This window comes from Kribbella sp. NPDC004536 (assembly GCF_042873835.1).
Lineage (GTDB): Bacteria > Actinomycetota > Actinomycetes > Propionibacteriales > Kribbellaceae > Kribbella.
In genome coordinates this window covers 1,063,961-1,121,203 of the sequence record NZ_JBIALY010000003.1, presented here as the reverse complement: position 1 = coordinate 1,121,203, position 57,243 = coordinate 1,063,961, and the positions used below count along the sequence as shown (strand labels likewise).

The window sequence follows — 57,243 nt, the reverse complement described above, 5'->3', positions numbered from 1 at the left end:
GACTCGGCGGGACCAGCGGCCAGCACCGCCTCGCCGAAGGTCCTGCGCCAAGGCTCCAGCCGCGGGGCAGCGGTGTCAGGCAGCCGAGGCACGGTGACCCGGTGCCCGGCCGCCGCCAGTTGCTCGGTCAGATACGGGAACCAGACGCTGTCCTCACTCGCGCCGTAGCCGTGCGACACCACGATTTGGCTCATGGTCGACCTTGCTGGGCTGCGGCGGGCTGCGCCGCTCTCGTGGGCTGGTCGGGGCGAGCCGGGAGGAGTACGAAGGCGGTGATTGCGCCGGCGGCGGCTACGCAGGCAGCGACCACGCATCCGCCGGCGAAGCTGTGCATGAACGCGAGGTTCGCCGCGTCGGTGAGGCCATGGGCGAGGGCGGGGTGCCCGGTGTCGGCGATGCGTTTTGCAGCGGTGGCCGCACCGGCGACCGAGCCGTTCGCAGCGCTGATAGCGGACGCCGGAAGGCTCGAGGGAAGCGTTGACGCCAACCGGTTGGTGTACAGCGATGCGGCGGCACTGCCGATCACGGCGACGCCGAGGGTGCCACCGAACAACCGTACGGCGCTGTTGACGGCCGAGCCGATGCCGGCCTTCTCCGGCGGTACCGCACCCATGACGGCTTCGGTGGCAGGCGCCTGGGTCAGTCCCATGCCCAACCCGAACAGCGCACCCTGGACGGCGATGACCCCGAACGAGGTCCCCTGGGACACCGTCGACGTCCAGAACAGAGCCGCGCAGTAACACAGCAATCCACCTGTGACGACCAGCTTGTTGCCGATCCGCACCGCCAGCCTGGTCCCGACCACGGCCGCCACGGCCACCGACCCGGCCACCGGAAGCAGCCGCACACCGGTACTCAGCGGGCCATAGCCCTTGATGAACTGCATGTACTGGGTCATCAGGAAGATGAACCCGTTCAGCACGAAGAACGCGATCGCGATCGAGCCGCTGGCCGCCGTGAAACGCAGGTCACGGAACAGCGAGACATCCACCATCGGATGAGCGGCCCGGCTCTCGACGATTACCAAAACCGCCAGTACGACAGCACCCGCGGCGAGCACGCCGATCGTCCGCGCCGAGCCCCAGCCCCAGCCGGGAGCCTGAATCAATCCCAGCACGACCAGCCCCATACCGGCGGCAGAAAGAACCAGGCCGGTCCAGTCGATCCGCGGAGTACGAGGATCGCGGAGGCCGGGACCGCCACCGCGACGACCAGCGCGACCACCACCGCCACCGGCGCCATAAACACGAAAACACTGCCCCACCAGTAGCGTTCCAGCAACCACCCACCGATGATCGGTCCAGTCGCGATCCCGACCCCGGTCGTGGCGCCCCACAGACCAATCGCCACCGCCCGCTCCCGCCGAGCGGTGAACACGTTGGTCAACAACGACAGCGTCGCGGGGAACATCATCGCCGCACCGAGCCCCATCACCGCGCGGGCCGCGATCAGCTCACCGGGCGTTCCGGCGAACGCTCCGACCAGGCTCGACGCCGCGAACACACCGAGGCCGGACAGCAGCATTCCCTTGCGGCCCAGCCGGTCCGACAGACTCCCGGAGGCCAGGACCAGCGCGGCGAAGACCAGATTGTAAGCGTCGACGACCCATTGCAGATCCGTGGTGGTCGCATTGATCCGTACGACCAGGGTCGGCAACGCAACGTTCACGATCGTGATGTCCAGGCTGATGATCAACGCCGCCAGGCACAGGCCCGCCAGCACAAGCCCTCTGCCCTTCATGAAGCCTCCTGAGTTCTTGGATTGAACTTACTGATTGAGAGGCTAAAGTAGAGAGTTGAGAAAAGCAACTACAAGGCTGGTGCCATGCGACAGACAAGCTTTGCCTCGATGCAGTGCTCGATCGCCCGCAGCCTGGAGCTGATCGGCGACTGGTGGACGCCATTGATCGTCCGCGACCTCTACTACGGCCTCAGTCGCTTCGACGACCTGGTCCAAGATCTCGGCATCTCCCGGAACCTGCTGACCGCCCGCCTCACCCACCTGGTCAAGCACGGCATCGTGAGCCGGCGCCGCTACAGCCAGCGCCCGTCCCGGCACGAGTACCTGCTGACCGAGGCCGGGCGGGACCTGATGCCCGTACTCCTGGCCCTGATGGCCTGGGGCGACCGCTGGGCCACCCCCGACGGCGGCCCTCCCGTGCTCTTCGAGCACCAGCCCTGCGGGCACCGATCCACCCCGGTCGTGAGCTGCGACACCTGCGGCGAACCGGTCCGTCCAGGCGAGTTCAACGCGTTGCCCGGCCCGGGCGCACGACCAAGCCCCGGGACCCAACTGGTCGCCGCGATGCTCTCCGCCCGCCGCACGCTGTTGAAGAAAGTACCGTGATGCTTGAATTTATAAACCACCGCTGCATAGGCTGGCCCGAAACCCTTGAGAAGAAGGTGGTCTGATGACGACACCAGCGCCCGCACAGCACCCGGTTCTACGGCAGATCGACACCCCGTACGGGCGAATCGCAGCCACGACGACCAACGGCGAGGGACCGCCCGTCGTCCTGCTCCACGGCTTCCCCGACGACCAGCGCATCTATACCCGGCTGTTGTCCGCGCTCGCTCCGCGCGCCGCGACTGCGTTCGACTTCGTGGGATACGGCCGATCCGGCAGGCCGGTAGATCAGAGTGACTCCGAGTCGGACTCCCAGGCACACCTCGGGCAGATATCCGCCGTGCTTGACGGCCTCGACGCTGAACGCGCGATCCTGGTCGGCCACGACGGGTCCGGCCCCGACGCGGTGCGCTTCGCTCTCGCTGAGCCCGATCGCGTCGAGCGGGTCGTTCTACTCAACACCACCTTCGGGCAGCGCAAATCCTTGATCATGCCCGAGATGACCCGCCTGCTCGCGCAACCGGAGCTGGCCTCGCTCGCTGACGACATGCTCGCCGACCAGCAGCAGCGGCTGTGGCTGCTGACGCGATGGGGCGTGCAGTGGGAGCTGGATTCTGATCCGGACGGGATCCGCGCAACGTCGATCGCCCCGCAGCTCTACGGCAGCAGCGAACAACCCGACGCCCTCGCAGCCATCCGCCACTGGACATCCGACTGGCTCGAATCGCTCGCAGCGCAAGAAACACTCGTCGACCAAGGCGCCCTCCGCCGGCTCGACGTCCCCGTGTCCGTGATATTCGGCGAGAACGACCGCTACCTCGGCCCCGATCTCGCCGCCGAGCTCGCCGGTCTGTTCGGGGCCGCATCGCTCGATCTGGTGCAGGATGCCGGCCACTATCCCCAGCACGACCAACCCGAACACGTGGCCGCAATCATCAACAACCAGATGTCAGCTGGCTCGCGCAGTGACGCGCGGGCGATATGACCGCCGTTGCCTCGTACCGTCAGTCAGCCTCTGGCGTGGTTGCGAGCGGGCGTAGGCGTTGGAGTAGCTGACGCTTGCCGCGGATCGTCGAGCCGAGTGCTTTGGCTGCTTTGAGGTCGGTCATTCCGATCACCAGGCCGAGTACTGCACGTGGCGGCCCGTCGATGACCAGATCCGGACGTTCGACGTCTCCGACCCAGGTGCGGACGCGGCCGGCTTCCAGTGCGATCACTGCTTTCTGTTCCCCGGCGACAAGCTGGATCGTGGCCGGCGGTCCGTCGGGGTCGGCGTCGGTGGTGAACCACGCGGGGGCGTAGGCCAACCACGAGGCTTGGAACGTGTCGTCGGCACGGTCCTCGGCCATTCGGCGCAGCCCCCACAGGCCGATCTGTTTCAGGACGGGCTCCAGATCCGCGCCGTCCTGCGTCAGCTCGTACAGCACGCTCGCTACCGGCGGCGGTGCGTCATAGCGGGTGATCAGTCCAGTCTGCTCGAGTTCCCTGAGCCGACCCGACAACATGTTGGTGGCGACGCCGGGCAGGCCGTTCTTCAGATCGGTGAAACGACACGGGCCTTGCAGGAGGAGCTCTCGCACGATCAGCAGCGTCCAGCGATCGCCGATGACATCGAGCGCCCGGGCTATCGAGCAGTACTGGTCATAACTACGCACACCAGCATGTTACAGGCTAAAGTCAAAGTGATAGTTGAGAACCTCAACCGCATATGCCTAGTCTTCCACCACGACCCAGCTCGTGGGTATGGTTTTGCGCATCGTTACGAGTGTGAGTTTCGGAGAGCTGCTGCGCGGCCATCGGCGCGCGGCGCGGTTGACGTTGGAGCAGTTGGCCGAGCTGTCGGGGGTCAGCGCCAGGGCTTTGTCGGACATGGAACGGGGCCGCAGTCGGGGCCCTCAACACCGAACCGTCACAGCTCTGGCAGATGCGCTTGCCCTCGAAGAGGAGGCTCACAAACAGTTCGTCGAACTCGCCCGCACCGGGCGGCTGCGGGACCACTGGACCCGTCCGGCCCGGTTGTGTGAGCTGCCGCGGCAGGTTGACGACTTCGTCGGCCGGGCCACAGATCTGGCCTTGATCAACGAGCTGATGTCCCCCGACCATGCGGGAGGCGCAAGTCCGGTAGGACTCATCACCGGGTCAGGGGGCATGGGGAAGACCACGCTCGCTGTCCGCGCCGCCCGGGTCCTGCGGCCGAGCTTCCCTGACGGGGTGTTCTTCATCGACCTGTTGGGCATGTCACCGCGACCTGCAACGAGCCAGGACGCTTTGTGGCGACTGCTGCGGGCGCTCGGTGTCGCGGATGAGGACATCCCCGACGATGTCGCCGGACGTTCGTCGGTCTACCGGTCCAAACTGGGAGACAAGCGCGCGCTGATCGTTCTGGACAATGCCGGGTCGGAGGAGCAGGTACGCCCGCTGCTGCCGGCGGACGGTTCCAGCCGGGTGCTGATCACCGCCCGGCGAGTGCTGGCCGGCCTCGAGGGTGTACATCGGCATACGCTCGGACGGATGTCGTTGCCGGAAGCAACCGAGCTGCTCGCGGGGATTGTGGCTGAGCGGGAAGCCTCCGGCGAGCATGCGGCGCTCGCACAGCTTGCGAACCTGTGCGAAGGCATGCCGCTGGCGCTGCGGATCATCGGGAATCGGCTGATCAGCCGGCCCAAGTGGGATCTCACCGAACTCGCGAACCGGCTGGCCGACGAGGAGCATCGCCTGGAGCAGTTCAAGGCCGGCGATCTGAAGATCGCGACCGCGTTCGCCATGTCGTACGAGCAACTCGCGGACGACGCTCGCCGGGTATTTCGGCGGCTGGCGGCGATACCGGGCGGGGACTTCGATGCCGCGCAAGCAGCGGTCGTCAGCGATATGCCACTGGAAGCTACCTGGGACGCTCTGGACGAACTCGTCGATCTCGGATTGCTGTTCGACGGCACCGACGGCCGGTACGAGTTCCATGACTTGGTCCGCCTGTTCGCCCGTACGCGGCTCGAGGAGGAGGAGTCCGCAGCCGAACGCGAGGCTTTGACGGCGAGGACAACCTGAAGCGCAGTTCTGCGTGCTGTTCTGCGTGCTGTTCTGCGTGGCAGCGGCGGTGTCCTGCCGGTTTGATGGGTCGGGCAAGAGATCCAACTGACGAGAAGGACATTCTGACCGATGCCAGACAGGCCGACCAAGATCAGCTTCATCTACTCCAACCCCGTCGACCCGGACGCCTTCGAGGCGGCGTACCCCGATCAGCTGGCGCTGGCGCGCAAGTTGCCCGGCCTCATCCGGCTTCAGGAGTCCAAGGTTTGGCCGAAGGAAGACGGCAGCCCGACGCCTGCCTACCGGCTGCTGGATCTGTACTTCACTGACTACACCGCTGCCGGCGCGGCGGCCGCTGAGGCGGGCGACCTCGTCGGCGCCACCCTCGAGCACGCCACCGGTGGCGTGGACATCGCGTTCGCCGAGGTAGTCGACGACAGTACGGTGTAGGTCGCGCCGTGGGGATGGCCGGTGTCAGCCGGCCATCGCCCCATCGGCTATTCCCCAGCTGATGACGCGCTTCGGGTGGATTCGGATGATGGGGCCGGATACGCGGGCGGCGCTGTCTGCCGGTGCGTCGACGGCCTCCGCCCAGCCGCGGATCTCCAGACAGCGAATCACCAGCGGGTCGCTCGACGGGATGTCGTCGACCACGACGGCAGCGCGCGCGTTCGCCCGGACGTTGCGGTACTTGCGACTGTTGGCCATGTTGTGCCCACCGATGTCGAGGGTCTCGGTCAGCGGGTTGTAGTAGACCGACACCGGGTTCACCTGCGGGTCGCCTGCCGGATCGACCGTGGCGAGCCGGCCGAGCCGCTGGGTGGCGAGATAGTCGATCTCACCGGCAGACAGGGTTGGTGACGTGTTCACGCCGGCACCAGAGCGATCTTTCCTCGCACATGACCAGTCTCGATCTCGCGATGCGCGAGGTGCGCGTCGGCAAGCGAGAACTGTTTCCAGATCGGCACTACCAACCGGCCCGCCGCGTACTGCGACAGCAGCTTGTTCAGTCGGTCGGCAGATCGTTCGGTACCGATCCGCCGTACGCCGAGCCGCTGTTCGGCTGTCCAGTCGGCGATCGTGACGGCCCGGTCAGGTACGCCCAGCAGTTCCAGCGACACGTCGTTTGCCTCGCCGCCCACACAGTCGAGGGCCGCCGTGATCCCGCCAGGGGCCAACTTCCGTACCCGATCGGCGAGCCCTGGCCCGTAGCTGACCGGCGTCGCCCCGAGCCCCGTCAGGTACTCGTGATTGCGTTCACTGGCCGTACCGATCACCGTCGCACCGCGGGCCGTCGCAAGCTGCACCGCGAACGAACCGACACCGCCCGCGGCAGCATGTACGAGTAGGCAGTCGCCTTCACCGATGGCCAGCTCGTCAAGAGCCGTGTCGGCAGTCTGCCCGCTCGCAGACAGGACACCCGCTTCGACCCACGGCATCTCAGCCGGCTTGGCCGCGAGCTGTGAAGCTGGGGCGATCACGGTGTCGGCATACCCGATGCTGTCCACGAAGGCGATGACCTCCTCGCCGACGCGTACGTGAGCCACGCCAGGCCCGACCGAGTCGACGATGCCGGCGACCTCGTTGCCCAACCGCGCGGGAATCGGCGCGGGACGGTACTGGGCGAACGTCCCCCTTCGGTAGGCGGCGTCGAACGGCTGGACCCCGGCGGCCGCGACCCGGATCCGGACCTCGCCTGCGCCCGGCACGGGGTCGTCGGTCTCGATTACCTGCAGCACCTCAGGCTCGCCGTACTCCGCGAACACCACAACCTTGGCCACTCTGGGCCCTCCCTTCAGGTGACAGCAATTCAATCAGACAGATGACAATTGTCAAGTGAATGATTGACGCGATAGGCTCGCGAGGTGGCATCCGACGAACCGCGGCAGCAGCGCCGATCACCTCGACGTGCGCCGCACGCCAACGACCGCGGCCGGGCTGCGGACCTCACCCGCGAGAAGATCCTCACGGCGGCTCTGGCCGAGTTCGGCGCCAAGGGGTACGCGGGCGCCCGTACGGCCGGCATCGCAAGTCGGGCCGGGGTCAACCAGCAGCTGATCGCCTACTACTTCGGCGGAAAGCAGGGGGTGATCGACGAACTGCGCCGGCGCGCGTCCAGCCAGCAGGACGACCTGGCGCAGTCCGACGCGACCTTCGCCGAGTCGCTGCGCCACTATCTCGACACCACCCTGGACCAGCCCGACTGGGCGCGGCTGGTCGTTTGGCAGGCGTTGGGAGACGACCCCGGCCAACCCGGCAACAGCAGCATCGCGGCCCATCAGCAGCGAATGCAGCAGGGCGTCGCGCGGATCCGGTCCTTGCAACAGGCCGGCAAGCTCACCGACACCGTGAGCCCAGAATTCGTGGTCCTACTCGAGCACCTCATCGCCTTCGCGCCGCTCGCACTGCCCCAGATCGTCCGCGGCCTGTTCGACGTCGACCCACTGTCGCCCGAGTACCGAGACCTTTGCCACGAGCAACTTCTCCGGCTCCTCGGCAACGAACCGGCCAACCGATCCACCGAGGCCTAGCTGGTCACTGCGCTCCGCGCAGCACCTCCGCGAGCTGGGACATCGTGTCCTCGTCGCGCTTGTAGTGGATCCACTTGCCGATGCGTGTGGACCGTACGAGGCCGGCCCGCTCCAAGGTCGCCATGTACGAGGAGACCGTCGACTGCGCCAGCCCTGACTTGGCCTGCAGGTGGCTGACGCAGACCCCGACCTCGTCCCGATCGGCGATCGGCTCCCACTGCGCGAACTCGCCATGCGGGTCCCGCAGCCAGTTCATGATCTGCAAACGCGCAGGGTTCGCCAGAGCCTTCAAGGCCTCGACCGCATCCAAGCGGTCACCGTCGTCCATCGCGCGTGCCATCACCACCGCAGCCTCCTCGCAGCCATGCATCATCATATCTCGATGTGATGTACTGACCATCCTCAGCGCATGGATCGTCATATCGGGATATTGCGATATGATCGAGCTATGTCCGATACCAGGAAGCCATTGATCGTCGTCGCGGGTGCTACCAGCAAGCAGGGCAGGAGCGTCGTCACCTCCTTGCTCGAGAGTGAGCGGTTCCGGGTGCGAGCCCTGACACGGGACGCCGGCTCTGCCCAAGCCAGAAACCTCGCCAGAATGGGTGCACAGATAGTCACGGTTCCGCTGGAACCCGGCCATCAGCGGGAGCTCGTGCAGGCGTTCGGATCGGCTGACGGGGCCTTTCTCATGACACCGCCCGTTGCGCCGCCGTCCACGGTCGAGTTCTCCCTCGGGCGCCAACTCGCCGACGCCGCGGTGGAGGCCGGCGTGGGACACCTCGTCTTCAGCGCGCTCGAGAACGTCGACGAGAGATCGTCGGGGACCAAGTACGCGCCGCACTTCACCGACAAGGCGCTCGTTGCCGAGTACATTCGAACCCTGCCGGTCGCGCACACCTTCGTCATCCTCTCGTTCTTCTACACGAACGCGCTGGAGTACTACACCCCTCGCATCGACGGCGACAGGGTGCTGATGCCCTTCTACTTCCCCGAAGACTTCGGCGCTCCGTTCGTGGATCCGCTCACCGCGACCGGACCGGCCGTGCTGGAGGTGTTCTCCAACGCCGACGCCTACCTCGGCGCCTCCCTGCCGGTCATCGGTGAGGTCATCTCGCCGGGAGAGATGGTCGATGCGTTCTCCCGGGTCACCGGGCTCAAGGCCGAGTACCGCGATGCCTACTCCCGCGAAGGCCTGCTGACCTCTTTTCCCGAACTTGGAGAGAACCCTCTGCTGGTCGACGAGATCGTCGGCATGGCCGAATACGTGGTGGAGTTCGGATACTTCCGAGCAGACCGAGACCTGCAGTGGAGCAGAAGCATCGATCCCGCCGCGTTGAGCTGGGAACAGTTCCTCCGCAGGACCGACTGGCACGGCAACCGAGTCACCTTCGGCAGCTAGGAGATCGGCAACGACGGGCCTGGGTTAGGGTGCGCGGCATGCGGATTGTGTCTTTGAATGCTTGGGGTGGGGCGATGTTCGATCGGCTCGGACCCTGGCTCGGGGGGCTTGATGCTTCCGTTGTCTGTTTGCAGGAAGTGACGCGTACGCCGGGGGTGTCGGGATGGACCCGGTTCGACGACGGGGAGCGGCGGCTTCCGCAGCGCGCGAATCTGTTTCAGGACGTACGGGCGTTGCGGCCGACGGATCAGGCCGTCATGGTCGCGAGCGACGCCGGGCCGGTGACCGACGGATCGGGCCGCAGGCGCCAGCAGGAGTTCGGCATTGCGACCTTTGTTGCCGAGCAGGTACCGGTCACGGGTCTGATGACTTCATTCGTCCACGGGGAGTTTGTCGACCACGACCACTGGACGATCGAGGACCGTCCGCGATGCGCCATGGCAACCCGTGTCGTCGACCGGTCCTCCGGCCGGTCCGTGGTGGTCGTCCAGTTGCACGGTCTCCGCGATCCGGCCGGCAAGCACGACACCCCAGCCCGCGCGGCGCAGGCCGAACAGCTCGCCGGCCTGATCGAACGGGCCGCCGCCGGGACGGATGTCACCGTCGTCTGCGGCGATCTGAACGTCCTGCCCAGCAGTGAAACCTTTACCAGGCTGGCGAAACTCGGCCTGACCGACCTCGTCGGAATGTCCGACACCCGGACCTCCGCCTACCCGAAGCCGTCTCGCCATGCCAGCTATCTCCTGGTCTCGGACCCGAGCGCCGTCAAGGACTTCACGATCGCCACCCACCCAGAGGTCTCCGACCACCGTCCACTGATTCTCGACCTCTGACCCGCCGGCCCGTCTCGAGTAGGCGGAGCCAGATTTCGCTGATTGTCGGGTAGGCGGGGACTGCGTGCCAGAGGCGGTCGAGGGGGATCTCGGCCGTGATCGCGATCGTTGCCGCGTGCAAGAGTTCGGCGACGTCGGGGCCGACCGCGGTGAAGCCGATCAAGATGTTGCGGTCGTCGTCGACGACCATTCGCGCGTGGCCGGCGTAGTTGTCCGCGTGCAACGCGGCGCCGGCGACCGCGCCGAGGTCGTGGTCGATGATCCGGACCTTCCGGCCCGCGGCCGCCGCGGCTTCGGCCGACAGACCGACGGCGGCCACTTCGGGATCGGTGAAGATCACCTGCGTGACGGCCCGCTCGTCGGCCGTGACGGCGTGGCGTCCCCACGGACCGAGGTCGGGCTCCTCGCCACGTGCTCGTGCGACAATCCCGTCGCCCAGGGCTCGCGCCTGGTACTTGCCGTGATGCGTCAGGAGGGCACGCTTGTTCACATCGCCCGCGGCATAGAGCCAACCATCACCCGCCGGCTTGCCGGTGTCGTCGAGAACGGCAAGCGCTCCGTCGACCTGGAGCCAGTCGCCAGGGGTCAGACCGAGGTGATCCAGACCGAGGTCCTTGGTGTTGGGCGTACGTCCGGTGGCAACCAGAACCTCGTCCGCTTCGACGCTCGAGCCGTCGGAGAGCGTCAGCTGCACGGAATCGTCCCGCCGTACGTCCGTGACATCAACGCCCAAATGCAGCGACACTCCCGCGGTACGGAGCGCAGCAGCCACCTGCTCACCGGCGAACGGCTCCACACCAGGCAGCAACCGGGTCTGGGAAACGAGCGTCACCTGCGCTCCGAGGGCGCTGAACGCGGTGGCCATCTCGGAGCCGACGACCCCGCCTCCGATGATGGCCAACCGACCAGGGATCGTCCGAACGGCGGCCGCTTCCCGGCTCGTCCACGGCGCGACGTCGGCCAACCCGCGGACGGGTGGCAGGTGAGCGCTGCTGCCGGTGGCGATCACGACTGCCTGGCGTGCGTGCAGCGTTGCCGTCGTACCGTCGGCGTGGGTGACGGTGACGGTCCGGGTGCCGGTGATCCGGCCGTGGCCGCGGACGAGCGTGATCCCGGCCTCGTTCAACCAGGAAACCTGGCCGGCGTCGTTCCAGTTGGAGGTGAACCGGTCGCGCCGGGCCAGCACAGCGGCCGGGTCCAGCTCCCCCGTAACGGCGTGGCCGGCCGCAGGCAGTGCGCGAGCGGCGCGCAGTGCGGCCGCGTCGCGGAGCAGGGCTTTGGTCGGCATACAGGCCCAGTACGAGCATTCGCCGCCGACGAGTTCGCGTTCCACGATCGCTGCGGACAGACCACCCTGCACCACCCGATCGGCGACGTTCTCGCCGACCGGTCCGGCACCGATGACCAGTACGTCGAAGGTGAGGTTCGGCATCTCACTTCACCTTCGCCGCGAGGCGGTGCAGGCGGATGGCCGAGGCCAGGAAGAAGATGCCGCCCAGGATCGCGTAGCCGGCGACGGTGGTGAGCGCGGCGTGCGGCCGGCCTGCCGTTGCGATGAAGTTGCCCCCGGCAAGCACCGAGATGCCGCCGCTGAGGATCATCGGCCACTGACCACCGAGCCGGCGGCGCAGCAGCGCCACGATCAACTGGACGACGCCCGCGGTGATGGCCCACGCACCCCACACCCGCAACGCGCCCGGAATACCGGAGGCGACAGCCAGACCGACGGCCGCAAGCAGGCTCAGGACCATGTTGACGTAGAGCGGCGCCTTCGGACGAGTGGTACCGGCGGACCGGAAGTCGATCACGGCCGCGGCGACGTCGAACAACGGGTAGATCACCAGCAGCGCGGTGACTCCCGGGCTGATCGTCTTCGCGATCGCCAGCACCAGGAGCGCCCAGGCGACGGCGAACCCGAAGCGGACGTAGTACAGGGTGCGCAGCGCCTTGGTGCTGCCGGCGGTAGCGATCGCGGTGCTCGTGCGGCCGGTATCGACGGCCCCGAACGAACTGGACATCGGATCCTTCTCTCGGTGGATGATCCGACCGCTCACGGGAGAGATAGAACGGTCGGTACACCGAGCTTGCGGGACGCCGCCCGCAATTGTCAAGACCGATCGTTCTATCTCCCGTGTCGCCTACACCACGTCAGGACGAGCTGACCGAGTACGAGTTGCTGGCGAAGTTCAGGCCGCCGGACGACGACGTGATCTCGAAGCCGAACTGGACCTCGCCGACGGTGGCGTCACCCATCCAGCCGGCGCCGCGGATCCAGTTCAGGATCGCCTTGATGTCGACGGATCCCGAGTTGGTGTTGGACGTCCGGACGAACGAGAAGACCGCGTTCGAGCCGTTGCTGCCTCGGTAGACGTCCCAGGTGTGGCCACCGACGGTCGCAGTGGTCTGCTTGGAGCCGATCGGGCCGACCGCGCCCTGCTTGTTGGCCCACAGCATGATTTCGTACGCGTTGTTGTCGGCCCAGATGTCGTACGTCGTCGAGTACGACCCGCTGCCCGGCCTGCTGACGTCGAAGTAGCTGGTCAGACTGCCGAGCGCGCTGATCCGCCGGCCGATGTTGCGGGCCGAGTGCGGGTACGCCTTCACGCCGCCGGTGTTCGGGTGGTCGGCCCAGACTCCCCAGTTGCTGTACGAGTTGGCCCAGATCGTCTGCGGCCCGGCACCACTGCCCCAGACGTCGTTCCGGATGGTGTAGCCGCCGTTGGACCAGGTGGCCCATTTGTCCGACGACGACCAGGCCGCCGCGTTCGCCGGTACGGCGGCCACCAGGCCCGCCGCGAGCCATGTCACGAGCACTGCCACCACTGCTGTTACTGCTCTCCACCACTTCGTCATTGCCGTTTCCTCTCATCCTTGGGCGTTGAGATGAAGCAGGACTCCTCAGGCCGGCTCCCCGTACGGGATGCCGAAGCCGTTGGTCGACAGGTAGACCCGGCCGTACACGCGCGGGTCACCGGAGATCGCGTCACCGGTCGAGGCGTACTGATGGCGGTCGTCGTTCACCCGGGTCCACGACGCACCGCTGTCGTCCGACCGGTAGATGCCGCGCACGCCGCCGACCTTGCCCGACGTGTACGCGGCCATCTCCCGGCGCCGCGGCGCGGCCTTGCCGAAGCCGATCGTGTACGCCACCTGGATCGAGGTCACCGGCACGTACGTCAGCCCGCGGTCGACGGAGCGGAACAAACCACCGGGCCCCGCCGCCAGCCAGCAGTGCCCGGCGCGGTCCAGTACGGTCTCGAGCTTCCCCGCTCCGGTCGGTAGGCCGCCGGCCGTCGCGGTGAACGTCGCGCCACCGTTCGAACTGGCGTAGGCCTGACCGGTTCCGGGATCGAAGGCGTAGAACCTCGCCGGATCGACCCGATCCCCCGCGACGACGGCGTTGACCGGCAGGCCGGCCACCTCGGTCCAGGTCGCGCCGCGGTCGCGGGAGTAGTACGGGACGACATCGCCCGGCGACCACACGATCGTCCGTGCGTCGGCACTGACCGCGACCTTGCCGCTCTGGGTGAGGCCCGGCGGCTCGCCGGTGAACGGGTGCCAACTCGTCCCGGCGTCGGTCGAGTACGCGCCACGTTCGCCCGGGTTCGCGCTCGCCAGCCGGACGACGAAACCTGGCGCCAGCGCCGCGTAGTCGAGGCTCGGAGAGGTACCGCTGACCGGGTTCGCGGCCTGCCCGTCCGGCGGTACGACGTCCAACTGGTCGTGCCGGTAGACGCCGATGTCGCCGAGCGCGCTGATCAGCGGCGGTCCCCACGGCGGACTGATCAGATCCAGCACGGCGGTCTCCTCGAGGCCCTGCGCACGGACAGACCAGTGCGTACTGCGCCCTGCCTCCGCCTCGGTCACGTCGTCGGTACCGAAGATCGTCGCGCCGGTGACGTAGAGGACCTTGTCCGAGTCGAACGGGTCGATGGAGATGTCGCCGATCATCCAGCCCAGCTTGGGTGTGCCGTGGAAGTTCAGGTACGGCGCTCCCGATGTGTCGAGCACGATCCGCGCGCCGATCGACTGCCACGTCGCGCCGCCGTCGGTCGAGCGGAAGATGTCGTCGACCGGCCCCCAGCGGCTCATCGTCGACACCATCACGGTGCCGGGCCTGCGCGGATCGGTCGCGAGACCGGCGTACCCGAATCCTGCCTCGCCGCCGGTGTTCGGCCGCAGCGGGGTGATGTCGGTCCACTCGCCGCTCACCGGGTCGAGCTTGTGGACGGCGCCGTCGTGCATCTCGTACGGTCCGGGCAGATCTCCGTACGTGACGTAGATGTTGCCGTCGGCCCCCAGTTCGCCGTGGTGCGGCAGCAGCCCGGTCGGTTGGCCTGCCAACGGCGACCAGGTCGCCCCCGCGTCCGTGCTGCGGTAGAGCGGGTTCGCCGGGTCGGACACGCCGGCGTAGACCGTACCGTTGTGTGGATCGACGAAGACGAAGCCGATGCCGATCCCAGGGGTGCCGGTGGCCGGGAAGCTGTCCACCCGCGCCCAGGTGACACCGCGGTCGGCGCTGCGCCAGAGGCCTTGGTTGCGCGTACCGAGGTAGAGCACGCGCCCGTCGCGGGGATCGACCACTAGGCGCTCGCCCATCGAACGGCCCGGCTCGTTGCCACCCAGCTTGAACGGCAGGTCGGTCCGCTCGAACGTCCGGCCCTCGTCGCACGACCGGAGGATGGCGCCGTTGATCGGCGACCACTCGTTCGTATAGGTGCCGACGGCAAGGTACAGGCGGCGTGGATCCTTCGGGTCGAGTGCGAGGCTCTCGACGCCGGTCCAGTTCCACTCGTCCCAGCCGATCCAGTGCAGTAGCTGAACCCAGCGCCGGGTCCACCCGTCGTACCGGGCGGCGCCGCCGATGTCGGTCCGTACGTAGACCAGGCCACGCTTCGCCGGGTGATGGACGATCCCGGTGACGAATCCGCCGCCGACGATCTCCACGTTGCGCCAGCGGTAGCGACCGGCCGACGACGTGGCCGCCGCGTTTCCGGCGCCGGCGGCGACGACGGCCGTACCGGTGCCCAGGGCAATGAACTGTCTGCGTCCGACGATCATATTCACCCCTTGACGGCGCCGATGATGACGCCCTTGGTGAAGTGCCGCTGGATGAACGGGTAGACCAGCAGAACGGGCAGGATCGCGATCACCACGATCGCCATCTTGATCGCCAGTCCGGGCGCCGGCTGGAGACCTAGTCCGGCGCCGGTCGCGACGCCGCCGGCTCCGGTCGGCAGCGCCTGCTGCTGGACGATGTACGTCCGCAGCACCATCTGCAACGGCCACTTGGAGTTGTCGTTGATGTAGAGCAGCGCGTTGAAGAACGCGTTCCAGTAGCCGACCGCGTAGAACAGGCCGACGACCGCGACCACCGCCTTCGAGAGCGGCAGCACGATCCGGCGCAGGATGGCCAGCTCGCCGGCGCCGTCGATCCGGGCGCTGTCGATCAGCTCACCCGGGATGCCCATGAAGAACGACCGCATCACGATCAGGTTGAAGGCCGAGATCGCGGCCGGCAGGATCAGCGACGCGTAGTGGTCGATGAGTCCGAGCGAGTTCACCAGCAGATAGCTCGGGATGATGCCCGGCCCGAACAGGAACGTCAGCAGTACGACGAACAGCAACGGCCGGTGGAACAACGATCCGGGCCGCGACAGTCCGTACGCCGCGAGCACGGTCGTCCCGAGGCTGAACGCCGTACCGACGAGCGTGATCGCCACGCTGATGACCAGCGCTCTCGTCACCACTCCCCCGGAGAGCAGTTGCACGTACGCGGCTATCGTCAGCTCCCGCGGGATGACGACGAGGCCACCCGCGCGCGTCACCGCTTCGGTCGAGGACAGACTCGTCACCACGACGACGTACAGCGGAAACGCGACCGCGAGCGCGATCAGCGTCAGCACCACCGGCTTGCTCAGCCGGTCGAGGATCGTGGGTTCTTCTTCCCAGACAGCTCGTGTCGTCATGATCGCGAGTACACCCCCTGCTCGCCCACCACGTGGGCGAATCTGTTGGCCACCAGTACGAGGACGAGTCCGACCAGGCCTTTGAACAAACCGGCGGCCGCACCGTAGCCGAAGTCGCCGACGAGCAGGCCCTGGAAGTAGACGTAGGTGTCGAGAACTTCCGCGGCGCTCCCACCGACCGCGCTGCGTTGCAGGATGAACTGCTCGAACCCGACGGTCAGCGCGTCACCGAGGCGCAGGATCAGCAGCAGCACGATCACCGGGCGCAAGCCGGGCAGCGTGATGTGCCAGAGCCGGCGCCAGCGGTTCGCGCCGTCGGCCGCCGCGGACTCGTACAGCTCGGGGCTGATCGTCGACAGCGCGGCGAGGAACACGATCATGCCCCAGCCGGCGTCCTTCCAGACCGCCTGCGCGGTCACCAGCACGATGAAGGTGTCCGGCTTCGTCATCAGGTCGACCGCCTGGTGGCCGTGTTCGCGCAACGTCTGCGAGAGCAGGCCCGCGCCGCCGAGCATCTGCTGGAACAGCGAGACGACGAGGACCCAGGAGAAGAAGTGCGGCAGGTAGACGATGCCTTGGACAACGTTGCGGATCTTGGCGGACAACACACTGTTGAGCAGCAGCGCCAACCCGATCGGGACCGGGAAGAAGAACACCAGCTGCACCGCTGTGATCGACAGCGTGTTCGCCACGGCCCGCCAGAACTCGGGCTCGGAGAACATCCGCTGGAAGTTGGCGAACCCAACGAAGTCGCTGCCCCGGATCCCGGCGTAGGGCGAGTAGTCCTGGAACGCGATCACGTTCCCCAAGGTCGGGAAGTAGTGGAACAGGCCGAGCAGCACGATGACCGGCGCGACCATCAGCAGCAGCGGCCAGTCCCGGCGCAGCCGGTGCCGGAACTTCATTCCGCCGCGCACGGCCACCTTGCGCTGCCGCTTCTCCTCCGCCTTCACCGAAGGCTCAACGGCCGTTGTCACTGAGTACCTTCGCGTAGAAGTCCCGGCCTTCGTTGCCGCCGTTGTCCTGCCACTGCTTGACGGCCGTCTTCAGGTAGCTGACCGGCTTGCGCCCGCGGTAGATGTCCTGCAGCGCGTCGTCGAACGGCTGGTTCAGCGCCGCCATCTTGGCCGGCTGCTCGACCCGGATCCCCTCGAACAGGTTCTTCTCCCGCAACTTCGCCGCCGCGTTCTGCCAGGCGCACATCGACTCGACGTACCCCGGGTACTCGCTCTCGGTGACGGCGACCGGACGCCCGCCAAGGAAGATGTAGGTCTGCGAGACTTCCTTCTGGCCGAGCGCGGTCAGCTTCGGCGCTCCGGAGGCCTGCTTGGTGTAGTGCTTGCCCTCGAGCCCGTAGTTGTAGAGCTGGTACTCCTCAGTGCCGAACGGTGCGGCGGTGTAGTTCAGTACCCCGAGCAGCTCCTTCACCCGGTCCTGGCCGACGCCCTTCTTCACGAACGTGAAGATCCCGGCCGGATCACCGGGCCAGACGATCGGCGTACCGCCGTCGTGCGCGAACGGCAGCACCGGTTGCGGGTTGTACTTCGGGTTGATCGGCTGCTGGCGCTGCAACGATTCGCGCCAGCCGCCCGTGCCGTTCTGCCGGATCAGGAACTTCCCGCCTTCGAACAGGGCGTTCTCGTCCGCGCCGGTGCCGGCCACGACCTCCGGATGTACGTACCCGGACTGGAAGAGCTGCCGGATGAACGCAACGGCAGCCTCGAACTCGGGCGTCTCGATCTTGTTCACCAGCTTGCCGCTTGAGTCCTTGCGCCAGCCTCCCGGCGCACCGAACGCCCGGTGCATCTCGTCGGCGACGCTGCCGAAGGCCCAGCGGCCGGCCTTCGAGTCGGTCAGGTGCTTGCCGAGCGCCAGCATGTCGTCGGAGTTCTTCGGCGGTTCGGCGCCGAGCTGGTCGAGGATGTCCTTGCGGTACATCAGCATCCACGGGAAGCCGTCGGTCGGGAACGGCACCGCCTTCAGCTGCGAGTTCCAGACACCGTACGCCCAGGCCCGGGTCGGCAGGTTGGCGAGCATCGGGTACGCCGCCGCCTTGTCGCCGGCCAGGTACGGGGTCAGGTCCTCGAACAGCTTGTCCGCCGCCTGGCTGAACCGGGTCAGGCTGGAGATGTTCCAGCCCGGGATGCAGAGCAGCTCCGGGACGTTGCCGGCGGCAAGGATCGGCCCGAGCTTGTCGCCGTAGTCGTTGCCGTTCAGGATGTTGAACTTGACCGGAGCGCCGATCCGCTCGTTGTTCGCGTCGAAGTACGAGTTGCCTGTCAGCGGCGGGATCGGGCTCCACAGCGGGGTCATCGCGGTGACCGGCTTGCCGCTGGGCACCATCTTGTCCGGCACCGCCCGCTTGAGCTCACTCGGGTAGTGCGTGAATCCGGGCGCCGCGCCGTTCTCGCCCGGCAGGTCCGGCTTGACCGATTCGTACGGGACGTACTTCGGCAGCAGGCCCGACAGCTTGTCCTCGGTCTCCGCGCGCCCCGTCGTACTGGAGCCGGAGCCGCCCTTGGAGCAGCTGGTCAGCGTGACCCCGCCCGCGGCCGCCGCCGCACCGGCGCCGAGCAGGGAGATGAAGGTCCGGCGGCTGGTGCCGCCGATCACTGGTCCGGTCACGTCGCATCCCCTAGACTTAGTTGGGCTGGTAGCCAAACAAATTAACGCAGAGCAGACCATGCGACAAGGTGTAGAACTAGGTCCTGTCTGGTGATCCAGCGCCGTAGCGAGGAGGTGCTCGGTGCGGTGCATCGGCGTGCGGGGGCGAAGGACTCGATGCGGAGCATCGTGGCCTTTGCACCCGTGCGGCGAGGTGCCGTGCCGAGTGCCCCGCAGTAGGCGATGGATTACCAGACAGGGCCTGAGCCAGAACTTTTCTTCGACGGGACCGACCTTGATCACACAGACCGCGGATCACACCGACATCCGTGCCACCAACCTCGCCGCGGTGCTCGCCCACCTGCGCCGCGAGGCGCCCTGCTCGCGGGCGGCGATCGCCTCCGGTACCGGCCTGAACAAGGCGACCGTCACCAGCATCGTCGGTGAACTGCTCGACCGCCGGCTGGTCCGCGAGACCCAGCAGACCCAGAACCACGTCGGCCGGCCGGCGACGCTGCTCGTGCTCGACGGCTCGGCGTACGCCACGGTCGGGCTCGAGGTCAGTGCGCGCGGCCTGACCGCGCTCGCGTGCGACGCGGCCGGCGAGCAGGTACTGCGCTGGCACCGCGCCGGGCCAGGTGTGGACGCCGGCCCGGCGAAGACGATCGCCGCGCTGGCCGCACTGGCCCGGCGGGCGATCGCCTCGGTGCAGTCGTCCGGGCGGCGGGTGCTCGGGATGACCGTCGGCGTACCCGGGCTGGTGAACCGCGAGGGTGCCGTCGTGCTGGCGGCCGGGTTGGGCTGGCGCGACGTGCCGCTGCGGGCCGAACTGGAGGCGGCGCTCGGGCGACCGGACATCCCGGTGACGGTCGACAACGACGCCTCGCTGGGGGTGCTGGCCGAGCACCTCTACGGCGAGTACGCCGGTACGCCGAACCTGATCCAGCTGACCGGCGACACCGGCGTCGGCGCCGGGATCATCGCCGACGGCCATCCGTTGCAGGGGCACCTCGGATACGTCGGCGAGATCGGCCACCTCCGCCTGGTCCCGAACGGTCCACCGTGCCCTTGCGGACGCCGTGGCTGCCTTGAAGCACTGGCCGGGCTACCCGCCATCCTCGCCCGCGTCGACACGACGGCCGACGAGGGCGACTCACAGCGCCAACTCGAGGCGCTGCTGCGGCGCGCCGACGACCGCGAGGCCGACGTCGTCGACGTTCTCACCGAGGCCGGTACCCATCTCGGCCACGGCATCGCCGCGCTGGTCAACGTGCTGAACCCGGAGGTGGTGGTACTCGGCGGCGGCTACGCACTGCTGGCCGAGCACCTGGCGCCCGCGATCGACAAGGCGCTGCGGGAAGCCACCATCGCCCCCGACGCCGGCGGCTGCACCATCGTCGCGTCCTCGTTCCCGCACACCGCCACTCCCCTGGGCGCGACCGCGCACGCTCTGACCCCACTGACCCGGGGCCGCCTGCCCGCCTGAAGCCGAAGGCAGCCTGAAAAGCGCGCGTCCGGGCTCTTGACCGTGAGCGCGCAGGATGTCACCCTCGGTCCCACGCCCGCCTGTCGAAGCGCTTCGACATACCCGACGGAGTCGATCGCCATGAGTACTCCAGCTCCCCCGTTCCGCGACCCGGCGCGTCCGGCCCGTGAGCGGCTCGACGACCTGCTCGCCCGGCTCACCCAGGACGAGAAGCTCGCGCTGCTGCACCAGTACCAGGCACCCGTGCCGCGGCTCGGTCTGGACGGGTTCCGCACCGGCACCGAGGCCCTGCACGGGGTTGCCTGGCACGGTCCGGCGACCGTGTTCCCGCAGGCGATCGGCCTGGCGACGGGCTGGAACCCCGACCTCGTCCGGGCGGTCGGCTCGGCCGTCGGCGACGAGGTACGGGTCTTCCACGACAAGGACCCGCACTCGGTCGGGCTGAACGTCTGGGCCCCGGTGGTCAACCCGCTCCGCGACCCGCGCTGGGGCCGCAACGAGGAGGGGTACGCCGAGGACCCGTGGCTGACCGGCGTGATCGCGACCGCGTACGCGCGCGGCCTGGCCGGCGACGACCCGGCGTACCTGAAGACCGCACCGACGCTCAAGCATTTCCTTGCCTACAACAACGAGACCGACCGGTGCACGACGTCGAGCAACCTTCCGCCGCGGGTGCTGCACGACTACGAGCTCCCGGCGTACCGCGCACCGATCGAGGCCGGCGTCGCCGTCGCCGTGATGCCGTCGTACAACCTGGTGAACGGCCGGCCCACCCATCTGAGCCCGCTGATCAACGACGTACTCCGGACCTGGACGACCGACGACATCCTGGTGGTCAGTGACGCCTACGCGCCGGCCAACCTGTTCGGCCTGCAGCAGTACCTGCCCGACGGGCCGACCGCCTACGCCGCCGCGCTCAAGGCCGGCGTCGACAGCTTCACGCAGGACGACACGAACTCAGGCCCGACCATCGAACGGCTGACGACCGCACTGGACCGTGGGCTGATCACCGCCGCGGACGTCGACGCCGCGGCCCGGCGGGTGCTCGCGATCCGCCTGCGGCTGGGTGAGTTCGACCCGCCCGAGCTCGACCCGTACCGCGAACTCGAGCCCGAGCTGGTCAACTGCCCCGAACACCGCCGGCTCGCCCAGGACGCGGCGCGCGAGTCGATCGTGCTGCTCAAACACGACGGCCGGCTGCTGCCGCTCGCCGCGTCGACGCTCACACGCGTCGCCGTCGTCGGCCCACTGGCCGGAACGCTGTCCGCCGACTGGTACGCCGGCACGCTGCCCTATCAGATCACCGCACTCGACGGCATCATCGAACGCCTCGGCGAACATCAGGTCGATTACCACGAAGGCGTCGACCGCGTCGCGCTGCGGGTCGCCGGTACGTCGTCGTACGTCGCCGTCGGATCGGACGCGGTCCTGCGAACCGGCACCGAGCGCGGCGAGTTCGACCTGTTCGACTGGGGCGGCGGTGCGTGGGCGCTGCGCTCCGTACGGAACGGGCAGCACGTGAGCGTCGCCGACGACGGCGAGGTGGCGGCGGATCAGCCCGGGCCGAACGGCTGGGAGGTCAAGGAGACGTTCCGGCTCGTGCGGCAGGCCGACGAGGTCCTGATCCAGCACCAGCACAGCGGCCGCTACCTGGCCGTCGACGAGCACGGCACGGTCGGGCTCGCGGACGAGGGTTCGGCCTTCGAGATCGACGTACTGGTCGACGGCGCCGCCCGGGCCGCCGAACTCGCGGCCGCGGCCGACGTCACGATCGTTGTCGCAGGCAACCACCCGCTGGTGAACGGCCGGGAGACCGAGGACCGGGAAAGCCTCGACCTGCCGGCCGCCCAGGATCGGCTGATCCGGCAGGTCCACGCCGCCAACCCGCGGACCGTGCTGGTGCTGACCAGCAGCTACCCGTTCGCGATCGGCTGGGCGCAGCGGCACCTCCCGGCGATCCTCTGGTCCGCACACGGCGGGCAGGAGTACGGTCGCGCGCTGGCCGACGTACTGTTCGGCGACCACGACCCTGCGGGCCGGTTGACCCAGACCTGGTACGACTCCGCGGCCGATCTGCCCGGCCTGCTCGACTACGACATCGTCACGAACGACGCGACATACCTGTACTACCGGGGCACTCCGCTCTACCCGTTCGGCCACGGCCTCAGCTACACCACGTTCGCGTACGGCGAACTGCGCCTGAGCACACCGTCGATCGCAGCCGACGGCGAGGTCCGCGTCACGTTCAGCGTCACCAACACCGGCGACCGCCCCGGCACCGAAGTAGCTCAGCTGTACACCCGCCAGCAGCGGTCCCGCGTCAAGCAACCCCTTCGGCAGCTCCGCGGATTCCGGCGGGTCTCGTTGCAGCCGGGCGAGACCGCCACGGTCGAACTCACCGTCGCCGCGGCCGACCTCGGCTTCTGGGACGTGACCCGCAACCGGCACTGCGTCGAGTCGGCCTGTCACAGCGTCATGGTCGGCTGCTCCAGCACCGACCTCCGTCTCACCGCTACCCTCGACGTCCGCGGTGAACGCATCCCGCCGCGGAGCCTCGACCTGGCCGCCACGACCTTCGACGATTACTGCGCCGTCACGCTGACCGCCGCGACTCCCGAGCGCGGCGACGCGGTGGTCTCGCTGGAACCCCAAGCCTGGTTGGCATTCGACGACCTGCTGCTCGACTCCACGAGCTATCGCGCCCGAGCAGCGAACCGCGGCGCGCTTCCGGCCACCATCCAACTCCGCCTCGACGATCCACTGCACGGTCAACTCCTCGGCACCATGCTGATCCCGCCGACGGCCGATCTTGTCGACCTCACGGGTGAGCTCATCCCGGTGACCGGAGTACACACGCTCTACGCAGTGTTCTCCGCGGCCGACGTCGTACTGGAGGACCTCCGTCATCCGATGGTGTAGCTGACGTCCGTGAGCTGTTCGGAGAGCCGCCACAGCCGGGCCGCCTGCAGGCGATGGTGCAGCTCGTATGCGCACAGTACGCGTGCTGTTTCGAGGCCGAGGCCCGCGTTCGCACCGGTTACCACCGCGATGCGTTCGGACAGGTCCGGGATGTCTTGTGTCGTCCACCTGGACATGAATTCACTCTCCCCACTCGGTGGACAATGTCCACAACGCTATGCTGACGGGATGGACGAACCGGCGACCGAGCAACCAACGCGACGACGCCGACGAGGTGACGTCCGCGCGGGACTCGTCGCGGCCGGACTCGAACTGGCACGAACCGGTGGCCCCGACGCCGTCGTTCTGCGCGAAGCGACCCGGATCGTCGGCGTCGTACCCAACGCCGCGTACCGGCACTTCGCCGACCGCGACGAGCTGCTGGCCGCGGTCTGCGCCGCCGCCATGAACGAACTCGCCGACCGGATGGCCGCGGGCATCGCGCGGGTCCGCGGCAAACACGGCAACGCCGCGGCTGCCCAGCGGCGCCTTGGGGCGATCGGGACCGCGTACCTGCAGTTCGCCCAGGACGAACCCGGCCTGTTCGCCACCGCGTTCGCCTTGCCACAACAACACTCCTACGCTGCCCGCGACGAGCCGGACCGCAGCCCGCTGGGACTACTCCGCGCCGCGCTCGACGAGCTGGTCGAGGCGGGTACCTTGAGTCCCCAACGACGCGACGGCATGGAGTACCCGATCTGGGCACTCGTGCACGGCACCGCCGTCCTGACCGGACAAGGCCCACTCCGCGACGCCCCGGCCGCCCTGCTCCGGCGGATCGAGAAGCTCAACTTCGACTTCGTCGGCGACAGCATCAGCTGACCCAGGACGCCGACACGGCTGGTCGTGACGCCCGGGTCAGCATGGACAGGCAGATGATGTTGAGGGCAAGCATCAGCGGCACGTTGGCTGTCGTGACGATCGCGAGCGGGAGTTCGTTGATCGGCGCAATCGACGGCGTGACGTCGGGCAGCCCGAATCCGACCAGGGTGCCGATGGTCAGGCCGGTGGTCAGATCGACGAGGCCGCCGATGTTGAACCAGATGCCTGCGCGCCCGGCGGTGCCCTGCCTGAGTTTGCGGGCAACCAACGGCGCGGCGATGCCCACCGAGATGTCGCCCAGCCCGGCCGGGAGGGCGAACAGGGCCGGCAGGTGGCCGAGTGCCATGTACAGCAGGAAGAACACCCCGACGACGCGGAACGAGTGCGGCCACACAAGCCGGGCAGCCATTCCTGGCGTGCTCAGCACCTTCCTCATGACTGGGATGCGACTGAGGGCCAGCAGCGTGCCGAGGTATCCGAACACCGCGACCGCCAGCCACGGCACTTGGTCGGACTGCGTGTCGTACCAGCCGCGGCCTGCGATCACTCCTGTGACGACGAACCAGCCGCCGAACACCACTGCGGCCGCCGCGGTGAGCAGCACCGCGCGGGTCCGATCGAGGCCGGCTCGCCCGGCACCGCCGTACAGCGCGACGCAGGTCGCAGCCGCAATCGCGACCGGTCCGGCAATCGTGAACGCCCACAGATAGGCAGGTGGGTCATACACGGCGTCCTCCGATGACAGCCGGGACTATGTGGACATTGTCCACCATACTGACCCAATGTGGACAGTGTCCACTAAGCTGGCGAGGAGAGGCGACGCGAAAGTTTCGGTGGTGGGGTTCGGCGTTGACTGTTGTGGGTGGGATTGGTTTGCTCCGATGCACGGTTTTTTGACCGGTCAAATAGCGGAAAGGACCGCCCTGGTGAATACGTCCGAACTCGCCACCGCATCGATGTCCCGCCGTTCGCTGCTGTACACCGCAGGGGCCGCAGCCGCGGTCGGCAGCGGGCTGCTCGCGCCCGGGGTGGCCGCGGCGGCCACTGACGCCGGCCCGAACACTGTCGCGACCTACCCGATCCCCGACGGCATCCCGACCAACGACACGTTCGCCGTCAAGGTCCGCAACCCGGGCGGCACCTGGCAGGAGGTCGATGTCTACTACACCCGGTTCATGATCATCGACGCCAAGTCCGGTCGCGCGACCTTGCCGGACTCGTCGGTCGCGTACTTCGGCTTCACCGGCACGGTCGAGGTCTCGATCACGTACACCAGCGACGAGATCAGGACCGCGTACGTCCGCCCGCTGTCGTACGGCATCACTCCGGCGGTGCACCGGCGGACCGGCGAGATCCGGTTCGTCCTCGACCGGCCGCGCAAGGTCTCGATCGAGGTCAACGGCGACCGGTTCAACAACCTCCAACTGTTGGCGGAGGCCATCGACCCCAACCCGCCGAGCCCCGACGACCCGGACGTCCTCTACTTCGGTCCCGGCGTGCACACCCCCGCCGACGGCAAGGTCGTCGTACCCAGCGGCAAGACGGTGTACCTGGCCGGCGGCGCTGTCCTCAAGGCGCCGGTGCTCTTCCAAGGTGTGTCCGGGGCGAAGCTGCTCGGACCCGGCATGATGTGGTCGCTGTACTCCGGCAGCACCATCTACGTCGAGAACTCCCAGGACATCGTGATCGACGGGGTCAAGTCGATGGGGTTGAACATCACCGTCGGGCAGTCCCAGGACGTCGCGATCCGCAACTTCTCCGTGTTCAGGGCGGTCACCTGGGGCGACGGGATCGACCTGTTCTGCTCGAAGAACGTGGTCGTCGACGGCGCCTTCATCCGTACCTCCGACGATTGCGTCGCGGTCTACAACCACCGCTGGAACTACTACGGGGACAGCACGAACATCGTGATCCAGAACTCGACGCTCTGGGCCGACGTCGCGCACCCGATCAACGTCGGTACGCACGGCAACTCCGACAACAACGAGACGATCGATCAGCTGACCATCACGAACATCGACGTACTGGACCACCGCGAGCCGCAGCTGGACTACCAGGGGTGCATCGCGCTGAATCCCGGTGACGGCAACCTGATCAAGAACGTGCGCATCGAGGACGTCCGGGTCGAGGACATCCGCTGGGGCCAGCTGATCAACATGCGGGTGATGTTCAACAAGTCGTACAACACCTCCGTCGGCCGCGGGATCGACACGGTCTACGTGAAGAACCTGAGCTACCACGGCGCCCGCGCGGCGTCGTCGGTCATGGTCGGCTACGACGAGGACCGCCTGATCCAGAACGTCACCTTCGAGAACCTCACCGTCAACGGTGTACTGATCACGGACACCGGACACGCGCGCTGGTACAAGACCGCCGACTACCTCCCGATGTACGTCAACGAGCACGTCCGGAACCTGACCTTCGTCGGCCCGGCAAGCGTCAGCCCGGACGTCCCGTCGATCAGCAGCCCGGCAACCGCCCTTGCCTCGTTCGGCGTCCCGTTCCGGTACACCATTGCCGCGAGCAACAATCCGTACATCTTCGGCGCCACCGGCCTGCCACCAGGACTGAGCTTCGACACCGCGACCGGCGTCCTGGCCGGGCTGCCGACCGCGAGCGGGACGTACGCCGTGACGATCGCAGCCACGAACGCGGCCGGTTCGGGTACGGCGACCCTGACCCTGACGGTCAAGTAGCCGAGGAGCAGGCAGATGAGCAACGAGATCAATCGCCGCGGCTTCGTCGGTCTGACCGCCGGCCTCGCGGCCGTCACGGCAGTGCCGGTCTCACTGGTGGGAGCACCGACAGCCGCGGCCGCCGGAAACGGCGCGGCGGTGAACGCAGCCTTCGCCCACCCGGGCATCCTGCACAGCCAGGACGACCTCGACCGGATGCGGTCGGCGGTCGCCGCCCAGAGCGACCCGATCTGGTCCGGCTTCGGCGCACTCGCCGCGGATCCGCGGTCGGCCTACGACTACGCCGTACGGAACACCGGCCAGATCACGACCTGGGGCCGGGGCCCGTACAACTACCAGAACGAGGCTCCCGCGGACGCGGCGGCGGCCTATCAGAACGCGCTGATGTGGTACCTCACCCAGGACGTCCGGCACGCCGACAAGGCCCGCGACATCCTCGACGTCTGGGCGCGGACGCTGACCGGCATCACCGGCGCCGACGGCCAGTTGGGCGCGACCCTGCAGGGCTTCAAGCTCGCCAACGCCGCGGAGCTCCTGCGCCACAGCAACTACCAGGGCTGGGACGACGAGGCGTTCCGGCGCTGCCAGGAATCGTTGCGTGGCGTCTGGTACCGGGCGCAGTCCGGGTACGCACTCTTTGCCAACGGCAACTGGGATTCCGTGTTCCGCACAACCGCCGCGATCGCCGTACTGTGCGACGACCGGGTGATGTTCGAGGACGCGATGCGGTACGCCGCGCACGGCGCCGGCAACGGGAGCGTCACGCACCGGATCGTCAACACCGCTGGCCAAGGACAGGAAAGCGGCCGCGACCAGACCCACGAACAGCTCGCCCTCGCCATGCTCGCGGACGCCGCACAGGTCGCGTGGAACCAGGGCGTCGATCTCTACGGCTTCGCCGGCAACCGGATCCTGGCCAGCTACGAGTACGACGCGAAGTACAACCTCGGCAACAACGACGTGCCGTTCACGCCCGATCTCGATCGGACCGGCAAGTACATCCGGACGGTGATCAGCACGCTGGTCCGTGGGGTGAACCGCCCGATGTTCGAGCTCGCCTACGGGCATTACGTCTCGCGCCTGGGACTGACCGCACCCTTCACCGAGCAAGCCGTCTTCCGCGGCACGGGCGGCGCCCGTTTCGTCGAGGGCTACAACGAGGACCATCCCGGATTCGGGACCCTGACGTACGCGCGCCCGGCCGCCGCACAGACAACCCCGACGACCGCGCCGGGTGTCCCGACCGGACTGGCCGCGACCAACCAAGGCTCCGGGGTCCGGCTGTCGTGGATCGGGTCGGTCGAGCCGATCACCGCGACCGTCGCCGCGACGTACACGGTCTATCGCGCGAAGGACAACGGGACCTTCGGCGTGCTCGCCACCGGGCTCACCACGACGTCGTACACCGACCTGTCGGTGAAGGTCGGCGGGACGTACCACTACGCCGTGTCGGCGACCAACGCCGCGGGTACGAGTCAGCGGTCCTTCAGCGCATCGTCGACCGCCGGTCTGCCCGGGCTGTGGCGGGCCCGTGACGTCGGTGGACTACGTGGTGGCGCGACGACCTTCGACGGCGAGCGCTTCCTGCTGGACGACGGCGGTACCGACATCGGCGGTACGTCCGACAGCTTCCGCTTCGCATCGGTACCGCTGCGCGGCGACGGCGTCATCACCGCGCGCATCGTGCATCCGGTGAGTTCGCAGTACGCGAAGATCGGCGTGATGTTCCGCAGCACTCTCGACGGCGGCTCGCCGCATGCCGCGATGTTGCTGCAGGGTCTGCCGCTGTCCTCGTGGAGCGGGGTATGGACCACCCGAGCGGCCGCCGGCGGCCCGACGACGGCGACCGGAAGTACGCCGGTGTCCCCGGCCCAGCAACAGGCAATCACCACCGATGCCGGCTACCCCATCTCGAACATCGGCGTACTGCCGTCGTCGGCCACGCCGCTCCGCGCCCCGTACGTCGAGGCCGCCGGTGACGGCTACCGGCTGCGGATGCCGTACTGGGTCCGGCTGGAACGCAAGAACAACCGGTTCACCGGCTCGATGTCCCCGGACGGGGTCACCTGGACGGTCGTCGGGTCGACCGAACTCGACCTCGGCCAGAGCCTGTACGTGGGCCTCGCGCTCTGCTCGTGCCTCGGCGTCCGCGAGTCGTACGCCGAGACCGGAAGCGGAGCCTTCGACAACGTGACGGTCACAGGAGTCTGGACGGTACCGCCGCCGGTCGAGACGGTCACCGATCTGTCTGCCGTTGCCGGGAGCAATGCCGTGGAGCTGGCGTGGAGCTGCCCCGACCTCGCCGCCCGTTACACAGTCCTGCGGTCGGCCGGCGGCGCCTTCCAGGTCATCGCGACCGACGTAGCTCCGATCGGCTTCGGTGTACGCACGACCTACACAGACTCGACCGGAGTACCAGGCACCGCGTACCGGTATGCGGTCGCCAAGACGAACGTGAGCGGTCGCGGCCCGCTGTCGGCCGCCGCGACGGCGACCATGCCGAGTCCGGCCAGACCAGAGATCACCAATCCGGCGGAGGCCTTCGCGACCGTCGGGCAGCCGTTCGTGTTCCGCATCCAGGGCACCAACGAACCGACGTCGTACGCGGCCTCCGGTCTGCCCGACGGCCTGGTCGCCAACGCCACCACCGGTGCGATCACCGGGACGCCACGCGCCGCCGGCCGGTCGACGATCATCCTCTCCGCCGCGAACGCTGCGGGGCCGACGACGACGCCGTTGGACCTGACCGTCGGTGGGCAGTTGCCGTCCGGCTGGTCCGCCGCCGACATCGGCGACTACGTGCCGGACGAACGCCGGCTGGGGACGTACAGCGTCGTCGCGCTGCGCCGGCCCGGCAACACCGCCTATGACACCGGTGCCTTCACGGTTCGTGGCGCAGGCACCGACCTCAACGTGAACGGGCAAGGTATGACGGCCCACTACGCCTACACACAGGTCGAAGGCGACGCCACGTTCGTCGCGCGGATCAGCTCACGTGACAACGCCGGCGACGCCGACCAGGTCGGGCTGTTGATGCTCAAGTCGCTCTCACCGTTCGACCAGATGGCAGGCGCGTTCCTCGTCGGGAACGACTCCGGGACGAAGCAGTTCATCCGTCGGCTGCGGGTCGCCGCCGGTACGTCGACGTCTACCGGCAGCGGCGGCGCGCCGGTGCCGACCTGGCTGAAGCTCGAACGCAGCGGCAGCCGGTTCACGGCCTTCAGCTCCGCCGACGGTCAGACGTGGGCGTTGCTGGGACGGGATGCGATCCCGGCCTTCGGCAACGCGCCGTACTACGTCGGCCTCTCCGTCACCTCACGGGTCCCGCTCGAGCTGAACACGAGCGTCTTCGACAACATCACGATCACGCCGGGGGCCGACTCAATCTTCGATCATCCGGTCAGCGATCCGTACCGGACCTTCAGCTCGGCCCTCGCCACCACAGCGGAGTACGGGCAGTCCGGTACCGACCTCGCGATCAGAGGCGCCGGCGCGGATGCCTGGTCGACCGTCGATCAGTACAGCACGATCTACCGTCCGGGCGCGGTCCAGGACGGCGCGACCGTCACCGTCGCGGTCACGTACCAGGACGCCGTCGACAGCTGGACCAAGTCGGGCATCATCATCCGCAACGACCTCACCGGAGCCGGCAAGGCAGCTGGCTACCTCTTCCTTGCGGTCACCCCGAAGAACGGTGTCGCCCTGCAGTGGGACGGCAACGGCGACGGAGGTGTGGACAGCAACAAACAGACCGGTGGTACGCCGGTCTTCGCGACCTGGCTGCGGCTGACCCGCTCCGGCACGACGTTCACCGGTTCGTACTCGACCGACGGCAAGACCTGGACCGCTGTCGGTTCGGCCAACGTGCCGAGTGCCGCAGCGGTTCAGGACGCCGGCGTCTTCACCACCTCGCACTCGGCGTCCGGCGCCGCCGGCGAGGCCGATTTCAGCGACTTCACCATCAGCTGAGTGAGCCTCTGACGGTCAGGTTGCCCACGGCAAACACAGCCGCGGACTCGAACGGCTCCGCCGCGCGCAACCTGACCGTCGTGCTCTCCAGCCCTTGCTCCACCGCAACCGTGAGACCGAGTTGCCCGGCGGACAGCACGCCGACCTGCTGCCAATCGGCGTCCGCGCCCACCAACTCGACAGCGATCGGACCGGGCGCGGGCAGCCGGAGGTCGACCAGCACTTCCTCGACGCGCACCACCCGTTCCAGGTGAACCGACACCGACGGTGCCGCATCGCCGGGCGCGCTCTGCCACCAGGTTTCCGTACTGCCGTCGTTGACGTCCTGCGGTGGGTGTCCTGCCTCATGGCTCGTGGCACTCACCGGATTGCCGGTGCCGAAATCCGAAACGGGTGCGGTGACCGCTTTCACCTCGGGCGCCGTACGACGGACCTGGGCGGACTGCTCGTACGGCGGGCCGTCGGTGGTTTCGATGACCAGGGTCGCACTCCGCAGGCCTTCGGCCTCGGCGACGATGACGGTGCTGCCGGCGTGGTACGACCGGAAGAACGCCGCGGCCTGACCTTCCCGGATCGGGTTCGGGCCGTCGGGATCGAACGTCAGCTCCGACCCGGTGGCGAACTCCCCCGGCCCAGACGTGATGGTCAGCGTGACGGGAACGTCCACCGCCACGTGCTGACCGTCCACGCCGAGGACCGTCACCACGACATGGCTGTCGTCGGTTCCGTCCGAGCTCTCCAGAACGGTCTTGTCCGCGGTCAACGACAACGCCGCCGGAGGACCGGCCACCGGCCACGCGGGCGGCTCGATCCCGCGATAGGTGCTCCGGTACCAGTACCAGGACCGTTTGGGCAGCCGGGCGTAGTCCACGATGCCCATCGACCCCAGGAACTGCCCCGCGATGCTCCCGTGGTCGAAACCGCACCAGATCACCTCGCCGGAGCGCCAGGGGTGCCGCCACGGATACGGATCACCGTCGGTCGGCTGCTGCCGATGCGTCAGATCGCCCCAACCGGGCCCGTACTCACCGGGCCGGTGGGTGCTGGTCGAGCCGTACTCCGACACCAGGTTGGGGATCCCGGGATCCTCGAACAGCCAGGCGCCGTCACCGTTGTACCCGGCCAGGTCCCCGATCCGGTCGAGGTCGCCCCGCTGCACGCCGCCGACCGCGATCGGCCGGGTCGGGTCCAGCCGGCGGCCGAGTTCGACCAGCTCGGCGAGCAGCCGCCGGACCTGCGGCAGCGTCTCCGGATCGGTGAAGAACGCCTCGTTCCCGACGCTCCACACGATCACCGACGGATGGTTGCGGTTGGCAAGGATCATCTCGGTGAGCTGCGCCTTGCAGCTCTCGTCGAAGGCCGCCCAGTGGGACTCGTCGGTCGGGTACGCGCTGCCGCCCCAGGCCGACCCACCGGCCGGTCCGGTGCCCCAGAACGTTCCTTCGGACCAGACCAGGAGTCCGAGCTCGTCCGCGGTCGCGGCGAACGCCGGGTCGTGCGGATAGTGCGATCCACGGATGAAGTCGAAGCCCGCGTCCTTCATCAGCCGCAGGTCCCGCCGGATGGACCCGTTCGTGACCGCGTCGCCCCAGCCGGCCTGATCCTGGTGCACGTTCGCACCGAGCAGGTACCGCGAGCGGCCGTTCAGGCTGAAGCCCTGCTCGGCGTCGAAGCCGAAGTACCGGAAACCGAACGGCGTGACGAGTTCGTCCCGGACGATCCCGTCGGCCTGCTGAACGGTTGTCGTGACCGAGTAGAGGTTCGGCGTCTCCGGGCTCCACAACGCGACGGCGTCCTGCGGGTCGGCGGTCAGGACGACCCGGGTCACGCCCGGCGGGAACTTCTGTACGGCGCTCTCGGCGCGGCCGGCCGGTGCACCCGCAGGATCGAGCACCGTGATGCCGACGGACCCCGCGAACGGTTCCGCTGCCTGGTTCTCCACCTCCACCTCGACCTGCACGCGCCCGGCACCTTCCGCGAGTCCAGGCGTACTGATCGCGACACCGTTCCAGGCGACATGCACCTCGTCGACGATCTCCAGCCAGACGTCGCGGTACAGGCCGCCGGAGAAGACGTGCTCGCCGGCCCGCGGCGCCAGGGTCGGGTCCCACTCGTTGTCGACCCGTACGGCGATCAGGTTCGACCCGGCCCGCACCAGCTCGCTGGTGTCGACGACGAACCCGGTGTAACCGCCCCGATGCGTGCCTGCCTCGACACCGTTGACGTACACCTTCGCCTGCTGGAACGCCGCCTCGAACTCGAGCCGGACCCGCCGCCGTTCGAGCTGTTCCGCGGTGAGCACCAGCGTCTGCCGGTACCAGCCCGGGCCGGTGTAGAAGTCCGTCGACTGGAAGTACGGGATGCTGAACGAGTGCGGCAGGCCGACGCGCTCCCAACCGGAGTCGTCGTGATCGATACGTTCCGCACCGGACGGGTCGCCGACGACGAACCGCCAGTCTCGGTTGATGGTGTTTCGCACGGGCGCACCTTATTTGACCGGTCAAATCGGACGATCGACGCTAACCGACGGCGTCGCGCCGCGTCAACGCCGAGCTGATCGGGCGGTGCTGGCGCGGACGACGAGCTTCGGCGGCAGCGTCGTCACGCCGGATCGCCGCCGTCCGGTGCCGACGGCGCGGAGGAGCCGCGAGGTGGCCTCCTGCGCGAGCCGCTCGATCGGGAACGCGACGGTGGTCACCGGAGGATGCGCCTGCCCGCTCGCCTCGATGTCGTCGATGCTGACCAGAGAGAGGTCGTCGGGCACCCGCCGCCCGTGCTGCTTCGCCGCCTCGAGGACACCGAGCGCCAGCAGGTCGTGGGTCGCCATGATCGCGGTGACCTCGGCGGCACCGGCGAGCAGTGTGGCGGCCGCGTTGTACCCGCCGCGTTGCGAGGACTCCCGGGACGCCACGATCGCGGCGGGTTCCCGGCCGAGGCCGCGGCGCAGGCCGTCCAGCCGACGCTGGTGCGCCGGCAGATCACCGACCACACCCACCTGCCGATGGCCCAGTTGCCGCAGCTGCCGGCCGGCCAGGTAGCCCGCCTTCTCGTAGTCGAACGTGACGACGGTCGTGTCCTCGGGAATCTCGTTCTCCCACGCACACAGGACGAACGGAAGACCGGTCTCCCGGACGATCTCGAGCTGGCCGCCGACGTTGCCGTCGTCGGCCAGCAGCAGTCCGTCGATGGACCGTTGCCGCAGGCCCTCGAGTTTGCGGCGGGTCCGGTCCTGGTCGCCGTACGTCGTACCGACGACGAGGTTGTAGCCTTCCCCGTCCAGCGCGTTCTCGATCTGCTCGACCATTTCGGCGTAGAACGCACTGGTCAGCGTCGGTACGACCAGGCCGACGATCATCGTCTGCCCGGTCGCCAGCCCACGGGCCAGCAGGTTCGACCGGAAGCCGAGCTCCGCGACGGCCTTCTCCACCCGCGCGACCGTGTCCGGGGACACCACCGGCCGCTTGTTCACGACGTTCGACACGGTCTGCTTCGTGACGCCGGCGCGCAGGGCCACGTCCTTCATGGTGACCACGACCCACCCCCGCTCCGGTACCGGCGCCCGATCGCGCAATCCTAGCCGCCGGCACCGGATCAGCCCTTGAAGGCGCCGTCCATAATGCCGGTGACGAGACGCCGGCCGACGAAGACGAACAGCACCAGCAGCGGGACGGTGGCGAGGAACGAACCCGCCATCGCGAGGCCGAGGTCGACGACATAGCTGTTCTGCAAGGCCTTGATCGCGATCTGGGCGGTGTACATCTCCGGCGACTTGAGGATGATGAACGGCCAGAGGAAGTCGTTCCAGGCGGTGACGAAGCCGAGCAGGCCGAGCACGAACGCGGCCGGGCGGACCAGCGGGAACGCGATCTGCCAGAAGATCTGCCAGGAGTTCGCGCCGTCGATCCGGGCCGCCTGGAGCAGTTCGTCGGACACCGTCGACGAGATGTGCTGACGCATCCAGAAGATGCCGAAGGCGCTGGCCAGTCCGGGCACGATCAACGCCTGCAGGGTGTCCACCCAGCCGAGCTTGGACATGATCATGTACTGCGGGATGACGGCGAGCTGGGTCGGCACGGTCATCGTGAGGACGACGATCGTGAACAACGTGTTCCGGCCCGGGAACCGCAGCTTGGCGAACGCGAACCCGGCCAGCGCGCAGAGCACGCCTTGCCCGGCCCCGATCGCGACCGCGACCGCGGCGCTGTTGACCAGCGACCGCACGAACGGCACCGTACTGAAGACCAGCCCGGCGAGGTGGAACAGATTCTCGCCGGGCACGATGCGGGGCGGCATCTTGTAGGCGGTGGCGGAGTCGTTGGACGCGACCACGAACATCCAGTACAGCGGGAAGACTGCGATCACCACGGCGGCGATCAGCAGGACGTAGACCCACCAGGGCACGCGGTCGATCCGGCGGCGCATCATGACTTCTCCCGGCGGAAGCGGGTGGAGAGCAGGAAGTTGATCAGGGCGAACCCGACGACGAGGACGAACAACGTGACTCCGATCGCCGCGCCGTACCCGAACTTGAACTGGCCGAAGCCCTGCTCGAACAGGAACAACGTCAGCGTCTGGCACTGCCGGATCGGTCCGCAGGTCAGCGGCGCGCTCCGGGACACCAGCAACGGCTCGGTGAAGATCTGCAGGCCGCCGATCGTCGACGTCACGATCGTGAACACGATGACCGGGCGCAGCGACGGGATCGTGATGAAGCGGAACTGTTTCCAGTTGCCCGCCCCGTCGACCGATGCCGCCTCGTAGATGTCACGCGAGATCGCTTGCAGTGAAGCGAGATAGAGCAGCGTGGTGTATCCGGTCCAGCGCCAGATCACCATCGTCGCGATCATCAGCTGACTGCCCCAGGTGGACTGGACGAAGTCGATCGGCCCGGCGCCGACCAGGTGCAGCAGCCAGTTGAGCAACCCGTAGTCGCGGTCGAACAGCTGCGCGAACACGATGGTCGTCGCGGCCACCGACGTGATGTACGGGACCAGCATCGACATCCGGAACAGTGTCGGCAGCCGCAGCCGGGCATGGTTCAGCAGGTGCGCGAGGCCGAGCGCGATCAGCAACTGGGGCACGGTGGACAGCACCCAGATGCTGATCGTGTTCTGCACCGCGTTCCAGAATCGCGTGTCGTGGAACAGCCGGACGAAGTTGTCCAGTCCTACGAACGTGTGCGCACCGACCGGGTTCCAGTCGAACAGCGCGACGTAGAAGGTGAACAACAGCGGGAACAGGCCGAACACGGTGAAGATCAGGAAGAACGGCGCGATGTAGGCGTACGGCGCGACGCGCTCGCCGACGCTTTCGCGCACCCGGCGCCGCGCCGTCGGCGGCGCGGCCGGTGCCCGCGGGGCGGTGAGGGTACTGGCCATCGGGTCGCCCTACTTCCCGATGGCGGTCTTGATGTTCTTCAGCGCGGTGTCCCAGGCCGTCGCCGGATCGCCCTTGCCCTGCTCGACGTTGGTGATCGCGTTCAGGAACTCCTGCCCGATGGCCGCGCTGTCGGGGCCGATGTAGAACGGCTTCAGACCCAGCAGCGAGTCGGTGTAGATCTTGCCGGTCGGAGCGTCCGAGAAGAACGGATCCTTGTGCGAGGTCAGCTGCGGGTCCTTGTAGACGCCCGGCGTCGAGGGCAGCGAACCCGAGTCGACGTAGTGCGCGAGCTGCGACTGCGGCGACTGCATCTCCTTGATGTAGTCCCAGGCCGCCTTCGGGTTCTTGGCGTTCTTCGGGATCGCCAGGTAGCTGCCACCCCAGTTGCCGGCGCCGCCCGGAATCGTGGCGACGTCCCACTTCCCCTTGGTAGTAGGCGCGTTCGTCCGGATGCTACCGAGCAGCCAGGACGGCGCTGCGACGACGGCGAAGTCGCCCTTGGTCATTGCTGCCGACCAGCCCTCGGTGAACGAGTTGAGCTTGGCCGTGATGCCGGCCTGTGTCGCGGCCAACCCGTAGTCGAACGCACGCCGCACCTGCGGGCTGCGGTCGTAGGCCAGGTTGCGGTCCGCGTCGTAGTACTTCTCGTCACCCTGGTTGACGGCCTGGTAGAAGACACTCGTCCCGGCGTTGTCCACGAAGGCCTTGCCGGTCGCAGCCTTGTACTGCTTGCCGACCTCGATGAACTTGTCCCAGGTCGGCCACAACTTGCTGACCGCGGCCCGGTCCGTCGGCAGCTTGGCGGCCGCGAACAGATCCTTGCGGTAGGCAATCGCCAGACCGCCCACGTCGGTGGGCACGCCGAGCACGGAGCCGTCCTGCGCGACGCTCTGCGACCAGACCCAGTCCAGGTAGTCCTTCTTCATGTCGTCCGCGCCGAGGCTGCGCAGATCGGCGAAGTTCTGCGGCTGCTGGACGAACTTCGGCAGGTCGTCGCCCTGGATCAGCACCAGGTCCGGAACCTTGCCACCGGCAAGCGCCGTGGTCAGCGCCTGCGCCGTCTCCGTCGAGGTGCCGACCTCGGTCAGCTTGATGTGAATGTCGGGATGCTTCTTCTGGTACTCCTCGACCGCGGCTTTCTGGTTGATCCCGGAGAAGGACCAGAAGTCGAAGGACTTCTCGTCCTTCGCGCCGGAATCGCTGCCCGAACAGCCGGAGACGACCAACGCGGCAGCAGCCGCGACGGCCAAGACAAGACGAAACTTCACGGGCGAACCTCCCGGATCGAGCGAACGCTAGGGGGCAGTCAAGTCCGAAAATTTCGGAGACACTGCCGATCATTGCGGGAACTGTAGAACCGCGCCCTGACGGGGTCAACAGGTCGTTTCGAGATTCCCACCGAAACATCCGGAGACCGCTGGAGGCCCGCGGCTAAACTCGCCGCCATGACCGCTAGCAGCGACTCCGCGGCCGGCCCGTCGGGCGGGGCGATGACCGTCGCCCAGATCGCCGAGCTCGCCGGTGTCTCGGTCCCGACCGTGTCCCGGGTGATCAACGGTCAGTCCGACGTCTCCCCCACCACGCGTGCGCTGGTCGAGGACATCATTCGTACACACGGGTTCCGGCGGCTGAAGAAGCCCGGCACCAAGGCGGCGCTGGTCGAGTTGGTGTTCCACGAACTCGCGGGTGCGTACGCGATGGAAGTGATCAAGGGCGTCGAACGGGTGGCCGGCGAGAACGGGCTGGCCGTCGTACTGTCCGAGATGCACGGCCACACGCCAGGCCGTGGCTGGATCGAAGGCGTGCTCGCCCGCCGGCCTGTCGGAGTCATCGCGGTGTTCTCCGGGCTCACCCCCGCGCAGAGCGATCAGATCCACAGCCGCGACATCCCGTTCGTACTGGTCGACCCCACCGGCGACCCCGGCCACGAGTTCCCGTCGGTTGTCGCCAGCAACTGGAGCGGCGGGTTCTCCGCCACCCGCCACCTGCTCGAACTCGGCCACCGGCGGATCGCCACCATCACCGGACCGACCCGGATGCTGTCCAGCCGGGCCAGGCTGGACGGCTACCGGGCAGCCCTCGACGACGCCGGTACGCCGATCGCGCCCGACCTGATCTGCGAAGGAACGTTCCAAGCGGAGGACGGCCTGACCCACGGGCGGGTCCTGCTGGCCCGGCCGGACCGGCCGACGGCGATCTTCACCCACAACGACCTGCAGGCCTTCGGCGTGTACCGTGCGGCCGCCGAGGCGGGACTGCGGATCCCCGACGACCTCAGCGTCGTCGGGTTCGACGACCTGCCGGTCACCGGCTGGGTCACGCCGCCGCTGACCACGATCCGGCAACCGCTGACCGAAATGGCCGCGGCCGCGGCGAACCTGGTCCTCACCCTCGACCGCGGCGAGCCGCTCCCCCACCAACGCCTGGAACTCGCCACCGAACTCGTCGTCCGCGGCAGCACCGCACCCGTCCCGGGCGGCGCTCGGTAAGATCATACGTATGGCGAAAGAGGCGCTGCCCGCGACGGAGTTGCTGATCCCACGGCGGCTGCCGGTGGGACGGCTCGGGGTCTCGGTGGTGGCCGAGCTCGTCGACCTGATCGTGACCGGCCGGTTGAAGGAAGGCGATCTGCTGCCTCCGGAGGTGCCGTTGAGCGAGCACTTCGGGGTCAGCCGGACGGTGCTGCGCGAGTCGGTGAAGCGCCTCGAGGAGAAGGGCCTGGTCACCGTCTCGCAAGGCCGGGGCACCCAGGTCCGGGCGCCGGGGTACTGGAACATGCTCGACCCGGTGGTGCTGTCGGCACTGATCGACAACGACGAAAGCCTCGGCGTCCTGGACGAGTTGACGATCGTCCGCGCGAGCCTCGAGTCGGCGATGGCGGGTGCGGTCGCCGCATCGCACAGCGCGGACGAGCTCCGGCGGCTGGAGAACGCGCTGACGGCGATGCGGGAGAGCGAGTCGGAGACCGACTCGTTCCGGCAGGCGGACGTGATCTTCCACTACGCCGTCATGGAGATCTCCGGCAACCAGTTGGCGGAGAACATCGCCAAGCACGTCTACAAGCGAGCCGTGGAGTCCAGCCGGTACCAGGGCATCAACCCGCCCGACGCGGTGGCCGTCACCCTCGACGAGCATGAGGCGATCGTGAAGGCGATCGCCCGCAACGACGTGGCCGCCGCCGAGAAGGCGATGCACGACCACATCCACGGCTCGTGGGAGCGCCGGCGGCTTCCGGACCACGCGCCCCGTCCGCGCGGCCGGAAACGTCAACGCAAGCAGTAGATCTCGGTCGCGGTGCCGCCGAACACCCGTTGCCGTTCGGCCTCCGTCAGTTCCGACAGCAGGCTGTCGACAGCAGACCTCCAGGGCACCGCCCCGCCGCCGAGCTCGGCGAGCGGCCAGTCCGAACCGTAGAGCAGGCGCTCGGGCCCGAACGCCTCGAGGGCAACGGTCACCCGGTCCTCGAGATCCGCCGCCCGCCAGGAACCCGGGGCCAGTCCCGACGAGAGGCCCGACACCTTCGCGACGACGTTCGGCCGGCGAGCCAACTCCCGCAGGCCGGCCGCCCAGGCGCTGATGTCCTGGCCAGGAGGCGGCGGACCGCCCAGGTGGTCGAGTACGAAGCGCAGCCCCTCGTGCCGGCCGCTGACCAGCGCGGCTTGCCCGAGCTGCCACTCGCGAACGACGAGGTCGAAGCACAGCCCCGCACGCCCGAGTGCGTCCAGGCCGGCCGCGACGTCGTCCCGCAACAGCCACTCGGGATCCGGATCGACGTGCACCAGATGCCGTACGCCGACAACCGGAACTGTCGCGTCCCCGCGGATCCGGTCGAGCTGTGGACCGATGCCCGCGGTGAGATCGACCCACCCGACCACGCCCGCGACCACCGACGGCTCCAGCCGGGCCAGCCGGACGCTCTCCGCCAGGCTGTTGCTCGACTGGACCACGACCGCGCGGTCGAGTCCTGTCGAGGCGAGCATGCCTTTCAGGTCCGGCGTACCGAAGTCGCGGGCGATCGGTGCCATCGTGTCCGGATCGATCCACTCCTGCGGATCCAGAGCCCGGTCCCACAGGTGCACGTGGGCGTCGATGCCCGCCGTCACTCGAGGTGCCAAACTTCGTCCACAGGCTGCCACAACGCGCCGGGATTGCGTTCCTCGGCGATCCGCACCTGGCAGGGATCGGTGTGCGTCCATCACTCCTGCGACACCGGGTCGTCCGCGATCCGCTGCATGTCCGCGTCGTGATCCTCGCCGACGTACTCGTAGTACGCGAACAGGATGTCGCCGAAGACGAAGATGCTGTAGTTGCGGATGTTGCACTCGACGAGCTTCTGCTCGACACCCGGCCAGACGGCGCTGTGCAGCGTCAGGTACTCCTCGCGCTTCTCGGGTCGTACGCCGACGACGAACGCCCGGCGTTCCGGTGCGCGCGTCACGAGACCGGCCTCAGCGGTACCGCCGGCACGTCGATCACGTCGGGCTCGGCGACCAGCCGCAGCGCGGCCCGTTCCGGACGGATGTGCGGGCCGGTCACCGCGGGCAGGACCTCCGCGGAGCTGGCCGGTGCGAGCCGGCTCTCGTCCACGACGATGCCGAGGCCGGGGCGGTCGCCGAGGACGATCCCGCCGTCGGCGAACTCCTGGTCGACGTCCAGACCCACCGGGAAGTGCAGGTCCTGGACCTCGTACGTCAGCAGGTTCGGTACGGCGGCCGCCGCGTGCGCGATCGGGTTCGTGTTGTACGCGACCGGGCTGACCGGGAGGTCGTGACCGTGCGCCAGCGTCGCCACCCGGAGGAAGTGGGTGATGCCCCAGACGTTGCCGACCTGGACGACGTCCAGGGCGCCGGCGTCGAGCAGCGGCCGGTACTGCTCGAGCCCGGTCAGGTTCTCGCCGCTCGCGATCGCCGCGCGGACCTTTCCGCGCAGCGCAGCCAGTCCGGCCGCGTCCCACCTGCGCAGCGGCTCCTCGACCCAGGTCAGGTCCAGCCGCTCCTCGATCGCCGCCACGTACCGGGCGGCCTGGGCCTGGTTCCACGCCTCGTTGGCGTCGAACATCAGCGCGGGCCGGCGGGAGTTGCGGCTGAGCGTCTCGCGGACGATCTCCAGCCGGGGCAGGTCCCGGTCGAGGTCGCGGCCGCCCTTGAGCTTGCCGGCCTTGAACCCGCGCTCCGCGAACCGGCCGTACAGTCCGGCCAGTTCCTCGTCGGTCAGGCCGTACTCGAGACCGGAGGCGTACCCGGGGACGAAGCGTTCGCGGGCCCCGAGCATCCGCCAGAGCGGTTCCCCGGCGGCCTTGGCCTTGATGTCCCACAGCGCGATGTCGATCGCTCCGATGGTGCCGAACACCGGCCCGGAATGGCCGGTCTTGAACACCCAGTCGAGCATCCGGTCGTACAGCGCCACGACCGACCGGGGATCCTCGCCGTCGACGGCGGGGAACACCCGCGCGATGTCGCTGTGCGGGCCGACGCCGACACCTTCGATCCCGGCGTCGGTCTCGATGATCAGGACGGGTACCGGTGTGGTGTCACCGTTCTGTACGCCGTTGACGTCGCCGGTGACTCTCCCCCAGTCGTGAACCGTGCTCAGACTGCGGTATCCGGTGATCTTCATACGTGGTTCTCCTTGAGTGCAGGGGCGGTCATTCCTTGGTTCCTCCGGCGGTCATCCCCTCGACGAGGAACCGTTGGGAGAAGAGGAAGACGATCAGTACCGGCAGCACCGACACGACGGTTGCCAGCGCCAGGGTGGGCAGCTGGACCGATTCGGAGCCGGCGGAGCTCGGGTTGAACGCGGGGGTCGCGGCGAGCAGCGAGGTGAGGCCGACCTGGACGGGGTAACCGTCGCTGGACGGCAGCATCACGAACGGCAGGAAGAAGTTGTTCCAGTTCTGCACGAAGCTGAAGAAGGCGACCAGCGCGACGATCGGCGCGCCCAGCGGCAGTGCGATCCGGGCGAAGACCTGGAGCTCGCTGCAGCCGTCGATCCGGGCCGCGGCGAGCAGGTCCCGCGGGATGCTCGTCGAGAAGTAGATGTAGGTGAGGTAGACGCCGAACGGGAAGAACGACATCGGCAGGATCACCGACAGCGGACTCCCGATCAGCCCGATGCTGTTCAGCTCCAGGAAGATCGGCAGCACCAGCGCAGTACTCGGGATCAGCATCACGACCAGAGTCAGCACCAGGAGGGCTCTGCGCAGCTTGAACTCGGTGAGCGCCAGGGCGTACCCGGCAGGGATGCTGACCAGCAAGGTGATCACCAGAGCGCCGATCGCGTAGACGGCGGAGTTGCCGATCCAGGTCGTGACCGCGCCGTCCTGGAAACCGAACAACTGGTGCCAGTTGGCGGCGAAGTCGTGCCACGACCCGACCGAGAACGGGTTCGAAACGGTCAGCGCATGGGCGGACTTGGTCACCGACAACAGCAGCCACACGATCGGTATGGCGAAGAAGAACACGAACAGGATCACCACGGCACCCGCGACGACGCGCCCGCTCCATCCTCGGAGGTTGGACATACTCATTCCTTCTCGAAAAGGCCACCGCGGGTCACGAACACCCACGACAGCAGCAGCGCGACGACCAGCAGGATGAGTGAGATGGCGGCAGCGCCGTTGAAGTCGTTCTGCTGGAACGCGTACTGGTAGGCGAGCTGGTTCAGCGAGTAGTCGTTCGGGACCACGGCGTTGCTCGCCTGGCTGAGCAGCTGCGGCTCGACGAACAACTGGGTGCCGGCGGCAAGCGACATGACGCCCATGTACGCGATCCACTTGCGCAGCAGCGGAAGCTGGATCCGCAGCGCGATCTGGACCGCGTTCGCGCCGTCGACCTGAGCCGCTTCGAGCATCTCGGTGCTGATGTTGTTCAGCGCGCCGTACATGATCACGATCCACCCGCCGGCGCCGGTCCAGAACGCGATGATCGCGAAGATCGCCGGCAGGTGCCCGGGCTGGATGACCGCCACGAAACTGCCGAACCCGAACGCCCGCAGCAGCCCGCTGACCGGACTGGCGGTGGGATCGAGGACGAACAGCCAGAGCAGGACGCTCGACGCGCCCGCCAGCGCACCCGGCAGGTAGTACACGAAGCGCAGGGCGGTGCTCGCCCAGCGGACCCGGACGGCGTGGACCAGCAACGACAGGCCGACGACGAAGACCACCAGGCCGACGAGCCAGATGACCAGGTACAGGGTCACGTGCAGCACGGCAGGCCAGAACCGGAAGTCCCCGACGACCTTGGTGAAGTTGCCGGCGCCGGCGAATCCGCCGTCGGCGTTGGTGAACGCCAGCACGACCGCGTACAGCGAAGGAAAGACGCCGAAGGCCAGGGCGAGCAGCGCGTAGAGCGACACGAACAGGTAGCCGATCGGCGTGCGACCAGGTGCCCGGCCCGCGGGCCGGACCGGCCGCCGGCGTCCGGGGACGCCGGCGGCCAGCTGGTCGCTCGGTGGAGCGATGGTCATCTCAGTTCACCGAGTATCCGTTGACCTTGGCCTGGTTCTGGATCGCCGTCTGCCAGTCCGGCAACAGGTCGACGAGCGACTTGCCGCCGGTGATTCCCGTGGTCATCGTCTTCGCCCAGATCGCTTCCTGGCTGAAGACGCCGTAGCCCCAGCCGTCCCAGACCTGGGAGGCAGCGGTGACCACCGGCTGCAGGGTGGTCGCGAAGTACTTGCTGGACTCCTGCTTCGCGATCCACTTGTCCGCGGCCGGCCCGTACGCGGGGTAACCCGGCGCGACGTTCACCTGGTAGTCGTCGGCCGTGGTGACGAACTGAACGAACTTCTCGGCGGCCGCGAGGTTCTTGGAGTGGCTGGAGACGAACCACGTCCCGCCGCCTACGTTGCCGGTGGCGGCCTTGTCGTCGCCCTTCCACGGCAGCGGAGCGGCGACACCGAGCTGTCCGGCAGGCACCTTCAGCGACTGCGGGTTGTTGAAGATCGCCCCGGCGTACCAGGACGGCCCGGGCATCATCAGCACCTTGCCGGTGTACTTCTTCACGAACTCCGGGGTGAAGACGCTGACCACCGGCACGGTCTTGTCGGCGCGGAGGGTGTCGAGCATCGACGCGACCCGCTTGCACTCGGTCGTGTCGGTCTTCACCGTGACGGCCTTGGGTCCGGTGACGCCGTTGGCCTGGCACTTGCCGGCCCACATGTAGATCTCCGGGGTGAACGAGTCACCGGCCGCCCCGATGATGTATCCGGGATGCTCCTTCGCGACCTTCTCTCCGAGGGCCTGGTAGTCCTCCCAGGTGGTCGGCAGGGCGTAGCCGAACTGGTCCATCAGCTTCTTGTTGTACCAGAGCACGGTCTGCGCCAGGTCGTTCCGCAGGCAGTACAACTGGCCGTCCACCTTGCACGGGTTGAGCGACCCTTCGGTGAACTTCGCGAGCGTGTCACCAGGGACCAGACCTTTGTCCAGCACGGCCGCGAACGCCTGCTTGCCATTGCTCTTCTGACTGGCCCAGGCCGCGTCGTTGTTCTGGGTGGAGAACACGACGTCGGGCCAACCGCTGCCGGCCCGGTCGAAGAGCTGCATCTTGGTGCGGAACGAGTTCGACCCGTTGGCCGACCCGTCGTAGGAGACAACCTGGATCTTGGTGTCCGGATTGGCCTTCTGGAACGCCTTCGCGGCGGCCTGCCGATCCGCGTCCACCCAGACCGTGATCGTCGAAGAGGCGTCCTGCTTGGCTTCGGGGAAGCCGTGCGACCCGTTCGCCGCGGCAGTGCCCTTGCTGCAGCCGGCCAGGGCCAGGAGCGCGGCTGCGGCACAGAGCCCGGCGACGGTCAACGCCGACCTACGGCGGGCCCGGGCCGCCGTGTGGATTCCGACCATGAGAGTTCCTTGTCTTGTCGACTCCGGTGACTACGCGGAGTGGTGCTTGGCCCGACCATAGGGCATACGTATGATGTTTTACCACTGCTCTGGCCGGGTGAACAGAGGCTGCGCCCCGTCAGCGGTCCTGTCAGCGGCCGAGCCACCCGCCGTCGACCGGGAGGATCGCTCCGGAGACGTAGCCGGCGGCCTCCGACGCGAGGAACACGGCAGCGCCCGCGATGTCGGCCGCCGTACCCCAGCGCCCCGCCGGGATCCGCTCGAGGATGGCCTTGGAGCGGTCGGGATCGTCCTGCAGCGCCTGGGTGTTGTCGGTCGCGATGTAACCCGGCGCGATGCCGTTCACCGTCACCCCGCGGCCGGCCCACTCGTTCGACAGCGCACGGATCAGCCCGGCCACGCCGGACTTGGCGGCCGCGTAGCCCGGTACGTTGATGCCGCCCTGGAACGACAGCAGCGACGCCGTGAACACGATCCGGCCGTACCCGGTCGCCAGCATCCGGCGGCCCAGCACCTGGCTGAGTACGAAGGTGCTGGTGAGGTCGACCTCCAGGACCTCGTCGAACCAGTCGAGCGGATGCTCGGCGGCGGGCGCCCGGCGGATGGTTCCGGCGTTGTTGACCAGGATGTCCACCGGCCGGTCGGCCGCCGCGAGCGTGTCGGCGAACCCGGTGACCGCTGCCCGGTCGGCGAAGTCCACGCGGTACCCCGAGAACTCGCGGCCGAGCCCACGCACCCGGTCCCCGATCTCCGACGACGCCGGATCGAGGGTCGCCGAAACCCCGACGACGTCCGCACCGGCGGCGGCCAGGGCCTCCGCCACCGCAAAGCCGATCCCGCGCTTCGCACCCGTCACGACCGCGAGCCGTCCGGTCAGATCGAAAGCGTTCATGCCAGCGCCACCAGCAGCTTCATGGCCTGCCCGGCTTCGAGAACCCCGAAGGCAGACTGAACCTCGGCCAGCGGCACCACGCCGGTCACCAGGCCGTCCGCCGGAATGGTGCCATCGGCAACCAGTTCGGCGGCACGCACGAAGTCTTGGCGCTCGTACACTCGCGCACCCAGGATCCGTAGCTCCCGCCAGAACACACGATGCAGGTCCAACGGCCGGGGCTGCGAGTGGATGGCCACCACGACGAGCGTCCCGCGAACCTTCACCAGGTCGGTCGCGGTCCGCACGGCCGACGCCGAGCCCGAGACCTCGAACACGACATCCGCACCGGCGCCGCCGGTCCACTCCTCGACCCAGGCCGCCTGGTCGACAGCCGCCGGATCGAGCGTCGACAACCCCAGTTCAGCAGCCTTGGCCCTGCGGCCGGGGTCGAGTTCGGAGATCACGACCTCCGCGCCGAACGCGGCCGCGACGGTCGCGATCAGCACGCCGATCGGTCCCGCGCCGATGACGACCGCCTTGTCGCCCGGCCCGAGCTCGGACCGGCGTACGTCGTGGACCGCGACCGCGACCGGCTCCACCAGCGCGGCGTCCCGCAACGACACCCCGGACGGGAGCCGGACCAGCGTCGACGCGGGGACGTTCCAGTACTGCTGCAGCGCGCCAGGGCTGTCGATACCGACGAAGTCCAGGTGCTGACAGATGTGTTCGTGCCCCGCGCGGCAGGCAGGGCAGGTGCCGTCCCAGACGAGCGGCATGACGGTCACCGGGTCCCCGACCGACCAGCCCTCGACGTCCGGGCCGAGTTCGGCGATCGTGCCCGACATCTCGTGGCCGATGGTCGCCGGCCTGCTGACACGGTTGTCCATGTCGCCGTGGAACACGTGCAGGTCGGTGCCACAGATCCCGACATAGGCCACGGCGATCCGGACCTCTCCCGGACGGAGCCCGGGCGCCTCGCGCTCCTCGACCACCATCGTCCGGTCGCCGACGTAGTTCGCTGCCAACATCGTTGCCAGTTCCTCTCTCTCACTCGCGGAAACATCATACGTATGCGGGACATATTCAGCCATGCGCGAGCTCTTGTCGCAAACATCATACGTATGTTAACTCTGTTCCGGGGTATCGATGCCCCCGTCACAGGAAGCGATCGAAGATGACATTGAGGTCTGTATCGCGACGCTCGATGACCACACCCACCCGCCGCCGATCGACCGTTCTGGCGCTCCTCGGCGCCGGCGCCGTCGTCGCAGCCGCGCTCAACCCGGTGAGTGCGCAGGCTGCCCCGGCGACCGTCTACTACGTGGCACCCGACGGCAAGGACACCGCACACTGCAGCCAGGCGAAGCCCTGCACGCTGGAGCGCGCGCAGAAGGTGATCCGGCCCGCGGTCAAGCACGGCGACGTGACCGTACAACTTGCCGACGGCAACTACCGGCTGACGGAACCGCTCCGGTTCGACGCCGGTGACGGCGGCGGCGACTACACCGTCCACTGGGCCGCGGCGCCCGGCGCGCACCCCGTCGTCACAGGTGCCTCGCAGGTCACCGGCTGGTCGAAGTCCGAAGCCGGCCCCGGGATCTGGGTGGCGGACACCCCGAGCGGTCTCGACACCCGCCAGCTCTACGTGAACGGCGTGATCGCGCCGCGCGCAGCGATCCGCCTGGCCAACGCGGACGTCACGCCGACGGCCACAGGTCTAACGATCAACAACCCGGCGCTGGCCTACCTGGCGAACCTTCCGGACCAGGGCCGGATCGAGTTCGAGTCGCTCGGCGACTTCACCAACCGGTACTCGCCGGTCCAGAGCATCAGCCCGACCGCGATCACGATGGCGCAGCCGGCCTGGAACAACAACACGTGGGGTTGGGACACGGTCCAGCGCTCCTTCCTGGCAGGGCCGTCCTGGTACCTCGACAACTCACTGAGCTTCCTCACCCAGACCGGTCAGTGGTACATCGACCCGACCGGCGGCAAGCTCTACTACAAGCCGGCCGACGGCGTCGACCCGAACCAGCTGGACATCGAGCTGCCCCGGCTGCAGTCGCTGATCAGCGTTGGCGGCACCTACGACCAGCCGGTGACCGGACTCTCCTTCGAGGGCATCCAGTTCTCCGGGACGTCGTGGCTCGGCCCCTCGACCGACGGGTACGCCGACCAGCAGAACGGGCTGTTCATCAAGGGCGCCTACGACTACCGCCCCGCCGACGCGTTCACGAGTTGCTCCCGCGGCTGTGAGATGTTCGAACGGGCCCGGACGAGCTGGTACCAGGAACCCGCCGCGGTGCAGGTGTCGGCGGCGAGCCGGATCTCGTTCACCGGGAACACCTTCACCAACCTCGGCCAGTCCGCGCTCGGGATCGGCAACGACGCGAACGCCACGGTGACCGGTGTCGGGCTCGGCGCGAGCGACATCGAGGTGGTCGGCAACAAGTTCGTCGAGAACAGCGGCCACGGCGTCGCGGTCGGCGGTGTGCTGCCCGACGCGCATCACCCGAGTGACCCGCGGATGACGAACCAGGACATCCTGATCGAGAACAACACGATCAACCGGGTCGGGGTGGACTACAAGGACAACAGCGGCATCTTGAGCACGTACGTCACCAGGGCCCGGATCCTCCACAACGAGGTGTCCAACGTTCCGTACGACGGGATCGACACCGGCTACGGCTGGGGCATCAACGACGCCGGCGGGTCGAACGACTACGTGGACCGCGGCTACTACAACTGGAACACGAAGTACACGACACCGACCACGCTCAAGGACAACCAGGTCGAGGGCAACCTCGTGCACAACACCAAGGCCCGCTTCGCCGACGGCGGATCGGTCTACAACCTGTCCGCGAGCCCCGGCACGGTGGTCAGCAACAACTACCTGTTCAACATCTCGGGCGTCGGGCTGTACCTCGACGAGGGCTCGCGTTCGATGACGTACGAGAACAACGTGGTCCAGGGCGGATCGTTCGTCTTCACCAACGCCGGCAGCCTGCGGAACAACACCAGCGACAACCTGATCCAGAACAACTGGTACAACTCCGGCGGGGTGTCCGCCCCGAATGCCGCCGCGCACAACAACCGGCTGATCAACAACCTGAAGATCAGCGGCGCCAACTGGCCGGCCGGCGCGCGGGACGTGATCTGCGCCGCGGGTGTCGCGCCGCAGTACCGGACGTCGCTCAACGCGAACCAGTTCGGCTTCACCGGCTGCTCGGTGGACGCGGCCCTCGGCGCCGGGCTGGCCACCACGGGCGCGTCGGCGGTCAGCTCGTACTTCGGTCAGAGCGGCGGCGCCTTCGGCATCGCGGCGGCCGGGGCCGACATCTGGGGAGCCGGCGGTCAGCACGACGACCAGTTCGGCTCGATCTTCCGGCCCGGCTCCTTCGGCGCGCAGTCGAGCGTCTCTGCCCGGGTCGTCTCGGTCAACGACGCCAACGTCTGGGCGAAGTCCGGAGTCATGGTCCGCAACGACCAGACGAAGGCGGGTGCCTCCGCCGGATATGCCGTGGTCGCAGTCACCGCCCGCAACGGCGTCGTGTTCCAGTGGGACGCCAACGGCGACGGTTATCTGGACACCGCCGCGCAGGCGAACGTCGACATCTACCGTCCCATCTGGGTGAAACTCACCCGGTCCGGTACGTCGTTCAGCGCTTCGTACTCCTACGACGGGCAGAACTACCTGCCGATCGGCGCACCGGTCACCCTGACCACGGCCGCCGCACAGCAGGACGCCGGAATCTTCTCCACCTCGCACGACGTGGCCCAGTCGGCGATCAACCAGTTCGACTCGGTCGTCTTCCCCAGCTAGTTCCTACAACCGCGGGTAACCTGGCCGAGTGGAGGTTCGCCAGCTCGAGTACTTCGTTGCCGTCGCGGAAGACCTGCATTTCGGGCGAGCCGCGGACCGCCTGCACATCGGGCAGTCCGCGGTCAGCCAGCAGATCGCCCGGCTGGAGCGTGAACTCGGCGCCCAGCTGTTCGACCGCACCACCCGCAGGGTCCAGCTGACCGCGGCGGGCCGCCGGCTGTTGCCTGAGGCAACTGCCACGCTGCTCGCCGTGCAGCGGCTCCGGGCCGTCGTCGCCGAACCCCTCGACGAGGTGACCGGCGTCCTCAGCCTGGGCACCAGCGAGGGCCTCGGCGACCGCCTCGACCAGGTCCTCGACGCGATCGCCACCCGCGCACCACAGCTGCGGGTACGGCTGGTCAGTCTGCCCTCGGCAGCACGTCTCGACGCCCTCCGCCGGGGCGAGCTGGACGCCGCCTTCGTCCGCTCGGCCACAGACGCCGCGGATCTCGCCGCCGTCACCGTCTGGACCGAGACCCTGGTCGCCGCGCTTCCCGCCACCCACCCAGCGGCCGCGCAGTCCGTGCTGACTCTCGCCGAGCTGTCCGCCGTGCCGCTGCGCTTGAGCCCACGCGAGACCAACTCAGGACTGCACGACCTGCTCGAGGAACAGTTCCGGTCGATCGGGGTGCAGCCGGTTCGTGGCGCACCGATCATCTCGGTGTACGACGCTCTGGCGGAGATCGGCGCTGGGCAGACAGCCTGGACAGTCTTGTACTCCGCTGCGGCCGAGCAACTGCGCGTTCGGCGGGTCGCCTTCCGCAGACTCGATCTCCCCGCCATCCGGACGGACGTCGTGACGACCCACGGTCCACGACCGCCGGCCGTTCAAATCCTGCTCGACGCTTGCCTGGCGGCGTCCTGATTGATTGCGGTTGCTGATAACTGCACACTCCGATCTCGCCTTGTTGTCCGTGTGTTCGGCGACTGGGATGGAGGCATGAAAGCACTCGTGAACACGCCCGAAGGTCTCGTCGTCAAGAGCGTCCCCGATCCCGTACCTGCACCGGACCAGGCCTTGGTCGCCGTCCGGGCGTTCTCCGTCAACCGCGGTGAGCTGGCACTCCTGGCGGCCCGCACCGCGGATTGGCGACCAGGACAGGACATCGCCGGTGTGGTGGTCGAACCGGCCGCCGACGGAACCGGACCTGCCGCCGGGGCGAGAGTCGCGGCGCTGGCACCGGACAGCGGATGGGCCGAACTCGCTGCGGTACCGACCTCGCGACTGGCCGAACTACCCGACGAAGTCGGCATCGAGCAGGCCGCGGCGCTGCCCCTGGCCGGGCGAACCGCGCTCAACACGATCCGCCTCGGCGGGAGTCTGCTCGGCCGCAACGTCCTCGTCACGGGCGCGACCGGTGGCGTCGGCGAGTTCCAGGTTCAACTCGCCGTACTGTCCGGTGCGCGGGTGACCGCGGTCGCCCGCCTCGACGCCCAGCCGCGGCTGACGAGACTCGGCGCCGCGTCGGTCGTACCGGCAACCGCCGAGGCCGACGGCCCGTACGACCTGATCACCGAGTCGACCGGCGGCCGATCACTTCGGGACGCGATCGCGACGGCTGCCCCCGGGGCCACCGTCGTCGTGCTGGGCAGCACGAGCGGCGAGAAGTCAGCCATCGACGTCTACGACTTCATCGGGCACGAGGGCGTCCGCCTGGTCAACTACATGTCGTACGCCGACCCGTCCCCGATCAGCGCCGATCTCCTTCTCCTGCTCGAGCTCGTGGCGACGAACAGGCTCGAGACCGAGCTGGGGTTCCGGGCCGGCTGGACCGAGATCGACGCTGCGCTCGACGGCCTGCGCAACCGCAAGTTCCGGGGCAAGGCCGTACTCACGATCGAGTAGGGCTCAGGATGCGCGGAGGTCGAGGTCCTGGCGGGCATGAGGTGATGGCGTCAGGGTGACGACGGGGTGCGCTCGGGGGTCGAGGGTGAGGCTGACGTGCCGGTCCCAGCGGTGGTCGGTGTGGGGGTGGTCCGAGCGCCAGTGGCAGCCGCGGCTCTCCTGGCGGGCGGTGGCCGCGGCAACGACGGACCGGGCAACGGTCGCCAGCGGTCCGTTGCCCAGGGCACTCAGTTCGTCCGCGGCGGCGCTCAGGCCCGCGCCGTCGCGGCGGATGCCCGCGTACTTGGTCAGGATCGCGCGGATCCGTTCCGGTTCGCGATCGGCGGTCAGCAGTACGTCGTCCGAACTCCCGTCGGCGGATCCGGGCAGGTCCAGGGTCAGGGCGGTCGCCACCCGTTTGCCGAAGACGAGCCCTTCGAGCAGGCTGTTGGACGCGAGCCGGTTCGCCCCGTGCACCCCGGTCGCGGCGACCTCGCCGACGGCGTAGAGGCCTGGTACGTCGGTGGCGCCGTTGCGGTCGACCCGGACACCACCGCAGAGGAAGTGCTCGGCCGGCGCTACCGGGATCTGCTCGGACAGCAGGTCGACGCCGATCCGAGCGCAGGACGCGAGTACGGTCGGGAAGCGCCGGCGCAGGACGTCCGGTGCGATGCTCGTGGCGTCGAGCCAGACGTGCTCGGACCCGTCCCGGCGCATCGCGGCCTCGATCTCGCGGGCGACGATGTCGCGCGGGGCCAGATCGGCCCGCGGGTGCCGGCCGGCCATGATCCGCCGGCCCCGGACGTCACGCAGTACGGCACCTTCGCCGCGGACCGCCTCCGTAACCAGCGGCAACTGTCCGCGGGTCTCCCCGGTGAACAACGCGGTCGGGTGGAACTGGACGAACTCCATGTCCACCAGCGAAGCACCCGCCTGCAACGCCAGCGCAATCCCGTCCCCCCGCACCGCCCCCGGATTCGTACTCGCCAAGTAGGCGTTACCAATCCCCCCAGTCGCCAACACAACAGCCCGAGCCCCGATCCGAACAAGCCCGCCCCGCGCTCCGTCGCCAGCAGCCCCCTCGCCGGGCGCGTGCGCGCCACCCGCTTCCGCGGCACCCGCCTCCGCGGCACCCGCCTCCGCGCCACCCGCCCCTGCGGCACCCGCCTCCGCGCCGCCCGCCCCCGCGGCACCCGCCCCCGCGCCGCTCGCCCCCGCGGCACCCGCCCCCGCGCCGCCCGCGCCGGCGGCACCCGCCTGGTCGCCGCCGGCTGCTACGAGCACGCCGGTGATCCGTCCCGAGGACGACTTCGTCAGGCCGACGGCGCGGCCGGCGAGCGTCTCGACGCCCGCGGCCAGCACCGCTGCGGTCAGTACGCGGTGGAGTTCGGCGCCGGTTGCGTCGCCGCCGGCGTGGACGATCCGGGGCCGGCTGTGGCCGCCCTCCAGGGTCCGGGACAGTGAGCCGTCGGGTTGCCGGTCGAACCGGGCATGGTGGGCGATCAGTTCGGCGACCCGCTGCGGTCCCTCCTCGACCAGCGTCCGGACGCTGCGCGGATCGCAGAAACCCGCGCCCGCGACCTGCGTGTCGTGCGCGTGCTCGAGCGGATCGTCCTCGCCGTACGCCGCGGCCACGCCACCCTGCGCCCACGGCGTACTGCCGTCGCCGGCACCGAGCACGAGTACCCGCCGGGTCGCCGCCAGGCCGAGCGCGGCCGACAACCCGGCCACGCCCGCACCGACCACAACCACGTCGACAGCCAGGTCGGCAGCCCGGGTCACCGCGCACCCGCAGGCTTGCCGATGGCAACCATCCGCTGCACCGACTCGCGGGCACGCTCGGCGATGTCGGCCGGCAGCTGGATCTCGTCGCGGCCCTCACGCAGGCACCGCACCAGGAGCTCCGGCGTGATCATCTTCATGAACCGGCAGGAGGCCTTCGGGTTCACCGGCTCGAACGTCGTGTGCCGGTTCACCTTGCGCAGCTGGTGCAACATGCCGATCTCGGTCGCGACCAGGGCCTTCGTGGCGGTCATGGTCCGAGCGCTCTCCAGCATGCCGGCGGTGGACACGATGTGGGTCCGCTCGGCCGGCAGCTCACCCCGTCCGGCAAGCCAGATCGTCGACGACGCGCAGCCGCACTCCGGGTGCACCAGGACCTCGGCCTCCGGGTCGGCGGCCACCTGGGCGCGCAGCTCGACCGGGCTGATCCCGGCGTGTACGTGGCACTCGCCCATCCACACCTGCAGGTTCGTCCGGCCGGTCTGGCGCCGGACGTGCTCGCCGAGGAACTGGTCAGGCAGGAACAGCACCGGCTGGTCGGCCGGAATCGAGTTCACCACCTCGACCGCGTTGGACGACGTGCAGCACACGTCGGCCTCGGCCTTCACCGCGGCACTGGTGTTCACGTACGCGACGACCGCTGCGCCGGGGTTCTCAGCCTTCCAGGCCCGCAACTGGTCCGCGTCGATGGTGTCGGCCAGCGAACACCCGGCTCGCGCGGTCGGGATCAGCACGGTCTTGTCCGGGCTGAGCAGCTTGGCGGTCTCGGCCATGAAGTGCACGCCGCAGAACACGATCGTGGACGCGTCGGTCGACGCCGCGATCCGGGACAACGCGAGCGAGTCGCCGACGTGGTCCGCGACATCCTGGATCGCCGGTTCCTGGTAGTTGTGGGCGAGCACGACCGCGTCTCGCTCGCGGGCCAGGCGGCGTACCTCGTCCTGCCAGCTGGGCGCCGTGCGCTGGTCAACAGTCACGACAGATCCTTCCTCGGGGTTTTCGCTTCGCAGTCGATAACTGGTGACGACGCTACCATCGTCGACGTGCCGACTGACAGGAAAGGTGATCCGGTTAACTTCCCCAGCTATCCCCACGAGGTGCTGGCCGTGGTCCTGTCGGTCCGTGCCGACCGGCTCTGCGTGCTGCTGTGGAAGCGCGGCCGGAACCCGTACCGCGGCCGCTGGGCCCTCCCCGGAGGTGGCGTCGAGCCGACCGAACGGCTCCGCGAGGCGATCACCAAGCACCTCGCGGCGAAGGTCGACGTCCGCGAGGTCGCGCATCTGGAGCAACTGGCCACGCACAGTGCCGTCGACCGCGATCCACGCGAACGGGTGCTCGCGACGGCGTACCTCGGCCTGGTCCCGTCCGACGTCGAACCTAGTCTCCCGGAGGACACGGCGTGGCACCCGGTCGACGGCCTTCCGGAGACCGCGTTCGACCACCACCACTTCATCGACGCGGCGGTCGGGCGCCTGCGCGCCAAGCTCTCGTACACCAACATCGGCTTCGCGCTGGCGCCGCGCGAGTTCACCATCTCCGAGCTGCGCGACCTGTTCGGCGCGGCGCTCGGCTACCGGCTCGGCGCGACCAACCTGACCCGGGTGCTGACCCGGCGGCACGTGATCGACCCGACCGACCGCACCGCCCGCCCCGGTCAGTCCGGCGGCCGCCCCGCCACCGTCTACCGCTTCGTCGCCCGCGAACTCACCGTCACCGACCCGTTCGCCGTCCTCCGCCCACCCCGCTGATTACCAGGCAGCCGCGAGGCGGTCGTACTCCTCCGCGGTCACCGGCAGAACGACGCCGTGGCAGGGATCTGCCGGCAACGTGTAGTCCTCCGAGGGTGTCCACCACCCGGCGGCCAGGTCCGTGGTCTCGAACGGGACGTAGCGGCGGTCCTTGGTGAACTCGTCGATCCAGAGGTACCACTTGTCCTCGGTGTTCGACTTGTAGACCAGCGGTCCCTCGCCCTGGGTGATCGCGCCGAGGCCGATGCCTTCGGACAGCGGCTTCCACTCCGCGGCGGTCAGCGAGGTCGAGGTCTCGGAGAACACCGACTTGCCCAGCGGCGCTCCCCCGCCGCGGCTCCGTTCGTCCTTCAGGAAGCGGTAGTAGACGCTGTCGTGCTCGATCACCGTGGTGTCGATCGTCTGCCAGCCCCGGTCGATCCAGACCCGAGGCTCGGAGAACTCGCGGAAGTCGCGCGTGGTGGCGTACATGATCCGGTTGTAGCTCTGACCCAGATGGCCGGGGTCGTCGTAGAGGGTGGAGGACCAGTGCACGAGGTACGCGTCCTGCTCGGGATCCCAGACGGCCTCGGGAGCCCAGGTGTTGCCGGCCTCCGGCGGCGCGACCTCGACGAGCCGGCCGGCGTCCCAGTTCACCAGATCGGCCGACTCCCACACCATGATCGAGCGGCTGCCGTGTCGCTGGTGACGGTCCCAGTCGAGGTTGTCGTAGAGGCGCAGGTCGGTCGCGATCAGATAGAAACGCGATCCGTCCGGCGAGCGGACGATGTGTGGATCGCGTACGCCACGCTCACCTGCGGTCGAGCGCAGCACCGGACGGCCATCGTTGAGGTCGTGGAACCGCAGCGGGTCGTTGCCGTCGCTCAAGGCGAAGTAGATCTGCTCACCGTCGGCCGATTCACGCTTGAAGTGGGCATACAGATAGCCGTGATACATGTCAGCTGGGCTCCAGGTCGACGGCCAGGCAGTTCGCGACGGTGGTCGGCGGAGTCCCGGGCAGTCTGACGACCAGGATGCCCTCGGCCTGCTCGAAGTCGACCGGGCCGTGCCCGAGCAGGCGTACCCCGGTCACCCGGTCGTCCACGAAGCTGCGGATCACCGCGCGGCCGTCCGCGGGCCAGGCGAGCTGGAACGCGTAGACCGTGTTGTCCCGGCGGGTGAAGCGGAAGTCGGAACTCGTCCACGGCACCCGGTCCTCGGTGAACCCCTTGATCAGCACACTCGACGGGCCTTCACCGAACACGCGGAAGGGCCGAGTTCCGTAGATGCCCTCGCCGCACAGCGCGGTCCAGGCTCCGAGTTCCGCCAGCATCCGCGTGCATTCGGCGTCGAGCGTGCCGTCCGGTCGCTGCGGCACGTTGAGCAGCAGGTTGCCGTTCTTGGACACGATGTCTACCAGCATCTCGACCACGTGGCCGGCCGTCTTGTAGACGTCGCGGACGTTGTAGAACCAGTCGCCGACCGACGTGTCGGTCTGCCACGGCGTGGGGTGGATACCGGGGGTCTGGCTGCGTTCGATGTCCATGATCCCGACGGCGCTCACCTCGGGGCTACGGTCCTTCTGCTGGTACACGGCTCGCGGGTTGACGTTGTAGAGGTGTGCGACGGCGCGCAGACCCGGTTCGTACGTCTGCTCGCCGAACGGCAGCGGGCCGTCGGAGTACAGCAGGTCGGGCTCGTACCGATCGATCATCTCGGTCACGGACTCGAGCCAGTACTGGTGCCACCCGGGATCCTCGATGTACCAGGGATCCGGCACGTCGGGGCCCTCGGTCGCCTTCATCCAGGTGGCCGAGGCGCCCAGATGCTCGGTGATGCCGAACGGAAGGCCGCGCTGGTCGGCGGCGGCCTTCCACAGCCCGACGATGTCCTTGCCCGGACCGACCTTCACCGAGTTCCAGGGGTTCACGGCCGAGTCGTAGTTGAAGAAGTTGTCGTGGTGGACGGCTTGCGACACGAAGTACCGCGCACCGGCCGCCACGAACTGGTCCATCAGCGCGTGCGGATCGAACCGCTCGGCCTTCCACAGCGGTACGACGTCCTCGTACCCGAACTCCGACGGATCCCCGTAGGTCCGCAGGTGGTACCGGTACTGGTCGGTGCCCTCCCGGTACATGTTGCGCGCGTACCAGTCGCCGTACCGCGGTACCGACTGCGGACCCCAGTGCGACCAGATGCCGAGTTTCGCGTCCCGGAACCAGTCAGGGCATTCGAACGTGGCCAGGGATTCGAAGGTTGCATCGAACGGCATTGGTCGCTCCTGTTCTACTTGTTGGGAACCTTGTCGTACG

General features: G+C 68.4%; 52 protein-coding genes (2 of these 52 only partly in view). 18 read left to right on the top strand and 34 right to left on the bottom strand.

What is annotated here, in order from left to right:
• The 3 genes in view from ACFYRU_RS30680 to ACFYRU_RS30670 are tightly spaced (each overlapping or abutting the next) and all read right to left on the bottom strand, a layout consistent with a single transcriptional unit that may run on beyond the window.
• A protein-coding gene (locus tag ACFYRU_RS30680; protein WP_387664841.1) for an RBBP9/YdeN family alpha/beta hydrolase crosses the window boundary here: on the bottom strand, positions 1 to 194 show its start. It extends 385 nt beyond the left edge of the window; only the first 194 of its 579 coding nucleotides appear in the window; the start codon lies at positions 192 to 194; the stop codon falls past the left edge of the window.
• Positions 191 to 1,117, bottom strand: coding sequence for an MFS transporter (locus ACFYRU_RS30675; RefSeq protein WP_387664838.1), 927 nt, complete (start codon positions 1,115 to 1,117; stop codon positions 191 to 193). Before ACFYRU_RS30675 ends, ACFYRU_RS30680 begins: the two co-directional genes overlap by 4 nt.
• The gene (locus ACFYRU_RS30670) at positions 1,105 to 1,740 is read right to left on the bottom strand and encodes an MFS transporter (protein ID WP_387664835.1); all 636 of its coding nucleotides are present in this window, start codon (positions 1,738 to 1,740) and stop codon (positions 1,105 to 1,107) included. Before ACFYRU_RS30670 ends, ACFYRU_RS30675 begins: the two co-directional genes overlap by 13 nt.
• Before the next feature lie 84 nt (positions 1,741 to 1,824).
• Between ACFYRU_RS30670 and ACFYRU_RS30665 the strand changes: the two genes are divergently transcribed.
• Together ACFYRU_RS30665 and ACFYRU_RS30660 are read left to right on the top strand one after the other, a co-directional pair.
• Entirely contained in the window at positions 1,825 to 2,346 is a 522-nt protein-coding gene (locus tag ACFYRU_RS30665; protein ID WP_387664832.1) for a winged helix-turn-helix transcriptional regulator, read from the top strand.
• A 64-nt stretch (positions 2,347 to 2,410) separates the two neighbouring features.
• Positions 2,411 to 3,331: an alpha/beta fold hydrolase gene (locus tag ACFYRU_RS30660; RefSeq protein WP_387664830.1), complete on the top strand. Its 921-nt coding sequence runs from the start codon at positions 2,411 to 2,413 to the stop codon at positions 3,329 to 3,331.
• A gap of 19 nt (positions 3,332 to 3,350) precedes the next feature.
• Here the strand turns inward: ACFYRU_RS30660 and ACFYRU_RS30655 are convergent, their stop codons facing one another.
• The gene (locus ACFYRU_RS30655) at positions 3,351 to 4,001 is read right to left on the bottom strand and encodes a winged helix-turn-helix transcriptional regulator (RefSeq protein WP_387664828.1); all 651 of its coding nucleotides are present in this window, start codon (positions 3,999 to 4,001) and stop codon (positions 3,351 to 3,353) included.
• 112 nt (positions 4,002 to 4,113) lie between these two features.
• On the opposite strand from ACFYRU_RS30655, the gene ACFYRU_RS30650 reads away from it, so the two are divergent.
• Both ACFYRU_RS30650 and ACFYRU_RS30645 read left to right on the top strand, forming a co-directional pair.
• The gene (locus tag ACFYRU_RS30650; RefSeq protein WP_387664826.1) at positions 4,114 to 5,391 is read left to right on the top strand and encodes a helix-turn-helix domain-containing protein; all 1,278 of its coding nucleotides are present in this window, start codon (positions 4,114 to 4,116) and stop codon (positions 5,389 to 5,391) included.
• A 111-nt stretch (positions 5,392 to 5,502) separates the two neighbouring features.
• Positions 5,503 to 5,823 (top strand): EthD family reductase, encoded by a 321-nt coding sequence (locus tag ACFYRU_RS30645; protein WP_387664823.1) that lies wholly within the window; start codon positions 5,503 to 5,505, stop codon positions 5,821 to 5,823.
• 24 nt (positions 5,824 to 5,847) lie between these two features.
• Here ACFYRU_RS30645 and ACFYRU_RS30640 read toward each other — a convergent pair whose 3' ends face one another.
• On the bottom strand, positions 5,848 to 6,243 hold the full coding sequence (locus ACFYRU_RS30640; RefSeq protein WP_387664820.1) for a PPOX class F420-dependent oxidoreductase: 396 nt from the start codon (positions 6,241 to 6,243) through the stop codon (positions 5,848 to 5,850).
• Positions 6,240 to 7,154 (bottom strand): NADP-dependent oxidoreductase, encoded by a 915-nt coding sequence (locus ACFYRU_RS30635; protein WP_387664817.1) that lies wholly within the window; start codon positions 7,152 to 7,154, stop codon positions 6,240 to 6,242. Before ACFYRU_RS30635 ends, ACFYRU_RS30640 begins: the two co-directional genes overlap by 4 nt.
• Positions 7,155 to 7,238: 84 nt before the next feature.
• On the opposite strand from ACFYRU_RS30635, the gene ACFYRU_RS30630 reads away from it, so the two are divergent.
• Positions 7,239 to 7,904, top strand: coding sequence for a TetR/AcrR family transcriptional regulator (locus ACFYRU_RS30630; RefSeq protein ID WP_387664815.1), 666 nt, complete (start codon positions 7,239 to 7,241; stop codon positions 7,902 to 7,904).
• A 4-nt stretch (positions 7,905 to 7,908) separates the two neighbouring features.
• Here the strand turns inward: ACFYRU_RS30630 and ACFYRU_RS30625 are convergent, their stop codons facing one another.
• Positions 7,909 to 8,244: an ArsR/SmtB family transcription factor gene (locus ACFYRU_RS30625; RefSeq protein ID WP_387666055.1), complete on the bottom strand. Its 336-nt coding sequence runs from the start codon at positions 8,242 to 8,244 to the stop codon at positions 7,909 to 7,911.
• A gap of 129 nt (positions 8,245 to 8,373) precedes the next feature.
• Between ACFYRU_RS30625 and ACFYRU_RS30620 the strand changes: the two genes are divergently transcribed.
• On the top strand, positions 8,374 to 9,306 hold the full coding sequence (locus ACFYRU_RS30620; RefSeq protein ID WP_387664813.1) for an NmrA/HSCARG family protein: 933 nt from the start codon (positions 8,374 to 8,376) through the stop codon (positions 9,304 to 9,306).
• Positions 9,307 to 9,344: 38 nt separating this feature from the next.
• On the top strand, positions 9,345 to 10,139 hold the full coding sequence (locus tag ACFYRU_RS30615; RefSeq protein WP_387664811.1) for an endonuclease/exonuclease/phosphatase family protein: 795 nt from the start codon (positions 9,345 to 9,347) through the stop codon (positions 10,137 to 10,139).
• Here the strand turns inward: ACFYRU_RS30615 and ACFYRU_RS30610 are convergent.
• The 7 genes from ACFYRU_RS30610 to ACFYRU_RS30580 form a co-directional block, all read right to left on the bottom strand.
• Positions 10,081 to 11,571: a dihydrolipoyl dehydrogenase family protein gene (locus tag ACFYRU_RS30610; RefSeq protein WP_387664808.1), complete on the bottom strand. Its 1,491-nt coding sequence runs from the start codon at positions 11,569 to 11,571 to the stop codon at positions 10,081 to 10,083. The genes ACFYRU_RS30615 and ACFYRU_RS30610 overlap by 59 nt on opposite strands.
• Before the next feature lies 1 nt (position 11,572).
• On the bottom strand, positions 11,573 to 12,157 hold the full coding sequence (locus ACFYRU_RS30605) for a hypothetical protein (protein WP_387664805.1): 585 nt from the start codon (positions 12,155 to 12,157) through the stop codon (positions 11,573 to 11,575).
• Positions 12,158 to 12,287: 130 nt separating this feature from the next.
• On the bottom strand, positions 12,288 to 12,992 hold the full coding sequence (locus ACFYRU_RS30600) for a hypothetical protein (protein ID WP_387664802.1): 705 nt from the start codon (positions 12,990 to 12,992) through the stop codon (positions 12,288 to 12,290).
• A gap of 45 nt (positions 12,993 to 13,037) precedes the next feature.
• The gene (locus tag ACFYRU_RS30595; protein ID WP_387664799.1) at positions 13,038 to 15,200 is read right to left on the bottom strand and encodes a carbohydrate-binding protein; all 2,163 of its coding nucleotides are present in this window, start codon (positions 15,198 to 15,200) and stop codon (positions 13,038 to 13,040) included.
• Positions 15,201 to 15,202: 2 nt separating this feature from the next.
• Positions 15,203 to 16,108 (bottom strand): carbohydrate ABC transporter permease, encoded by a 906-nt coding sequence (locus ACFYRU_RS30590; RefSeq protein ID WP_387664796.1) that lies wholly within the window; start codon positions 16,106 to 16,108, stop codon positions 15,203 to 15,205.
• Positions 16,105 to 17,085, bottom strand: coding sequence for an ABC transporter permease (locus ACFYRU_RS30585; protein ID WP_387664793.1), 981 nt, complete (start codon positions 17,083 to 17,085; stop codon positions 16,105 to 16,107). The genes ACFYRU_RS30590 and ACFYRU_RS30585 overlap by 4 nt, the downstream gene beginning before the upstream one ends.
• Entirely contained in the window at positions 17,069 to 18,733 is a 1,665-nt protein-coding gene (locus tag ACFYRU_RS30580; RefSeq protein WP_387664790.1) for an ABC transporter substrate-binding protein, read from the bottom strand. Before ACFYRU_RS30580 ends, ACFYRU_RS30585 begins: the two co-directional genes overlap by 17 nt.
• Before the next feature lie 274 nt (positions 18,734 to 19,007).
• Between ACFYRU_RS30580 and ACFYRU_RS30575 the strand changes: the two genes are divergently transcribed.
• Together ACFYRU_RS30575 and ACFYRU_RS30570 are read left to right on the top strand one after the other, a co-directional pair.
• Positions 19,008 to 20,198: an ROK family protein gene (locus ACFYRU_RS30575; protein ID WP_387664787.1), complete on the top strand. Its 1,191-nt coding sequence runs from the start codon at positions 19,008 to 19,010 to the stop codon at positions 20,196 to 20,198.
• Between the two features lie 120 nt (positions 20,199 to 20,318).
• Positions 20,319 to 23,117 carry a glycoside hydrolase family 3 C-terminal domain-containing protein gene (locus tag ACFYRU_RS30570; protein ID WP_387664785.1) on the top strand — a complete coding sequence of 933 codons (2,799 nt, stop codon included), beginning with the start codon at positions 20,319 to 20,321 and terminating at the stop codon, positions 23,115 to 23,117.
• On the opposite strand, the gene ACFYRU_RS30565 is transcribed toward ACFYRU_RS30570, so the two are convergent.
• Positions 23,102 to 23,293, bottom strand: coding sequence for a hypothetical protein (locus ACFYRU_RS30565; protein WP_387664782.1), 192 nt, complete (start codon positions 23,291 to 23,293; stop codon positions 23,102 to 23,104). The genes ACFYRU_RS30570 and ACFYRU_RS30565 overlap by 16 nt on opposite strands.
• 52 nt (positions 23,294 to 23,345) lie before the next feature.
• Between ACFYRU_RS30565 and ACFYRU_RS30560 the strand changes: the two genes are divergently transcribed.
• The gene (locus ACFYRU_RS30560) at positions 23,346 to 23,978 is read left to right on the top strand and encodes a TetR/AcrR family transcriptional regulator (RefSeq protein ID WP_387664779.1); all 633 of its coding nucleotides are present in this window, start codon (positions 23,346 to 23,348) and stop codon (positions 23,976 to 23,978) included.
• Here the strand turns inward: ACFYRU_RS30560 and ACFYRU_RS30555 are convergent.
• Positions 23,971 to 24,705, bottom strand: a complete 735-nt coding sequence (locus tag ACFYRU_RS30555; protein ID WP_387664776.1) for a hypothetical protein — start codon at positions 24,703 to 24,705, stop codon at positions 23,971 to 23,973. The genes ACFYRU_RS30560 and ACFYRU_RS30555 overlap by 8 nt on opposite strands.
• 199 nt (positions 24,706 to 24,904) lie before the next feature.
• On the opposite strand from ACFYRU_RS30555, the gene ACFYRU_RS30550 reads away from it, so the two are divergent.
• Both ACFYRU_RS30550 and ACFYRU_RS30545 read left to right on the top strand, forming a co-directional pair.
• Positions 24,905 to 26,674, top strand: coding sequence for a putative Ig domain-containing protein (locus tag ACFYRU_RS30550; RefSeq protein WP_387664773.1), 1,770 nt, complete (start codon positions 24,905 to 24,907; stop codon positions 26,672 to 26,674).
• 15 nt (positions 26,675 to 26,689) lie between these two features.
• The gene (locus ACFYRU_RS30545) at positions 26,690 to 30,643 is read left to right on the top strand and encodes an alginate lyase family protein (RefSeq protein WP_387664770.1); all 3,954 of its coding nucleotides are present in this window, start codon (positions 26,690 to 26,692) and stop codon (positions 30,641 to 30,643) included.
• Here the strand turns inward: ACFYRU_RS30545 and ACFYRU_RS30540 are convergent.
• The 5 genes from ACFYRU_RS30540 to ACFYRU_RS30520 all read right to left on the bottom strand — a co-directional run bounded on the left by ACFYRU_RS30540 (position 30,636) and on the right by ACFYRU_RS30520 (position 37,290).
• Positions 30,636 to 33,122, bottom strand: coding sequence for a glycoside hydrolase family 2 protein (locus ACFYRU_RS30540; protein WP_387664768.1), 2,487 nt, complete (start codon positions 33,120 to 33,122; stop codon positions 30,636 to 30,638). The two genes, ACFYRU_RS30545 and ACFYRU_RS30540, sit on opposite strands and share 8 nt — an antisense overlap.
• A 63-nt stretch (positions 33,123 to 33,185) precedes the next feature.
• Positions 33,186 to 34,166 (bottom strand): LacI family DNA-binding transcriptional regulator, encoded by a 981-nt coding sequence (locus ACFYRU_RS30535; RefSeq protein WP_387664765.1) that lies wholly within the window; start codon positions 34,164 to 34,166, stop codon positions 33,186 to 33,188.
• Between the two features lie 68 nt (positions 34,167 to 34,234).
• Positions 34,235 to 35,068 (bottom strand): carbohydrate ABC transporter permease, encoded by an 834-nt coding sequence (locus ACFYRU_RS30530; protein WP_387664762.1) that lies wholly within the window; start codon positions 35,066 to 35,068, stop codon positions 34,235 to 34,237.
• On the bottom strand, positions 35,065 to 36,021 hold the full coding sequence (locus ACFYRU_RS30525) for a carbohydrate ABC transporter permease (protein WP_387664759.1): 957 nt from the start codon (positions 36,019 to 36,021) through the stop codon (positions 35,065 to 35,067). Before ACFYRU_RS30525 ends, ACFYRU_RS30530 begins: the two co-directional genes overlap by 4 nt.
• A 9-nt stretch (positions 36,022 to 36,030) precedes the next feature.
• On the bottom strand, positions 36,031 to 37,290 hold the full coding sequence (locus ACFYRU_RS30520; protein WP_387664755.1) for an ABC transporter substrate-binding protein: 1,260 nt from the start codon (positions 37,288 to 37,290) through the stop codon (positions 36,031 to 36,033).
• Positions 37,291 to 37,467: 177 nt separating this feature from the next.
• On the opposite strand from ACFYRU_RS30520, the gene ACFYRU_RS30515 reads away from it, so the two are divergent.
• Positions 37,468 to 38,511, top strand: a complete 1,044-nt coding sequence (locus ACFYRU_RS30515; RefSeq protein WP_387664752.1) for a LacI family DNA-binding transcriptional regulator — start codon at positions 37,468 to 37,470, stop codon at positions 38,509 to 38,511.
• Between the two features lie 10 nt (positions 38,512 to 38,521).
• Positions 38,522 to 39,304, top strand: a complete 783-nt coding sequence (locus tag ACFYRU_RS30510; RefSeq protein WP_387664750.1) for a FadR/GntR family transcriptional regulator — start codon at positions 38,522 to 38,524, stop codon at positions 39,302 to 39,304.
• Here the strand turns inward: ACFYRU_RS30510 and ACFYRU_RS30505 are convergent.
• From ACFYRU_RS30505 to ACFYRU_RS30470, 8 genes are all read right to left on the bottom strand, one after another.
• On the bottom strand, positions 39,289 to 40,137 hold the full coding sequence (locus tag ACFYRU_RS30505; protein WP_387664747.1) for an amidohydrolase family protein: 849 nt from the start codon (positions 40,135 to 40,137) through the stop codon (positions 39,289 to 39,291). The genes ACFYRU_RS30510 and ACFYRU_RS30505 overlap by 16 nt on opposite strands.
• A gap of 80 nt (positions 40,138 to 40,217) precedes the next feature.
• On the bottom strand, positions 40,218 to 40,460 hold the full coding sequence (locus tag ACFYRU_RS30500) for an L-rhamnose mutarotase (protein ID WP_387664745.1): 243 nt from the start codon (positions 40,458 to 40,460) through the stop codon (positions 40,218 to 40,220).
• Positions 40,457 to 41,638, bottom strand: coding sequence for a mandelate racemase/muconate lactonizing enzyme family protein (locus ACFYRU_RS30495; protein WP_387664742.1), 1,182 nt, complete (start codon positions 41,636 to 41,638; stop codon positions 40,457 to 40,459). Before ACFYRU_RS30495 ends, ACFYRU_RS30500 begins: the two co-directional genes overlap by 4 nt.
• Positions 41,639 to 41,666: 28 nt before the next feature.
• The gene (locus ACFYRU_RS30490; protein WP_387664738.1) at positions 41,667 to 42,542 is read right to left on the bottom strand and encodes a carbohydrate ABC transporter permease; all 876 of its coding nucleotides are present in this window, start codon (positions 42,540 to 42,542) and stop codon (positions 41,667 to 41,669) included.
• 2 nt (positions 42,543 to 42,544) lie between these two features.
• Entirely contained in the window at positions 42,545 to 43,486 is a 942-nt protein-coding gene (locus ACFYRU_RS30485; protein WP_387664735.1) for a carbohydrate ABC transporter permease, read from the bottom strand.
• Between the two features lies 1 nt (position 43,487).
• Positions 43,488 to 44,861 (bottom strand): ABC transporter substrate-binding protein, encoded by a 1,374-nt coding sequence (locus tag ACFYRU_RS30480; RefSeq protein WP_387664734.1) that lies wholly within the window; start codon positions 44,859 to 44,861, stop codon positions 43,488 to 43,490.
• Positions 44,862 to 44,991: 130 nt separating this feature from the next.
• Positions 44,992 to 45,753, bottom strand: coding sequence for an SDR family oxidoreductase (locus ACFYRU_RS30475; protein ID WP_387664731.1), 762 nt, complete (start codon positions 45,751 to 45,753; stop codon positions 44,992 to 44,994).
• Entirely contained in the window at positions 45,750 to 46,763 is a 1,014-nt protein-coding gene (locus ACFYRU_RS30470) for a zinc-binding dehydrogenase (RefSeq protein ID WP_387664729.1), read from the bottom strand. Before ACFYRU_RS30470 ends, ACFYRU_RS30475 begins: the two co-directional genes overlap by 4 nt.
• Positions 46,764 to 46,939: 176 nt before the next feature.
• On the opposite strand from ACFYRU_RS30470, the gene ACFYRU_RS30465 reads away from it, so the two are divergent.
• From ACFYRU_RS30465 to ACFYRU_RS30455, 3 genes are all read left to right on the top strand, one after another.
• Positions 46,940 to 49,558: a hypothetical protein gene (locus ACFYRU_RS30465; RefSeq protein ID WP_387664726.1), complete on the top strand. Its 2,619-nt coding sequence runs from the start codon at positions 46,940 to 46,942 to the stop codon at positions 49,556 to 49,558.
• A gap of 28 nt (positions 49,559 to 49,586) precedes the next feature.
• Entirely contained in the window at positions 49,587 to 50,462 is an 876-nt protein-coding gene (locus tag ACFYRU_RS30460) for a LysR family transcriptional regulator (protein WP_387664724.1), read from the top strand.
• Between the two features lie 75 nt (positions 50,463 to 50,537).
• Positions 50,538 to 51,443 (top strand): zinc-binding dehydrogenase, encoded by a 906-nt coding sequence (locus ACFYRU_RS30455; RefSeq protein WP_387664721.1) that lies wholly within the window; start codon positions 50,538 to 50,540, stop codon positions 51,441 to 51,443.
• A 3-nt stretch (positions 51,444 to 51,446) separates the two neighbouring features.
• On the opposite strand, the gene ACFYRU_RS30450 is transcribed toward ACFYRU_RS30455, so the two are convergent.
• Both ACFYRU_RS30450 and nadA read right to left on the bottom strand, forming a co-directional pair.
• The gene (locus ACFYRU_RS30450; protein WP_387664718.1) at positions 51,447 to 53,204 is read right to left on the bottom strand and encodes an L-aspartate oxidase; all 1,758 of its coding nucleotides are present in this window, start codon (positions 53,202 to 53,204) and stop codon (positions 51,447 to 51,449) included.
• Complete coding sequence (gene nadA / locus ACFYRU_RS30445; RefSeq protein ID WP_387664716.1) at positions 53,201 to 54,181, bottom strand: quinolinate synthase NadA; 981 nt, start codon at positions 54,179 to 54,181, stop codon at positions 53,201 to 53,203. Before nadA ends, ACFYRU_RS30450 begins: the two co-directional genes overlap by 4 nt.
• 66 nt (positions 54,182 to 54,247) lie before the next feature.
• Here nadA and ACFYRU_RS30440 point away from each other — a divergent pair, with 66 nt between their 5' ends.
• Positions 54,248 to 54,952, top strand: a complete 705-nt coding sequence (locus tag ACFYRU_RS30440) for an NUDIX domain-containing protein (RefSeq protein WP_387664713.1) — start codon at positions 54,248 to 54,250, stop codon at positions 54,950 to 54,952.
• On the opposite strand, the gene ACFYRU_RS30435 is transcribed toward ACFYRU_RS30440, so the two are convergent.
• The 3 genes in view from ACFYRU_RS30435 to ACFYRU_RS30425 are tightly spaced (at most 14 nt apart) and all read right to left on the bottom strand, a layout consistent with a single transcriptional unit that may run on beyond the window.
• Complete coding sequence (locus ACFYRU_RS30435; RefSeq protein ID WP_387664711.1) at positions 54,953 to 55,888, bottom strand: glycoside hydrolase family 43 protein; 936 nt, start codon at positions 55,886 to 55,888, stop codon at positions 54,953 to 54,955.
• A 1-nt stretch (position 55,889) separates the two neighbouring features.
• Positions 55,890 to 57,203 (bottom strand): alpha-L-fucosidase, encoded by a 1,314-nt coding sequence (locus ACFYRU_RS30430; protein WP_387664709.1) that lies wholly within the window; start codon positions 57,201 to 57,203, stop codon positions 55,890 to 55,892.
• A 14-nt stretch (positions 57,204 to 57,217) separates the two neighbouring features.
• On the bottom strand, positions 57,218 to 57,243 hold the 3' portion of the coding sequence (locus ACFYRU_RS30425; RefSeq protein WP_387664707.1) for an ABC transporter substrate-binding protein. The gene runs 1,663 nt beyond the window's last position; only the last 26 of its 1,689 coding nucleotides appear in the window; the start codon falls outside the window, past its right edge; its stop codon occupies positions 57,218 to 57,220.

Excerpts from the sequence above, each read along its gene's own strand:
- ACFYRU_RS30670 (WP_387664835.1), bottom strand. The coding sequence starts at position 1,740 with ATGAAGGGCAGAGGGCTTGTGCTGGCGGGCCTGTGCCTGGCGGCGTTG.
- ACFYRU_RS30665 (WP_387664832.1), top strand. The coding sequence starts at position 1,825 with ATGCGACAGACAAGCTTTGCCTCGATGCAGTGCTCGATCGCCCGCAGC.
- ACFYRU_RS30660 (WP_387664830.1), top strand. The coding sequence starts at position 2,411 with ATGACGACACCAGCGCCCGCACAGCACCCGGTTCTACGGCAGATCGAC.
- ACFYRU_RS30645 (WP_387664823.1), top strand. The coding sequence starts at position 5,503 with ATGCCAGACAGGCCGACCAAGATCAGCTTCATCTACTCCAACCCCGTC.
- ACFYRU_RS30625 (WP_387666055.1), bottom strand. The coding sequence starts at position 8,244 with ATGGCACGCGCGATGGACGACGGTGACCGCTTGGATGCGGTCGAGGCC.
- ACFYRU_RS30615 (WP_387664811.1), top strand. The coding sequence starts at position 9,345 with ATGCGGATTGTGTCTTTGAATGCTTGGGGTGGGGCGATGTTCGATCGG.
- ACFYRU_RS30610 (WP_387664808.1), bottom strand. The coding sequence starts at position 11,571 with ATGCCGAACCTCACCTTCGACGTACTGGTCATCGGTGCCGGACCGGTC.
- ACFYRU_RS30605 (WP_387664805.1), bottom strand. The coding sequence starts at position 12,157 with ATGTCCAGTTCGTTCGGGGCCGTCGATACCGGCCGCACGAGCACCGCG.
- ACFYRU_RS30600 (WP_387664802.1), bottom strand. The coding sequence starts at position 12,992 with ATGACGAAGTGGTGGAGAGCAGTAACAGCAGTGGTGGCAGTGCTCGTG.
- ACFYRU_RS30595 (WP_387664799.1), bottom strand. The coding sequence starts at position 15,200 with ATGATCGTCGGACGCAGACAGTTCATTGCCCTGGGCACCGGTACGGCC.
- ACFYRU_RS30590 (WP_387664796.1), bottom strand. The coding sequence starts at position 16,108 with ATGACGACACGAGCTGTCTGGGAAGAAGAACCCACGATCCTCGACCGG.
- ACFYRU_RS30570 (WP_387664785.1), top strand. The coding sequence starts at position 20,319 with ATGAGTACTCCAGCTCCCCCGTTCCGCGACCCGGCGCGTCCGGCCCGT.
- ACFYRU_RS30565 (WP_387664782.1), bottom strand. The coding sequence starts at position 23,293 with ATGTCCAGGTGGACGACACAAGACATCCCGGACCTGTCCGAACGCATC.
- ACFYRU_RS30560 (WP_387664779.1), top strand. The coding sequence starts at position 23,346 with ATGGACGAACCGGCGACCGAGCAACCAACGCGACGACGCCGACGAGGT.
- ACFYRU_RS30545 (WP_387664770.1), top strand. The coding sequence starts at position 26,690 with ATGAGCAACGAGATCAATCGCCGCGGCTTCGTCGGTCTGACCGCCGGC.
- ACFYRU_RS30535 (WP_387664765.1), bottom strand. The coding sequence starts at position 34,166 with ATGAAGGACGTGGCCCTGCGCGCCGGCGTCACGAAGCAGACCGTGTCG.
- ACFYRU_RS30530 (WP_387664762.1), bottom strand. The coding sequence starts at position 35,068 with ATGATGCGCCGCCGGATCGACCGCGTGCCCTGGTGGGTCTACGTCCTG.
- ACFYRU_RS30525 (WP_387664759.1), bottom strand. The coding sequence starts at position 36,021 with ATGGCCAGTACCCTCACCGCCCCGCGGGCACCGGCCGCGCCGCCGACG.
- ACFYRU_RS30515 (WP_387664752.1), top strand. The coding sequence starts at position 37,468 with ATGACCGCTAGCAGCGACTCCGCGGCCGGCCCGTCGGGCGGGGCGATG.
- ACFYRU_RS30510 (WP_387664750.1), top strand. The coding sequence starts at position 38,522 with ATGGCGAAAGAGGCGCTGCCCGCGACGGAGTTGCTGATCCCACGGCGG.
- ACFYRU_RS30495 (WP_387664742.1), bottom strand. The coding sequence starts at position 41,638 with ATGAAGATCACCGGATACCGCAGTCTGAGCACGGTTCACGACTGGGGG.
- ACFYRU_RS30490 (WP_387664738.1), bottom strand. The coding sequence starts at position 42,542 with ATGTCCAACCTCCGAGGATGGAGCGGGCGCGTCGTCGCGGGTGCCGTG.
- ACFYRU_RS30485 (WP_387664735.1), bottom strand. The coding sequence starts at position 43,486 with ATGACCATCGCTCCACCGAGCGACCAGCTGGCCGCCGGCGTCCCCGGA.
- ACFYRU_RS30480 (WP_387664734.1), bottom strand. The coding sequence starts at position 44,861 with ATGGTCGGAATCCACACGGCGGCCCGGGCCCGCCGTAGGTCGGCGTTG.
- ACFYRU_RS30475 (WP_387664731.1), bottom strand. The coding sequence starts at position 45,753 with ATGAACGCTTTCGATCTGACCGGACGGCTCGCGGTCGTGACGGGTGCG.
- ACFYRU_RS30470 (WP_387664729.1), bottom strand. The coding sequence starts at position 46,763 with ATGTTGGCAGCGAACTACGTCGGCGACCGGACGATGGTGGTCGAGGAG.
- ACFYRU_RS30465 (WP_387664726.1), top strand. The coding sequence starts at position 46,940 with ATGACCACACCCACCCGCCGCCGATCGACCGTTCTGGCGCTCCTCGGC.
- ACFYRU_RS30455 (WP_387664721.1), top strand. The coding sequence starts at position 50,538 with ATGAAAGCACTCGTGAACACGCCCGAAGGTCTCGTCGTCAAGAGCGTC.
- ACFYRU_RS30435 (WP_387664711.1), bottom strand. The coding sequence starts at position 55,888 with ATGTATCACGGCTATCTGTATGCCCACTTCAAGCGTGAATCGGCCGAC.
- ACFYRU_RS30430 (WP_387664709.1), bottom strand. The coding sequence starts at position 57,203 with ATGCCGTTCGATGCAACCTTCGAATCCCTGGCCACGTTCGAATGCCCT.